Source organism: Kribbella sp. VKM Ac-2568, assembly GCF_004345365.1.
Taxonomy (GTDB): domain Bacteria; phylum Actinomycetota; class Actinomycetes; order Propionibacteriales; family Kribbellaceae; genus Kribbella; species Kribbella orskensis.
This window is the reverse complement of the sequence record NZ_SLVF01000011.1, coordinates 1-55,418: the sequence shown is the minus strand read 5'-3', so window position 1 is coordinate 55,418 and position 55,418 is coordinate 1. Positions and strand designations below refer to the sequence as shown.

57 protein-coding genes, 1 pseudogene and 1 riboswitch are annotated in these 55,418 nt (G+C 69.2%); of the genes and pseudogenes, 39 read left to right on the top strand and 19 right to left on the bottom strand.

The window, feature by feature from the left end:
- Window positions 1-12 precede the first annotated feature (12 nt).
- Window positions 13-1,548 carry an MFS transporter gene (locus EV648_RS29300; RefSeq protein ID WP_132298358.1) on the bottom strand — a complete coding sequence of 512 codons (1,536 nt, stop codon included), beginning with the start codon at window positions 1,546-1,548 and terminating at the stop codon, window positions 13-15.
- 229 nt (window positions 1,549-1,777) lie between these two features.
- Between EV648_RS29300 and EV648_RS29295 the strand changes: the two genes are divergently transcribed.
- The 6 genes from EV648_RS29295 (at window position 1,778) to ribH (ending at window position 6,844) form a co-directional block, all read left to right on the top strand.
- Complete coding sequence (locus EV648_RS29295; protein WP_132298357.1) at window positions 1,778-2,368, top strand: TIGR03086 family metal-binding protein; 591 nt, start codon at window positions 1,778-1,780, stop codon at window positions 2,366-2,368.
- 107 nt (window positions 2,369-2,475) lie between these two features.
- Window positions 2,476-2,609, top strand: a riboswitch (FMN riboswitch).
- A gap of 174 nt (window positions 2,610-2,783) precedes the next feature.
- A complete protein-coding gene (gene ribD, locus EV648_RS29290) occupies window positions 2,784-3,830 on the top strand; it encodes a bifunctional diaminohydroxyphosphoribosylaminopyrimidine deaminase/5-amino-6-(5-phosphoribosylamino)uracil reductase RibD (RefSeq protein WP_132298356.1) in 1,047 nt (348 codons plus the stop codon).
- Entirely contained in the window at window positions 3,831-4,463 is a 633-nt protein-coding gene (locus EV648_RS29285) for a riboflavin synthase (RefSeq protein ID WP_132298355.1), read from the top strand. It begins immediately after the preceding gene.
- A complete protein-coding gene (pnuC, locus tag EV648_RS29280) occupies window positions 4,460-5,140 on the top strand; it encodes a nicotinamide riboside transporter PnuC (RefSeq protein ID WP_132298354.1) in 681 nt (226 codons plus the stop codon). Before EV648_RS29285 ends, pnuC begins: the two co-directional genes overlap by 4 nt.
- A gap of 1 nt (window position 5,141) precedes the next feature.
- Window positions 5,142-6,374, top strand: coding sequence for a bifunctional 3,4-dihydroxy-2-butanone-4-phosphate synthase/GTP cyclohydrolase II (locus EV648_RS29275; RefSeq protein ID WP_132196503.1), 1,233 nt, complete (start codon window positions 5,142-5,144; stop codon window positions 6,372-6,374).
- The gene (gene ribH / locus EV648_RS29270) at window positions 6,374-6,844 is read left to right on the top strand and encodes a 6,7-dimethyl-8-ribityllumazine synthase (RefSeq protein WP_132298353.1); all 471 of its coding nucleotides are present in this window, start codon (window positions 6,374-6,376) and stop codon (window positions 6,842-6,844) included. The genes EV648_RS29275 and ribH overlap by 1 nt, the downstream gene beginning before the upstream one ends.
- An 11-nt stretch (window positions 6,845-6,855) precedes the next feature.
- Here ribH and EV648_RS43425 read toward each other — a convergent pair whose 3' ends face one another.
- Both EV648_RS43425 and EV648_RS43420 read right to left on the bottom strand, forming a co-directional pair.
- Window positions 6,856-7,812 carry a hypothetical protein gene (locus EV648_RS43425; protein WP_199234889.1) on the bottom strand — a complete coding sequence of 319 codons (957 nt, stop codon included), beginning with the start codon at window positions 7,810-7,812 and terminating at the stop codon, window positions 6,856-6,858.
- A 2-nt stretch (window positions 7,813-7,814) separates the two neighbouring features.
- On the bottom strand, window positions 7,815-8,756 hold the full coding sequence (locus EV648_RS43420; RefSeq protein ID WP_199234888.1) for a hypothetical protein: 942 nt from the start codon (window positions 8,754-8,756) through the stop codon (window positions 7,815-7,817).
- Between the two features lie 61 nt (window positions 8,757-8,817).
- Between EV648_RS43420 and EV648_RS29255 the strand changes: the two genes are divergently transcribed.
- Window positions 8,818-9,792 (top strand): YafY family protein, encoded by a 975-nt coding sequence (locus tag EV648_RS29255; RefSeq protein ID WP_132298352.1) that lies wholly within the window; start codon window positions 8,818-8,820, stop codon window positions 9,790-9,792.
- On the opposite strand, the gene EV648_RS29250 is transcribed toward EV648_RS29255, so the two are convergent.
- Entirely contained in the window at window positions 9,780-10,751 is a 972-nt protein-coding gene (locus tag EV648_RS29250; RefSeq protein ID WP_132298351.1) for a P1 family peptidase, read from the bottom strand. The two genes, EV648_RS29255 and EV648_RS29250, sit on opposite strands and share 13 nt — an antisense overlap.
- Before the next feature lie 19 nt (window positions 10,752-10,770).
- On the opposite strand from EV648_RS29250, the gene EV648_RS29245 reads away from it, so the two are divergent.
- The 4 genes from EV648_RS29245 to EV648_RS29230 are packed head-to-tail and all read left to right on the top strand — an operon-like array spanning window position 10,771 to window position 13,144.
- Window positions 10,771-11,466, top strand: a complete 696-nt coding sequence (locus EV648_RS29245) for an MBL fold metallo-hydrolase (protein WP_132298350.1) — start codon at window positions 10,771-10,773, stop codon at window positions 11,464-11,466.
- Between the two features lie 40 nt (window positions 11,467-11,506).
- Window positions 11,507-11,770 (top strand): phosphoribosyl-ATP diphosphatase, encoded by a 264-nt coding sequence (locus EV648_RS29240; protein WP_132196493.1) that lies wholly within the window; start codon window positions 11,507-11,509, stop codon window positions 11,768-11,770.
- Window positions 11,771-11,816: 46 nt separating this feature from the next.
- On the top strand, window positions 11,817-12,668 hold the full coding sequence (hisG, locus tag EV648_RS29235) for an ATP phosphoribosyltransferase (protein WP_132298349.1): 852 nt from the start codon (window positions 11,817-11,819) through the stop codon (window positions 12,666-12,668).
- A complete protein-coding gene (locus EV648_RS29230) occupies window positions 12,656-13,144 on the top strand; it encodes a PH domain-containing protein (RefSeq protein WP_241995692.1) in 489 nt (162 codons plus the stop codon). Before hisG ends, EV648_RS29230 begins: the two co-directional genes overlap by 13 nt.
- Here EV648_RS29230 and EV648_RS29225 read toward each other — a convergent pair.
- From EV648_RS29225 to EV648_RS29210, 4 genes are all read right to left on the bottom strand, one after another.
- Window positions 13,141-14,037, bottom strand: coding sequence for an aldose 1-epimerase family protein (locus EV648_RS29225; protein ID WP_132298348.1), 897 nt, complete (start codon window positions 14,035-14,037; stop codon window positions 13,141-13,143). The two genes, EV648_RS29230 and EV648_RS29225, sit on opposite strands and share 4 nt — an antisense overlap.
- A gap of 4 nt (window positions 14,038-14,041) precedes the next feature.
- Complete coding sequence (locus EV648_RS29220; protein WP_132298347.1) at window positions 14,042-15,679, bottom strand: hypothetical protein; 1,638 nt, start codon at window positions 15,677-15,679, stop codon at window positions 14,042-14,044.
- A 76-nt stretch (window positions 15,680-15,755) separates the two neighbouring features.
- The gene (locus EV648_RS29215; protein WP_132298346.1) at window positions 15,756-16,478 is read right to left on the bottom strand and encodes a uridine kinase; all 723 of its coding nucleotides are present in this window, start codon (window positions 16,476-16,478) and stop codon (window positions 15,756-15,758) included.
- Window positions 16,465-16,971: a hypothetical protein gene (locus EV648_RS29210; RefSeq protein ID WP_132298345.1), complete on the bottom strand. Its 507-nt coding sequence runs from the start codon at window positions 16,969-16,971 to the stop codon at window positions 16,465-16,467. Before EV648_RS29210 ends, EV648_RS29215 begins: the two co-directional genes overlap by 14 nt.
- A gap of 98 nt (window positions 16,972-17,069) precedes the next feature.
- Here EV648_RS29210 and EV648_RS29205 point away from each other — a divergent pair, with 98 nt between their 5' ends.
- Entirely contained in the window at window positions 17,070-17,561 is a 492-nt protein-coding gene (locus EV648_RS29205; RefSeq protein ID WP_132298344.1) for an SseB family protein, read from the top strand.
- On the opposite strand, the gene EV648_RS29200 is transcribed toward EV648_RS29205, so the two are convergent.
- Together EV648_RS29200 and EV648_RS44335 are read right to left on the bottom strand one after the other, a co-directional pair.
- Window positions 17,545-18,270 (bottom strand): hypothetical protein, encoded by a 726-nt coding sequence (locus tag EV648_RS29200; RefSeq protein ID WP_241995690.1) that lies wholly within the window; start codon window positions 18,268-18,270, stop codon window positions 17,545-17,547. The genes EV648_RS29205 and EV648_RS29200 overlap by 17 nt on opposite strands.
- Window positions 18,213-18,353, bottom strand: a complete 141-nt coding sequence (locus tag EV648_RS44335; RefSeq protein WP_241995688.1) for a hypothetical protein — start codon at window positions 18,351-18,353, stop codon at window positions 18,213-18,215. Before EV648_RS44335 ends, EV648_RS29200 begins: the two co-directional genes overlap by 58 nt.
- A 229-nt stretch (window positions 18,354-18,582) precedes the next feature.
- Here EV648_RS44335 and EV648_RS29190 point away from each other — a divergent pair, with 229 nt between their 5' ends.
- The gene (locus EV648_RS29190) at window positions 18,583-19,302 is read left to right on the top strand and encodes a TetR/AcrR family transcriptional regulator (protein ID WP_132298343.1); all 720 of its coding nucleotides are present in this window, start codon (window positions 18,583-18,585) and stop codon (window positions 19,300-19,302) included.
- Window positions 19,303-19,308: 6 nt separating this feature from the next.
- Here EV648_RS29190 and EV648_RS29185 read toward each other — a convergent pair whose 3' ends face one another.
- Together EV648_RS29185 and EV648_RS29180 are read right to left on the bottom strand one after the other, a co-directional pair.
- Window positions 19,309-20,478 carry a glycosyl hydrolase gene (locus EV648_RS29185; protein ID WP_132298342.1) on the bottom strand — a complete coding sequence of 390 codons (1,170 nt, stop codon included), beginning with the start codon at window positions 20,476-20,478 and terminating at the stop codon, window positions 19,309-19,311.
- 42 nt (window positions 20,479-20,520) lie between these two features.
- Complete coding sequence (locus EV648_RS29180) at window positions 20,521-21,543, bottom strand: LacI family DNA-binding transcriptional regulator (RefSeq protein ID WP_132298341.1); 1,023 nt, start codon at window positions 21,541-21,543, stop codon at window positions 20,521-20,523.
- 95 nt (window positions 21,544-21,638) lie between these two features.
- Between EV648_RS29180 and EV648_RS29175 the strand changes: the two genes are divergently transcribed.
- From EV648_RS29175 to EV648_RS29155, 6 genes and pseudogenes are all read left to right on the top strand, one after another.
- The gene (locus EV648_RS29175) at window positions 21,639-22,931 is read left to right on the top strand and encodes a sugar ABC transporter substrate-binding protein (protein WP_132298340.1); all 1,293 of its coding nucleotides are present in this window, start codon (window positions 21,639-21,641) and stop codon (window positions 22,929-22,931) included.
- Window positions 22,932-22,936: 5 nt separating this feature from the next.
- Window positions 22,937-23,815 (top strand): carbohydrate ABC transporter permease, encoded by an 879-nt coding sequence (locus tag EV648_RS29170; protein WP_132298339.1) that lies wholly within the window; start codon window positions 22,937-22,939, stop codon window positions 23,813-23,815.
- The gene (locus EV648_RS29165) at window positions 23,812-24,735 is read left to right on the top strand and encodes a carbohydrate ABC transporter permease (protein ID WP_132298338.1); all 924 of its coding nucleotides are present in this window, start codon (window positions 23,812-23,814) and stop codon (window positions 24,733-24,735) included. Before EV648_RS29170 ends, EV648_RS29165 begins: the two co-directional genes overlap by 4 nt.
- A gap of 5 nt (window positions 24,736-24,740) precedes the next feature.
- A pseudogene (locus EV648_RS44330) lies at window positions 24,741-25,082 on the top strand (glycosyl hydrolase family 18 protein); the annotation flags it as partial.
- A gap of 208 nt (window positions 25,083-25,290) precedes the next feature.
- Complete coding sequence (locus tag EV648_RS44325; RefSeq protein ID WP_241995686.1) at window positions 25,291-25,884, top strand: discoidin domain-containing protein; 594 nt, start codon at window positions 25,291-25,293, stop codon at window positions 25,882-25,884.
- Window positions 25,885-26,161: 277 nt separating this feature from the next.
- Window positions 26,162-26,437: a YggT family protein gene (locus EV648_RS29155; protein WP_132298337.1), complete on the top strand. Its 276-nt coding sequence runs from the start codon at window positions 26,162-26,164 to the stop codon at window positions 26,435-26,437.
- A gap of 113 nt (window positions 26,438-26,550) precedes the next feature.
- On the opposite strand, the gene EV648_RS29150 is transcribed toward EV648_RS29155, so the two are convergent.
- Window positions 26,551-26,979, bottom strand: a complete 429-nt coding sequence (locus EV648_RS29150; RefSeq protein WP_241995685.1) for a DUF1844 domain-containing protein — start codon at window positions 26,977-26,979, stop codon at window positions 26,551-26,553.
- A 298-nt stretch (window positions 26,980-27,277) separates the two neighbouring features.
- Between EV648_RS29150 and infC the strand changes: the two genes are divergently transcribed.
- From infC to EV648_RS29100, 10 genes are all read left to right on the top strand, one after another.
- A complete protein-coding gene (gene infC / locus EV648_RS29145; protein WP_132298336.1) occupies window positions 27,278-28,003 on the top strand; it encodes a translation initiation factor IF-3 in 726 nt (241 codons plus the stop codon).
- Between the two features lie 72 nt (window positions 28,004-28,075).
- Window positions 28,076-28,270, top strand: a complete 195-nt coding sequence (rpmI, locus tag EV648_RS29140) for a 50S ribosomal protein L35 (protein ID WP_020390993.1) — start codon at window positions 28,076-28,078, stop codon at window positions 28,268-28,270.
- A 95-nt stretch (window positions 28,271-28,365) separates the two neighbouring features.
- Window positions 28,366-28,755, top strand: coding sequence for a 50S ribosomal protein L20 (gene rplT, locus EV648_RS29135; protein WP_132196459.1), 390 nt, complete (start codon window positions 28,366-28,368; stop codon window positions 28,753-28,755).
- A gap of 34 nt (window positions 28,756-28,789) precedes the next feature.
- Window positions 28,790-29,608 carry an RNA methyltransferase gene (locus tag EV648_RS29130; protein WP_132298335.1) on the top strand — a complete coding sequence of 273 codons (819 nt, stop codon included), beginning with the start codon at window positions 28,790-28,792 and terminating at the stop codon, window positions 29,606-29,608.
- Window positions 29,605-30,531 (top strand): CehA/McbA family metallohydrolase, encoded by a 927-nt coding sequence (locus EV648_RS29125; RefSeq protein ID WP_132298334.1) that lies wholly within the window; start codon window positions 29,605-29,607, stop codon window positions 30,529-30,531. Before EV648_RS29130 ends, EV648_RS29125 begins: the two co-directional genes overlap by 4 nt.
- A 161-nt stretch (window positions 30,532-30,692) precedes the next feature.
- Complete coding sequence (pheS, locus tag EV648_RS29120; protein WP_132298333.1) at window positions 30,693-31,802, top strand: phenylalanine--tRNA ligase subunit alpha; 1,110 nt, start codon at window positions 30,693-30,695, stop codon at window positions 31,800-31,802.
- Window positions 31,802-34,345: a phenylalanine--tRNA ligase subunit beta gene (gene pheT / locus EV648_RS29115; RefSeq protein ID WP_132298332.1), complete on the top strand. Its 2,544-nt coding sequence runs from the start codon at window positions 31,802-31,804 to the stop codon at window positions 34,343-34,345. The genes pheS and pheT overlap by 1 nt, the downstream gene beginning before the upstream one ends.
- 18 nt (window positions 34,346-34,363) lie before the next feature.
- Complete coding sequence (locus EV648_RS29110) at window positions 34,364-35,905, top strand: gamma-glutamyltransferase (protein WP_132298331.1); 1,542 nt, start codon at window positions 34,364-34,366, stop codon at window positions 35,903-35,905.
- A gap of 92 nt (window positions 35,906-35,997) precedes the next feature.
- Entirely contained in the window at window positions 35,998-36,969 is a 972-nt protein-coding gene (locus EV648_RS29105) for a glycosyltransferase family 2 protein (protein ID WP_132298330.1), read from the top strand.
- Window positions 36,966-39,299, top strand: coding sequence for a hypothetical protein (locus tag EV648_RS29100; RefSeq protein ID WP_241995684.1), 2,334 nt, complete (start codon window positions 36,966-36,968; stop codon window positions 39,297-39,299). The genes EV648_RS29105 and EV648_RS29100 overlap by 4 nt, the downstream gene beginning before the upstream one ends.
- Window positions 39,300-39,367: 68 nt before the next feature.
- On the opposite strand, the gene EV648_RS29095 is transcribed toward EV648_RS29100, so the two are convergent.
- From EV648_RS29095 to EV648_RS29075, 5 genes are all read right to left on the bottom strand, one after another.
- On the bottom strand, window positions 39,368-39,916 hold the full coding sequence (locus EV648_RS29095) for a dihydrofolate reductase family protein (RefSeq protein WP_132298329.1): 549 nt from the start codon (window positions 39,914-39,916) through the stop codon (window positions 39,368-39,370).
- Window positions 39,904-40,515, bottom strand: a complete 612-nt coding sequence (locus tag EV648_RS29090; RefSeq protein WP_241995683.1) for a GNAT family N-acetyltransferase — start codon at window positions 40,513-40,515, stop codon at window positions 39,904-39,906. The genes EV648_RS29095 and EV648_RS29090 overlap by 13 nt, the downstream gene beginning before the upstream one ends.
- Window positions 40,516-40,712: 197 nt before the next feature.
- Window positions 40,713-41,189, bottom strand: coding sequence for a class I SAM-dependent methyltransferase (locus tag EV648_RS29085; RefSeq protein ID WP_132298328.1), 477 nt, complete (start codon window positions 41,187-41,189; stop codon window positions 40,713-40,715).
- A 101-nt stretch (window positions 41,190-41,290) separates the two neighbouring features.
- On the bottom strand, window positions 41,291-42,226 hold the full coding sequence (sigJ, locus tag EV648_RS29080) for an RNA polymerase sigma factor SigJ (protein ID WP_132298327.1): 936 nt from the start codon (window positions 42,224-42,226) through the stop codon (window positions 41,291-41,293).
- The gene (locus EV648_RS29075; RefSeq protein WP_132298326.1) at window positions 42,223-42,774 is read right to left on the bottom strand and encodes a carboxymuconolactone decarboxylase family protein; all 552 of its coding nucleotides are present in this window, start codon (window positions 42,772-42,774) and stop codon (window positions 42,223-42,225) included. The genes sigJ and EV648_RS29075 overlap by 4 nt, the downstream gene beginning before the upstream one ends.
- Window positions 42,775-43,390: 616 nt before the next feature.
- Here EV648_RS29075 and argC point away from each other — a divergent pair.
- The 8 genes from argC (at window position 43,391) to EV648_RS29035 (ending at window position 51,552) form a co-directional block, all read left to right on the top strand.
- Window positions 43,391-44,422 (top strand): N-acetyl-gamma-glutamyl-phosphate reductase, encoded by a 1,032-nt coding sequence (gene argC, locus EV648_RS29070; protein ID WP_132298325.1) that lies wholly within the window; start codon window positions 43,391-43,393, stop codon window positions 44,420-44,422.
- The gene (gene argJ / locus EV648_RS29065; RefSeq protein WP_132298324.1) at window positions 44,419-45,621 is read left to right on the top strand and encodes a bifunctional glutamate N-acetyltransferase/amino-acid acetyltransferase ArgJ; all 1,203 of its coding nucleotides are present in this window, start codon (window positions 44,419-44,421) and stop codon (window positions 45,619-45,621) included. The genes argC and argJ overlap by 4 nt, the downstream gene beginning before the upstream one ends.
- A complete protein-coding gene (argB, locus tag EV648_RS29060) occupies window positions 45,618-46,520 on the top strand; it encodes an acetylglutamate kinase (protein WP_132298323.1) in 903 nt (300 codons plus the stop codon). The genes argJ and argB overlap by 4 nt, the downstream gene beginning before the upstream one ends.
- Window positions 46,517-47,719: an acetylornithine transaminase gene (locus EV648_RS29055; protein ID WP_132298322.1), complete on the top strand. Its 1,203-nt coding sequence runs from the start codon at window positions 46,517-46,519 to the stop codon at window positions 47,717-47,719. The genes argB and EV648_RS29055 overlap by 4 nt, the downstream gene beginning before the upstream one ends.
- Entirely contained in the window at window positions 47,716-48,648 is a 933-nt protein-coding gene (gene argF / locus EV648_RS29050; protein ID WP_132298321.1) for an ornithine carbamoyltransferase, read from the top strand. Before EV648_RS29055 ends, argF begins: the two co-directional genes overlap by 4 nt.
- Complete coding sequence (locus EV648_RS29045; protein WP_132298320.1) at window positions 48,645-49,181, top strand: arginine repressor; 537 nt, start codon at window positions 48,645-48,647, stop codon at window positions 49,179-49,181. The genes argF and EV648_RS29045 overlap by 4 nt, the downstream gene beginning before the upstream one ends.
- A gap of 87 nt (window positions 49,182-49,268) precedes the next feature.
- On the top strand, window positions 49,269-50,684 hold the full coding sequence (gene argH, locus EV648_RS29040) for an argininosuccinate lyase (protein WP_132298319.1): 1,416 nt from the start codon (window positions 49,269-49,271) through the stop codon (window positions 50,682-50,684).
- A 31-nt stretch (window positions 50,685-50,715) separates the two neighbouring features.
- Window positions 50,716-51,552, top strand: a complete 837-nt coding sequence (locus EV648_RS29035) for a DNA-3-methyladenine glycosylase (RefSeq protein ID WP_132298318.1) — start codon at window positions 50,716-50,718, stop codon at window positions 51,550-51,552.
- An 18-nt stretch (window positions 51,553-51,570) separates the two neighbouring features.
- Here EV648_RS29035 and EV648_RS29030 read toward each other — a convergent pair whose 3' ends face one another.
- A complete protein-coding gene (locus EV648_RS29030) occupies window positions 51,571-52,530 on the bottom strand; it encodes an LLM class flavin-dependent oxidoreductase (protein WP_241995682.1) in 960 nt (319 codons plus the stop codon).
- 76 nt (window positions 52,531-52,606) lie between these two features.
- On the opposite strand from EV648_RS29030, the gene EV648_RS29025 reads away from it, so the two are divergent.
- On the top strand, window positions 52,607-53,644 hold the full coding sequence (locus tag EV648_RS29025) for an App1 family protein (RefSeq protein ID WP_132298317.1): 1,038 nt from the start codon (window positions 52,607-52,609) through the stop codon (window positions 53,642-53,644).
- Window positions 53,645-53,720: 76 nt separating this feature from the next.
- Window positions 53,721-55,025 carry a tyrosine--tRNA ligase gene (gene tyrS, locus EV648_RS29020; RefSeq protein WP_132298316.1) on the top strand — a complete coding sequence of 435 codons (1,305 nt, stop codon included), beginning with the start codon at window positions 53,721-53,723 and terminating at the stop codon, window positions 55,023-55,025.
- The last annotated feature ends 393 nt before the right edge of the window (window positions 55,026-55,418 follow it).

The window sequence follows — 55,418 nt, the reverse complement described above, 5'->3', positions numbered from 1 at the left end:
CCCCGGCCGACCTCACCCCGGCCTCCGCTCTGATGCGCCCGCCTTACCTTGCTCGGGGTCGGCTCGTCCGGCCGTTGCCGAGGTCGGCAGGGTGTGGAGGTGGGCGGCGGCTGCCGCGGCGGCGTCGTTCAACGTGCCGGTCGCCGCGCGGTGCCGGGCAATCACGAAGGCCATCAGGACGCCGAGGAAGCTGAAGACCGCCATCATCCACGAAGCCGCGGCCAGGCCGGACGCCAGGGCGTCACTCTGCGACGCGCCGTCGTCGGCCTGGTTGGCGATCACGGTGCCGTAGATCGTGGCGGCCAGTGCGGTGGCCACCGCGGCGCCGACGTACCGGGCCATGTTGGAGACGCCCGAGGCCCCACCGACCTCGTTCTCCGGTACCGACGCCGTCGCCGCCGACGACGCGGGACCGTTGGACATTCCCATGCCCACCGCGATGGCAACCAGCGGCAGCACGAACGCGGCGTACGTCCACGACGCGCCCACGAAGCCCACGATGACGAATCCGAGAGTGGTGAGGGCGAACCCGGCGCCGATCGTCTGCCGGCCGCCGAACTTCGCCGCCAGACGCGGCACGAGCGGGGCCACGACGACGAGCCCGACGGTCGCCGGCAACGTCGCCAGGCCTGCCTCGAGAGGGCTGAAGTCCAGGGCGGCGGGATTTTGGAAATACAGGCTCAGCAGGTACATCAGCCCGTTGATCGTGCCCGCACCGATGAGAATCGCGATGGTCGAGCCCACCAGGACGCGGTTGCGCAGCAGCGCGAGGTCCAGCAGCGGTACGGCGACCCGCCGCTCGACGGCGATGAACGCGTAGGCGGCCGCGATCGAGATCGCGAAGCAACCCAGCGTGGCCACCGAGAGCCATCCCCAGTCGCCGCTCTTGGAGACCCCGAGGATGAGCGGCGTCAGCGTCAGCGCGATGAGCACGGTGCCCGCGTAGTCGATCGTCCTCGGCCGATCCGGGTCGCTCGACTCGCTCACGGTCGCCGCGGTCAGCACCATGCAGAGCAACGCCACTGCAGCGTCGATCCAGAACAGCCCCTGCCACCCGGTGGCATCGACGAGCACGCCGCCCAGCAACGGACCGGCGGCCGCGCCGACGGCCGCCGCCGCGCCCCACAGGGACACCGCCCGCAACTGGGCAGCTCCGTCGTTGGCGACCGACAGGAGGCTCAGGCCACACGCCAGGATGGTCGCACCGGCCGCGCCCTGGATCACGCGTCCGGCGATCACCATCCCGCCGGACCCGGCGAGCGCGATCATCACGCACGACGCCACGAACAGCAGGAGGCCCAGCTGGAAGACCCGCCTGCGGCCGAAGACGTCACCCAGCGAGCCCGAGGTGACGATGACCGCGGCACCGACCAGCGAGTAGCCGGTCACCGCCCACTGCAGCGTCTCTACCGAGGTGCCGGTGTCTTCTGAGATGGCGGGTAGGAGGATGCTGACCGCCGAGGTGTTCGCGTTCACCACGAGCGTCGAGATGCACGTGGCCGCGAGCACCCCGCCCGCCCGGCTCCTGACCTTTGCAGCGTCGCTCATACGCTTCCTTCCCGCGAACGGCCGATCGAGCTCGAACCAACGGTAGGACGGACGCGCTCGGCAGCCCTCACCCTTTACGGACGAGCCCACCTCGTTTTCCTTCGCGCCGGGTGCCGGGGCGGTCGGTGCGGGTTAACCCGTGAGGGTGTGGTCAATCCTCAGGAAAGCGGGCGGCGCCCGGGCTGCGGGCCTATGCTCGGCCAGGGCAGGACGACGAGGAGGAGAGCGGATGGACATCCGGGATCTGGATCGGCGGGCCGGCGCGGTACTCGGCGAGGTGATCATGCAGGTGCGGCCTGAGCACCTGTGGTTCCCCACCCCCTGTCCCGACTGGACGGTACGCGGCCTGCTGCGGCACATCGTCAGCGAGAACGAGGGATTCGCCGCCGCGGCGATCGACGGCTCGGCCCCGGTGCAGACCTGGACCGGCGGGCGGCTCGGCGACAACCCCGCGGGCGCCTACCGACGGTCGAACGTGCGGGTCGCCGAGGCGTTCGCCGACGGGGGAGCGCTGGACCAGCCGATGGAGGTCCGCGAGTTCGGCACCTTCCCGCGCCGGGTCGCGCTCACCTTCCGCCAGCTCGACTGCATCGTGCACGCCTGGGACGTCGCCCGCGCGATCGACGTCCCGTACGACCCACCGTCCGACATGGTGGAGATGGCCCTAGGCCTGGCCCGCCGCATCCCCGACACCGACGAGACCCGAGGCCCAGGCGCCGCCTTCGAACGCAGCGTAAAAATCCCCGGCGGCGCCTCAGACCTCTCCACCCTCCTAGCCCTGGTCGGCCGCAACCCCGACTGGATGTCCCCCCTCGACTGACCAGTCAGCCTGAGAACCCGCCAGCGAGCGACAGGGGTTCCAGGATGTGACCCAGGTCGTGGTGGGGTTTGGGGAGAGGGGCATACTTGGAGCACGAGTGAACCCACTCGCGTGCTCCGGGGTCGGTGTAATTCCGAGCCGGCGGTGATAGTCCGCGACCCGGTCGTTGCAGTTCGGCGGCCGGTTGACCTGGTGGAATTCCAGGACCGACGGTGAAAGTCCGGATGGGAGGCGCACGCGATCGGCGGGTGCGCTCCGGCGTCCGGACGACGCGGCTTCAGGGCTGCGCCGAGCGATCTTCCCGATCGTGGCCGGTCGCCCGTGGGGTCCTCCTGACTCCCGGGTGAAACGCGGTGGAGCGGTGCGCGCCGGTTGTCACGACCCCGGGCGCGACCGTGACAACGAGGGACCGTCAGTGAACAACGCGTCGCCGATCGACATCGCCTGGATGCGTCGTGCCGTCGAGCTCGCCGCCCTGGGCATCGGCACCACCCACCCGAACCCTGTCGTCGGCTGTGTCATCACCGGGCGCGACGGACATCCGGCCGGTGAGGGATTCCACGCCTACCCCGGAGGCCCGCACGCCGAAGTCGAGGCCTTGCGGATGGCCGGCGACCGCGCCCGCGGCGGTACGGCGTACGTCACGCTGGAGCCGTGCAACCACACCGGCCGGACCGGTCCGTGTGCCGACGCCCTGATCGAGGCGGGCGTCGCCCGGGTCGTGTACGCCGTACCGGACCCGAACCGCCAGGCGTCGGGCGGAGCCGACAAGCTCGCCAACAAGAACATCCAGGTCGAGCAGGGCGTGCTCCAGGACGAGGCCGAAACGGTCAACCACGTCTGGCTGCACTCGATCCGGACCGGCCGTCCGTTCGTGACCTGGAAGTTCGCCACCACCTTGGACGGACGCAGCGCGGCCCCGGATCGGTCGAGCCGGTGGATCACCGGGCCGCTCGCGCGCGCCGACGTGCACCGCAAGCGGGCCGAGTGCGACGCGATCGCGGTCGGCACCCAGACCGTGCTCGACGACGATCCCGAGCTGACCGTCCGCGACGCGGAGAACCAGCAGGTCGGGCGGCAGCCACTCCGGGTAGTGGTCGGCGATCGCGACATCCCAGCCACCGCGCGGGTCCGCAACGACCGGGCCGAGACGCTGCTGCTCCCCACCCACGATCCCGCCGAGGTGCTCCGGCAACTGGACGATCACCAGATCCGGCACCTCTGGCTCGAAGGCGGCCCGACCCTGGCCGCCGCCTTCCTGCGCGCCGGGCTGGTCGACCAGATCGTCGCGTATGTCGCTCCGGCGGTCCTCGGTTCGGGGTTCTCCGCCATCGGCGACCTGGGCGCGGAATCTATCGCCGACCTGAGGCGCTTCACCCTTGCGGACGTCACCCGCCTCGGCGACGACGTTCGGCTGACCCTGACCCCGCTGACAACTCCATCACCGCAAAGGACGGTCTGAATGTTCACCGGAATCGTCGAAGAACTGGGCACGGTCGAGGCTCTCGACCTGCTGGAGGGCGACGCCGCCCGGCTGCGGATCCACGCGCCGCTGGTGACGTCGGACGCCGGCCACGGCGACTCGATCTCGGTCAACGGCTGCTGCCTGACGGTGATCGACACCGCCGACGGCACCTTCACCGCCGACGTGATGCGCGAGACGCTGCAGCGCACCAGCCTGGGCAGCGCCGAGAAGGGCGCCCGGGTCAACCTCGAGCGCGCGGTCGCCGCGCACGCCCGGCTGGGCGGTCACATCGTCCAGGGGCACGTGGACGGCGTCGGCACCATCGCCAGCCGTGAACCCGCGGAGCACTGGGAGGTCGTCCGGATCGCGGCGCCGGCGGAGATCCTCCGGTACGTCGCCGAGAAGGGTTCGATCGCGGTCGACGGGGTGTCTCTGACCGTGACGGACGTGGACGACAGCACCGGCACGTTCGGGATCAGCCTGATCCCCACCACCCTCGAGCTGACCGTGCTCGGCCGCAACAAGGTCGGCGACACGGTGAACCTCGAGGTGGACGTGATCGCGAAGTACGTCGAGCGCCTGCTCACCGCCGGAGCGCAGCCGAACACTGTTGCTGGAGGCAAGGAATGAGCTTCTTCAACTGGTTGCTGCACGAGCAGGTGACGATCGCCGGCTCGCCGGTGCTGGTCCGGGAGATCGTCGGCAACGTCTTCGGTCTGGCCAGCGCCCTGTTCGGTATGCGCCGGCTGGTCGCGGCCTGGCCGGTCGGCATCATCGGCAACGTCCTGCTGTTCACGGTGTTCGTCGGCGGGGTGTTCGACACCCCGCAGGACAAGGACCTCTGGGGTCAGGCCGGGCGGCAGGTCTTCTTCGTCCTGGTCAGCCTCTACGGCTGGTACCGCTGGTACCAGACCCGCCACGCAGGCGCCGCCACCGGCGTGAACCCACGCTGGGCGACCACCCGGGAACGCCTGGAACTGCTCGGCGTCGGCGTGGTCCTCTACGCGATCGCGTACCCCGTGCTGAAGTCGCTGGGCTCGTGGGGACCGCAATGGGATGCGTGGATCCTGACCGGCTCGATCCTCGCCACCTACGGGATGGCGCGGGGTTTCGTCGAGTTCTGGCTGATCTGGATCGCGGTGGACGTCGTCGGCGTACCGCTGCTGGTGCAGGCGAAGTTCTACCCGAGCGCGGCGATGTACGTCGTCTACGGGTTGTTCTGTGTGATCGGGTTCGCCGCCTGGTGGCGGATCCAGAACCGCGAGGCGGCGGCAGCGTCGACTCCCGAACCAGTGGTGGTGGGTTGACATGGGTGAGCTGCTGAAGCTCGACACGATCGAGCATGCGATCGACGAGATCCGGGCCGGCCGTCCGGTGATCGTGGTCGACGACGAGGACCGCGAGAACGAGGGCGACCTGATCTTCGCCGCGTCCAAGGCGACGCCCGAGCTGCTCGCGTTCCTGATCCGCTACAGCTCCGGCGTGGTCTGCGTCCCGATGGAGGCGGCCGAGCTCGACCGGCTCGGCATCCCGTTGATGACTCCGCACAACCGGGAGCGGATGCGGACGGCGTACACGATCTCGGTCGATGCCCGCGACAGCATCTCGACCGGAATCTCGGCGGCGGACCGGTCCCGGACGATCCGGGTGCTGGCCGACTCCGCCTCCGAGCCGTACGACCTGGTCCAGCCCGGGCACATCTTCCCGCTGCGCGGGCGGGAGGGCGGCGTACTGGTCCGACCGGGGCACACCGAGGCGTCGATCGACCTGGCGCGACTCGCCGGGCTGACGCCGGCCGCGGTGATCTCCGAGCTGGTGAACGACGACGGCACGATGAAGCGCGGGCAGGACCTGCGTACCTTTGCGGACGAGCACGGCCTGGTCCTGGTCTCGATCGCGGACCTGATCCGTTATCGGCAACGGACCGAGACCCAGATCAAGCGGGTGGCGACCACCACGCTGCCGACCCGGTACGGCGACTTCGTTGCCCACGGCTACCGGAACACCGTGGACGGGTCCGAGCAACTCGCGCTGGTCCGGGGCGACATCGGGGACGGCCCGACGCTGGTCCGGCTGCACTCCGAATGTCTGACGGGTGACGCCTTCGGCTCACTGCGGTGCGACTGTGGTCCGCAACTGGACGAGGCGATGCGCCAGGTCGCGGCCGAGGGCGGCGTCGTGGTGTACCTGCGCGGCCACGAGGGCCGGGGGATCGGCCTGCTGCACAAGCTGCAGGCGTACGAGCTCCAGGACGCGGGCCGCGACACGGTCGACGCGAACCTCGACCTCGGGCTGCCCGCCGATGCCCGCGACTACGGCACCGGCGCGCAGATCCTGGCCGACCTGGGGATCACCTCGGTGAAGCTGCTGACCAACAACCCGGACAAGCTGGCCGGAGTACAGGGCTACGGCATCGACGTGGTCGAGCGCCGGGGCATCTCGATCGACCCGACCGAACACAACCTGCGGTACCTGCGGACCAAGCGCGACCGGATGGGCCACCACCTGCCCACCGGCACAGACGAGAACGGAGCCGGCTGATGTCGGGCAGTGGAGCACCAACCATCGAGATCCCGCGGGCCGAGGGAGTCCGGGTCGCGGTCATCGCGGCGCAGTGGCACCCGACGGTGACCGACTCCCTGGTCGCCGGGGCCGAGCGGGCGCTGGCGGACTCAGGTGTCACGGACTACAAGGTGATCCGGGTGCCCGGGTCCTTCGAGCTGCCGGTCGCCGCACTGCATGCGGCGAAGAGCGGGTACGACGCGGTGGTCGCGCTGGGCGTGGTGATCCGCGGTGACACGCCGCACTTCGAGTACGTCTGCCAGGCGGCGACCGACGGCCTGATGCGGGTCGCGGTGGAGACCGGAGTACCGGTCGGCTTCGGCCTGCTGACCTGCGACAACGACCCGCAGGCCCTGGACCGGGCGGGACTCCCCGACAGCCGCGAGGACAAAGGCTACGAGTCCACGCAGGCCGCGCTCTCGACTCTCCTGGCCACCCGCGCCCTCTGAAAAGCGTTGCGTCAGGCGGTGCGGGTGTGGGTCATGCGCCAGTTGGGGATCCAGGTGCGGCCGCCGTCGGTGGAGAAGGACTGCTCCCAGGCGGCCTGGTCCGCGCCGGGCGTCCAGAGGAAGCGCACGTCGATCGGCTGGCCCTCCCACTCGTCAGGGCCTTCGAAGACGCCCAGGCCGTCGGCGCCGAACGAACCGACGACAGGTGTCTCGAGCCGGCCGCGCAGGCTGTTGATCCAGTGGATCGACCAGGTCTTCGTCTCCGGGTGGAACAGCCGCAGGGTCGCGCCGCGGAATCCCTCGGTCGGGAACCAGCCTTCGTCGAAGCTGATCGCGCCGTCGAAGTACGAGTAGACCTTCATCTTCGAGGGCACCTCGTACCAGTCCGCGGGCTCGCCCAGGGCCGGCTTGCGACGCTCGTTCGCCATGTCCCACTCGCCGACCAGGAAGTCGAAGTCGCTGGTCGGCTTCGGGATGTCCACCCGCGGCGGCTCCGTGTCGCGCCGGGTGAAGTCCATCGTCCAGTTGACCTCCCAGGTCTCTCCACCGTCGTCGGAGAAGGACTGCTCCCAGTGCGCGGTCGTCTCGGTGATGTCCGACCAGGAGTAGCTGACCAGGATGGGCTTGCCGTCGAGTACCTCCTCGCCGACCAGCCAGCACGAGCCGTCCTTCCACCCGCCCTTCACCGGCGGCTGGACCTCCATCGAGGTACTGCTGATCCAGTAGATCGTCCACTGCTTCTCGACCGGGTCGAACAGCCGCACGGACATCCCGTACGACCCCTTGGTCGGGAACTGCATCTCGTCGATGCTGATCGCGCCGTCGAAGTGGGTCCGGGCGCTGCAGGTGCCGTCGTACTCCTGCCAGTCGTCGCTGCCGACGAGCACCTTGCTCAGCGTCCGGTGCCGGACGTCGAAGTGGCCGTCGAGGAAGTCGAAGTCGCCGGTTTCCTTGGTCCAGGTTGTCATGGTCAGACTCCTCGCCGGGTGAAGGTCATCGTCCAGTTGCTCTCCCAGGTCGCCCCGTCGTCGACCGAGAAGAACTGCTCCCAGACCGGTACGTCGCCCGTGGTCCACCGGAAGCGGACGTCGACCGGCCGGCCCTCGTGCTTGTCGGGACCCTCCAGTACTCCGATGCCGTCGGCACCGAATCCGCCGTGCACGGGCGGTTCGAGCACACCCCGGCGGCTGCTGATCCAGTAGATCGACCAGGCCCCGGCAGCCACGTCGTACAGGCGGACGGTCATGCCGTGCGCGCCGTCGGCCGGGAGAGTGACCTCGTCGACGCAGACCGCGCCGTTGAAGAGCGTGTACGCCTCGGAGGTGCTGCCCGACTGCTCGCGCCATTGGTCGCTGCCGGTCAACGGCGACACGAGGCGGCGGTGGAGCACGTCCCAGGAGCCGACGAAGAAGTCGAAGTCGCCGGTCACCTTGGGGAGGTCCAGCTGCGGCGGTTCGGTCGTCCGCCGGGTCAGATCCATCGTCCAGTTGGTCTCCCAGGTCTCCCCACCATCGGACGAGTAGGCCTGCTCCCAGTGCGCGGTCTCCTCGGTGATGTCGGTCCAGCGCAGCCGCACCGGGACCATCCGGTCGCCGAGGTCGTCCTCGCCGTACAGCGTGGCGACGCCGTCCGTCCACTTGCCGCGGACCGGGGGCTGGAGCTTGCCGGTCCTGCTGTTGACCCAGTAGATGGTCCAGTTCTCGTCGGCCGGGTCGTAGAGGCGGAGCGACAGGCCGTACCCGCCGGCGAACCGCGCCTCGTCGATGCTGACGCCGCCGTCGAAGTGGGTGCGGCCCGTGCAGGTCCCGGTGAACTCCTTCCACTCACCGGTTGGCTGCAGCACGCGATGGGCCACGTCGAAGTGTCCGGTCAGGAAGTCGAAGTCGTTCGTCAGCTTGGTCAATGTGGTCATGACCAGACCTTCTCGTGGAAACCTGACAGGTCATGTCAGTGTTCCGGAGTAGCCTCGAATCATGCGTTCGAGTCGCCTGCTGTCGATCCTGCTCCTGCTGCAGACCCGCAGGCAGTTGACCGCGCGCGAGCTCGCGACCGAGCTGGAGGTCTCGCTCCGCACGATCTACCGCGATGTCGAGGCGCTGGCCGCCGCCGGCGTCCCCGTGTACGCCGACCAGGGCCGGGCCGGGGGATACCGCCTGGTCGACGGATACCGCACGAAGCTGACCGGGCTCACCGAGGGAGAGGCAGCCGCGCTCTTCATGGTCGGCATGCCTGGTCCCGCGGCTGCACTCGGGCTGACCGAGCAGACGAGTGCGGCCGAGCTCAAGCTCCTGGCCGCGCTGGGCCCCGATCAACGCGATCGCGCCGGGCGGCTGAAGAACCGCTTCCACCTGGACATGCCGGCCTGGTACCGCGAGGCCGAGGACTCACCGCACCTCGCGGCGATCGCGGAGGCGGTCCTGCACGACCGCCGGATCAAGGTGCTCTACCGGCGCTGGGAGGCACCCCGCGAGGTCGAGCGCATCCTCGAGCCGTACGGCCTCGTGCTCAAGAACGGCACCTGGTACGTCGTCGCCGCCACCCCCGGGGGACTCCGCACCTATCGAGTCTCGAACATCCTCGAGCTGACCCCGACCGACGAGGAGTTCATCAGGCCGGGCGAGTTCGACCTCGGCCGGCACTGGCAGGACCACCTGGACCAGTTCGAGCAGCGACGGTTCACGAGTGAGGCGGTGGTCCGGATGTCCGCGCCGCTGGTGGCTCGGCTCAGCGACCTGTCGTCCACCCTGTTGCTGAAGGCGATCGCCGACACTGGCGCCGAGCCCGACGAGGACGGCAGCATCACGGTCGCAGTACCGATCGAGTCGATCGGCAACGCGGCCACGCAGTTCGTCCGGTACGGCGATCGTCTCGAGGTGCTCGACCCGCCGGAGCTCCGCGCCGAACTCGGCCACCTGGCCCGGTCGTTGGTCGCCCTCTACGAGTCCTGACCCAGCTCGGCGACCAGTTCGAGAGGTACGGCGTACTGCGTGTTCCCGCCGTACCCGGTGACGGTGTGGGCCATCGTCACCGAGTTCAGCAGGGCTTCCTCCGTTGACTCGGTGACTGCGTGGAAGACGTTCCTCAGCAGGCGATCCTGCATGCCCTCGCCGGTGCGGGCCGTGCTGAAGGCGATGGCGTAGTCGCCGCTGCCAGGGGAGTAGTCGGAGCCGACCCGGGCCATGGCGAAGATCGCTCGTCTGGCCAGGCGGCCGAGTTGGCGGGCGTCCAGGGGGAGGTCGGTGGCTACGACGATCATGCAGGAGTTGCCCTCGGGTTCAACGACGGGATCTCGGTGGATGGGAGTGCCGAGGACGGTGAGAGTGCCGGAGAAGTTGGATTGGACGAGGGCGCCGACGGTCCCGCCCGTGACCGCGCGCGAGGACGTGCCGATCCCCGCTTTGAAGCCGAGGGCGCTGGTGCCGGTGCCGGCTCCGACGCAACCTTCAGCGGGGAGGTCGGTGGAGGCCGAATCGAGGGCGTCGAAGACATGCTGGGGCGTGATCGGACGCCGGCGGATGTCGGAGAGGAAGCCGTCGTTGGTCTCGCCGACGACCGGATTGAGGCTCGTCGCCGTCGGGTCGCGGTCGAGCAGCCAGGTCAGCAGCGCGTCGGCGACCCGGAAGACCGAGAGCGTCCCGGTCAGCAGCACCGGCGTCTCCAGCACGCCGAGTTCGTCCACCTGGGTGGAGCCGACCAGCTTCCCGTAACCGTTCCCCACCGCGATCGCCGCGGGCAGTCCGGCGGCGTACCCGTCCGGCACGATCGCTGTCACCCCGGTGTGCAGGTCGCCTCCGTCATCGATCGTCGTCTGCCCGACCCGGATCCCCGGCACGTCGGTGATGGCGTTCAGCGGACCGGTCGGCAGCGAACCCGGTACGACTCCCAGTTCTCGAACTCTCGATGGCATGCCAGCTATCGTCGGGCAAATGGTCGAGTTGGTGCACCTCAGCGGCCGGGTCTGGCTCTACCCGCACGACCCGGACCCCGAAGCGGTCCGGCCGTCCGTCGCGGTGATCGCCGACGACCGCGGCAGCGTCCTCGTCGACGCCGGCAACAGCCCGGCCCACGCCACCGAGATCCAGCAGGCCATCGCCGCAGCCGGTCTCCCTGCGCCCACGACCCTCGTCTACACCCACCATCACTGGGACCACAGCTGGGGTGCATCCGCCTGGGAGAACGTCGAGGTCATCGCCCACGCCGCGGCTGTCGACCTCCTCGAGGCGGAAGCGAAGCGCCCGTGGAGCCACCAGTACCTGAGAGACCGGGTCGCCGAGAACCCGAAGCTCGGTCCGAGCTTCCGCGCCCGCGCGCTGGCGATGCCGGGCTGGGACGGGTTCGAGGTGATCGTGCCGCACCGGACCTTCGAGGACACCCTGACCCTGCCGACCGGAGTACAACTGCGGCATGTCGGCGGGAACCATGCGCCGGACTCGCTGGTGGTCCTCGACCCCGAGTCGGGCGTGATGCTGCTCGGCGACTGCTTCTACCCGCCGCCGTTCCACCTGCGGACCGAGTCCGACGGGATGGATTTCGGGATGGTGAAACGGTTCCTCGCGGAGCGTCACGCCTGGTACGTCGACGCCCACTCACCGCCTCGGGAAAGTCCGGAGAGCGAGACCTGATCGCAACCTGCGACCGGCCGACCTCTAGGCTGAGCCTGCGATGAAGACCTTTGACGAACTCTTCGCCGAGCTGGGCGAGAAGGCGCTGACCCGACCGGAGGGCTCCGGCACGGTGGCCGCGCTGGACGCCGGTGTGCACTCGATCGGCAAGAAGCTGGTCGAGGAGGCCGCCGAGTCCTGGATGGCCGCCGAGCACGAAGGCAAGGAACGGGCCGCGGAGGAGCTGAGCCAGCTGCTCTACCACGCGCAGGTGATGATGCATGCGCTCGGCCTGAGCCTCGACGACGTGTACCGACATCTGTAGGAGCTCTTACAGATCCCCCGGTTCACATCTACAGATTGGCCGTTTCATGCTGCGCGTCGCAGTACCGAACAAGGGCTCGCTGAGCGAGGCCGCCACCGAGATCCTGGCCGAGGCCGGTTACCGGCAGCGCCGGACCACCAAGGACCTGTCCCTGACCGACCCCGACAACGGCGTCGAGTTCTACTATCTGCGCCCCCGCGACATCGCCGTGTACGTCGGTGAGGGCACCCTGGACGTCGGCATCTCCGGCCGCGACCTGGTGCTCGACTCGCACGCGGACGCCGAGACCATCCTCGAGCTCGGCTTCGGCGGCTCGACCTTCCGGTTCGCCGGCCGGCCCGGGGTGGCCCGGTCGGTGAAGGACCTCGAGGGCAAGCGGATCGCCACCTCGTTCGCCGGCATCCTCAGCGACCACCTGGCCGAGAACGGCGTCAAGGCGTCCGTGGTGAAGCTGGACGGCGCGGTCGAGTCCGCGGTCCAGCTCGGCGTCGCGGACGTGATCGCCGACGTCGTCGAGACCGGTACGACGCTGCGCCAGGCGGGCCTGGAGGTGTTCGGCGAACCGATCCTCAAGTCCGAGGCGGTGCTGATCAAGCGGCACGCGGCGTCCGTGGAGCAACCCAACGGGCTCGAGCAGCTGGTGCGCCGGCTGGAGGGCGTCCTGGTCGCCCGCAACTACGTGATGATGGACTACGACATCCGCGCCGAGGCGGTCGAGGCCGCGAACGCGGTGGCGCCGGGCCTCGAGTCGCCGACGGTCTCGCCGCTTCATCGGGAAGGCTGGGTCGCCGTCCGCGTGATGGTGCCCCGGGCCGAAGCACAGCGGATCATGGACCTGCTCTGGGAGATCGGCGCCCGGGCCATCCTCACCACGGACATCCACGCGTGCCGGATCTGACCACGATGACCTCGAAGGACACCGCGGCCCCGCGGGCGGAGTGGACCTTCCACCCGTGGATGGTCGCGATGATGTCGACCGCGATGGGGCTGTCCCTGGTCGCCGTGTTCGGGGTGATCTGGTTCCGGTTGTCGGCGGAGTCGCGGGACAGCTTCACGCCGTTCCAGCGGATCACGCTGCTGGCGTTCTTCGGTGTCATCCTCTGGCTGCTCTACCGGATGGCCACGGTCCGCGTCACGGCGTACGCCGACGGGCTGCGGGTCCGGAACGTGTTCAAGAGCTACCGCTACGGCTGGGACAACGTGAAGGCGCTGCGGTTCCGCGCGGGTGACCCATGGCTGCAGCTGTTCGATGCCGAGGGCAACAGACTCGGCATCCTCGCGGTGCAGGCGTCGGAAGGCGCCCGGGCGGGCCGCGCGGCCAAGGAACTGGCCGCGGTGGCCCGCTCTCATGGCGCCGGTCAGCCGCTCGCCTAGACGCTGACGTCGAAGCTGGTGGTGTGTTCGTCGCCGGGCTTCAGGACGACCAGGTCGTCGCCGGTCTTGAAGGCGTCCGGCGGACACGTCATCGGCTCGACGGCCAGCCCGACCCGGCCGATCGCGTTACCCGTGTAGAGCTGCATCCACCTGGTATCGCTGCGCAGCCGCGCGGTGTTCCCCGTGTCCGGATCGGTCAGCCGCACCTCCCAGGACTCCGGCAGTCCGGTGAAGGCGTTGTCGATGTCGAGATCCTGCAACTTCTTCGCCTGACTGAAGTCGTACTGCGAACCGCCTACCGGTGCCAGTCCCACGGGGCTCAAACGATCCGGGGTGACCTCCAGCCACTCCGCCGCGGTGAACTCCAGCTCACACTCGTCGATCTTCCGGCCGACGGACAGGTACGGGTGGACGCCATACCCGTACGGCGCGTCATCGGCGCCGACGTTCACCGCCCGGGCGGTGACGGTCAACCCGCTCTCGGCATCCAGGTGGTATTCGAGGCTCAGGTCCAGCTGGTGCGGATACCCCGGCTGGCCGTGGAGGTGGTGCGCCAGGTGGACGACGGATTCGTCGGTGCCGTCGTCCACTCGCTCCCAATTCGCCCAGCGCGTCAGCCCGTGGATCGCGTTCAGCCGGGCCGGCTCGGTCAGGTAGAGCTGCTGGTCCACCCCGCGGAAGGTGTACTTCCCGTCGGTGATCCGGTTCGGCCACGGGAACAGGTGCTGCCCGATCCCCGCGTGCGCCGGCTCGTCCTCGCCGTAGCCCACGAGCACCTCGCGCCCGCCGTACGAGAGTCCGCGGAGGCCTCCACCCACGCTCACCACGGTGCCGAGGTACTCCCCGGCGCGAATCGTCCACTGCTCCCCTGACGGCAAGACCTGTCGGCTCATCCGCCTATCCTCCCGCACCGCTCGTGGAGCCGGCCATCAGCTTGTCGATGCGGCGAGTGCCGGTGTGATCGACCCGGAACCTGAACCCGTGGGGGCTGGTCCACTCCAGAGCGCCGTCGTCGAGACGCCGGACCGACCAGCGCCCGTGGGTCTTGACCCGGTGGCTGAATCGCCGCAGGGGTGCCAGGTTGCTGGTATTCGTCTGCCCGGGTGGTCCGGTCGGGTCGTAGGGCTCGATGTGGTCGAGGTCGATCCGTCGGGTCGTCTCAGCTGTCCCGAACGGGAACTGCTCGACCGGGTGGGTCAGCGCAACACGTTCACGAATGCGGTCGGGAATCTCATAGGCGTCGACGCTGACCTTGTCGTTGAGGTCGATCACCGGCCTCACCAGGTACGGGCCGTATCCGATCAATTCGCCCAGTTGGCCGGCCACCATCGGCCCGATGCCTTCGACCCGCAAGACTCCGCTGCCGGTGGCGAGGGTGTGGTCGGTGAGGTGGACGAGAACCTCTGTCCGGCCCGGTGAACGTCCGCCGGACTGCATGGTGTTGCTGTGGGCTTGCTGCTTGATCTGGGCAAGCCTCGCTGCCAGGGCGCGCTGCGCTGCTCGATCCGGCTCTGAATCGTCGGAGTCCTCGCACGTTTCGTGTCGGGTCCGGACCGGCGTGTCCAGGGGATCAGGCAGCTCGGTTTGACCTGGATGTGGTGCGTCTCGGTCCGCCTCGTCATCAATCCCCGGCTCAGCCGGATCCACGGCAGGCGATGCTGCTTCCGCGGATCCTCTGACATGTCTGGAAGCTGAGGCGGCGGCAGGGCGCGGCGGGGTGCTCACGGAGAGACTGGAGGCTTGGGCGAGCACGGCGGCGGCGTAGGTCGGGTCAGCGAGGATACCGACGGCCTTGGCGCGGCGCCTTTGGAGAGAACTGGTGTCGCCGAGGGCTTTCAGGGCTTCAGCGATCGCGTCGACAGTGGCGTCGAAACGGATGACATCGCCCGACGCGGCCAGGATCCAGACGGACTTGTTGCCATGGTCGTTCGAGCGACCGATGTAGACACCTCGTTCGCGGGCCTTCTGCTGGGCAGCCGCCTCGGCTGCTGCGGCGTCTGCCTGCCAGATCGCCGCCTTGACGATCTTCTTCAACCGAAGCGGGGTGACGGAATCGATGATCCCCGCAACCCGCCGATCGACGATGGCGGCGGCCTCCTCGCTCAGGTCGAGGCAGGCAGTGGCGATCTGCCGGGCCTTCCAAGGAGTCGCCTCCTCGTTCAGAACCATCGCGAGGATTCGGGGCAATCTGTGGCGAAGGGCGAGTGCCTGGCCGATGAAGGCCGCCGCGGCACCGGCGGACATGTCCATCATGGCCCCGAACTCAGCAGCGGCGAACTCGCTGATCGATGGGCAGCCCGCTCCGCCGAGGACGATCGCCCGTTCACTCCCAGGTGTTTCGGCGCGCTCGTGGGTCGTGGAATGGTGAAGGTCGGCGTACCGCAGAGCGTGGACGATGAGCCTGACCTCGAGCCGCCGGTGTTCGGCGTGATGCTCTGCGGTCGAGCTGAGCAGCTCGGCCGTATCCAACTCCTGCACATCGCCATCGAACATGTCTTCGATTCTAGGCGCAATCAAGTGTGCACGCCAAGTCACCAACCCCGCCGTTTTCTGTTGTCCACAAGGGCAAACGTCACACTGGCGCTCGACGAAAACCTGATAGACAACGCGGCTAGGAGGCGGCGGAGTCCTGGGTGAGGTTGACGGACTTGGTCACCAGTTCGGTCTCCGTCGAGTGCGGGACGGTGGGGTCGCCGTCGACGATGACGTGGGCGCGCTGCCGGCTGTTCTCGGTGGCGAAGTGGTCACGCTCCCAGCGCATCCACTCCAGCCAGTGGTCGCGGAGGGCCTCGCCGTCGCGCTCGATACCGCGGTCCAGGCGGACCTCGTTGCTCGTCTCGATCCAGATCCGCAGTGACTGGTAGGGATCGGCGTCGCGGTCGTTCGAGGTGACGCCCTCGACGATCAGCAGGTCCAGGGTGACCGGGACCACGTGGAGCTCGGCGTAGGCGCCATGCTGCCAGTCGTACCGGCGGTAGCGGCCTTCGCGGCCGTCCGCCAGCCTCTTGAGGACGTGGTCCCGGAGCAGCCCGAACCCGCGAACCGCGCCGTCCCACCCCTCGTACAGGTCGTCCATGTGCAGCACCAGCGTGTGCAGGCCGCGCGCCTCCGCACGCGCGGCGATGCGGTCGGCCAGGGTGGTCTTGCCGGAACCGGCGGGCCCGTCGACGCTGATCAGCCGCGTCCGGCCCAGCCGGGCGGGCATCTCCTGGACGTGGTCGAGCAACTTGTCGATCGCCAGCGGCCCGTTCGTCAGGGGATCGTGTGTCAGGGGGCCGTTCGTCAGGGGGTCGGTACCAGGGGTGCCCTTGGTCAGGGGGTCAGTTGATTCCATGGCGTTTCAGGATGTCCTCGATCTCGTCGAACTCCGACGATTCCTGGCTCTTACCCGCCTTGGGGGCCTTGGCGGGCTTCGCCTGCTTCGTGGGCTTCGCGCTGGCCGCCGGGGGACCGGACGCCGTCAGCTCACCGATGGCGTCGGAGACCTGCTTGGGCTTGGCCGCCTTCTCCGGGGCGTCACCACGGCGCGTCCTGGCCACGCCGGAAACGACGTAGAGCACGACCGAGACGCCGAACAGCGCCACCCCCGCCCACACGGTGGGGGAGAAGATCAGGTGCGTGACCCAGCTCGTGACGCTCTTCACCACGTCCCAGAGCAGCTCGAGCAGCCCGGTCATGTACAGCGAGACCGGGAGCAGCGACCAGGCCACGCCACGCACGCCCGAAGCGAGTCCGCGGCGCCGCCAGGCGGCCCAGGATGCGATCAGGCCGAGCAGCGTGAGGCCGGCACAGAACGGCAGCAGCGTCAGATCATTGAAGTCAGGCACATACCCAGGCTCGCACAGGAACCACACGATCCAAGAGGGAACAGCCCTGACACCACCCTGAAACCCCGCTCCGGGGAGGCGACCCGGACAATGGGTGGGTGCAACCAGAACGCCGCCTCGCCTTCACCGGATTCGACAACGACGACGGGACGGCCGATCCTGCGCTCAGCGAAGCCCTCCGAGCGGGTGACCAGGGCGCGATCCTGGCCGCGCTGACGAAGGCGCGGCTGCTGGTGCCGGTGGTCGCCATGCTCGGCGAGGTCGAGTACGACGAGCGTGGGCTGGCGCACGACAAGACCTCCGACATGGCCGTGGCGCTGCTGCAGGGCCAGGACGGGCGGAACGCGTTGCTGGCCTTCACGAGCACGGAGAGTCTGGCCCGCTGGAGTCCCGAGGCGCGGCCGATGCCCGCCCAGTCACAGTTGGTAGCCACCGCCGCGATCCAGGAGGGCGCCGCCGCCATCGTCATCGATGTCGCCGGGCCGGCGCCCGCAGTACTGGAGACGGATGACGTACGGCGCCTCGCCGCCGGCTTCCAGGTGGTTCGCCTGGAAGACGGCGGCTACGGGTGGGTCACGATCGGCGAGTGATCAGCCGGCTGGGGAGTTGACCGCGTCCATCGGCTCGCCGCGCAACCACCTGCCGCCGGGTGAAACCGGTCAGCCGCTGCAGGCCGAACTCACGCCGCCGGTCGAGCACCGCCACCGCGATCGTGTTGATCGAGGCGATCGCGGTGTAGGCGATCGCGATCGCGACCAGCAGAGCCGAGGGCAGCAGGATCGACTCGCACCCCGAAGTACCGTCGACCAGCGCGACGATCTTCACCTTGACCAGCGCGTCGTCACCCAGCCGTACTCCGATCTCGTCCCCGATGCCGACCTTCAGCTTCTTGGCCGCTCCGGGTGGCAGGGCGACCGTGTCACCGGTGAGTTGCTCCAGAGATCCGGCGTGGACCTTTCCCTTGTAGACGGGCCCGTTCAGCCCCAGGAGCGGCCAGGCATCGCTGGTGTGAGTGGTGTCGTACGGCTCCTCGATCCAGCCCGTGCTCCGGACCAACTCCGAGGCCGCGGTGACTCGCGGCGCACTCCGGACCTCGTCGAACAGACCGTCCGGTAGGGCGCCCACATCGCTTGTGATGACGACATTTGCAGACAGGTTGTCCGTGTAGGCGTCGACCGCTGCCGTCTGCTGGGTGGTCTGCGAGTAGTCACCTTCGATCGGAGCAGCAGTTGCGAGAGGGGTCAGCGGGTCGCGGCGGCGGGCAGGTGGGACTTGCGGTGGTAGGACTCGTTGGTCCACCAGAGGATGGCGACGCCCAGTCCCAGACCGAGGTCCGACCACAGCCACCACGGCCCGTCGAAGTGGCCGAAGACCGCGAGCACCAGCCCGCAGACGGCCAGCCAGCCGACGGTCGCGATGCGCAGTGCCAGGGTCAGTCCCGACGGCGGTACCGCGTCCGGCCCGGTGCCGGTCCGACGAGAAAAGCGTAAGGATTGAACAGTTTGTCCCGGCAGGAGTCTGGGACCCGTTTCGGAGGTGGGGTCAAGTCCCCTGTGACCGGTGGGGCTCAGGGTCCTGCCGGAACGGCGCCGGGTGCGGAAGGATGGGGGCATGAGCGACGAGCCGGGCCGGTTGCCGGCTGGGCTCGCCCTGTCCTGGGGCGTCCAGCCGGTGCAGCGCCGTGGCCCGAAACCCGCGCTCAGCGTCCGGCAGATCGTCGCCACCGGGATCGAGTTCGGCGACACCCAGGGCTTCGAGGCCATCTCGCTGCAGAGGATTGCCGCGCACCTGGGCGTCAGCACGAACGCGATGTACCGCTACGTCAGCTCGAAGGACGAACTGATCGTGCTGGTCACCGAGACCGCCTGGGGACGAGCGCCTCGACTGACCGCCGAAGGCTGGCGCGAGGGCGCGCAAGCCTGGGTGCACGCCCAGTTGGAGCGGTACTCCGAGCGCCCCTGGCTGCTGGATGTCCCGATCAGGGGTGCGCCGGTGACGCCGAACCTGCTCAGCTGGGTCGAAGTACTGCTGCAGGTGCTCGACGACACCGGACTGAGCCAGCACGACAACCTCGGCTGTGTGCTGCTGCTCGACGGGTACGTCCGCAGCTACGCCAACCTGGCCCGGCAGTTGGAGGCGAGCGACGCAGCGCCGGTGCAGTCGGACGAGGTGGGCGCGTTCCTGGTGCCGCGACTGGCCGCCGGCGACTATCCGATGCTGACCGCGCTCTACACGAACCAGGAGTACGAGGACGGGCTCGACGACGATCTCGAGTTCGGCCTGGATCGCATCCTCGACGGTATCCAGGTCCTGATCGACCGCAAGCTGTAGCTGTTGTCAGGACGGAAGGGAGATGCGGACCGGGCCTTCCGCGCGGGCTGCCACCCAGGTGAGGTGGAATTCGCTGCCGGGGGCGATCTCGGCTCGGCGGTGCGGCTCCGTGCGTAGGTTCACCGGGCTCGTCAGCGTGGTCGCCTGCTGCGGGCTGACTCCGGCGGACCGGATCTCGGCGATCACGTCGGCGAGCGCCTGCGCGGCCGGCTTGCGCTGGTGGTCCACGGTGAAGAGCCCGAGGTCATACTCCCGGTCCGGGAAGTCCAGTAGCCGCCGGTCGATGTCGTGCGACGACCACCAGGTGACGCCCCACAGCGCCGGGTTGTGCACCACCAGCTCGACCGTACGGCGGGTGAACTCCGCCTGGAGGTCCACCGGGATGTCAGGACCCGGTACGCCGATCTCCTGCAGCCAGACGGGTCGCGCCCGGTCGAGCGAGGTGGCCGCCGCGAGCTCGACCAGGTAGTCCGCGTGGGTCAGGGTCGCCGGGCCGAGCGGCCCGTCCACTCGGGAGACCCCGTTGAAAACCCACGAGTGGACGGTGCTCAGCTCTCCCAGGTCGACCACGTCGACCGGCAGGAACGGGTGGTCCGGTTTGTACCAGGCGTCGTCGAAGACCGAGTGCAGCGCGAGGAGCCCGGGCGCCGCCTCCTTCACCGCTGCGAGCAGGTCCCGTGCCCAACTGGTCGAGCTCGCCGGGGTGGTGGAGCTGTCCGGCCAGAGGTTGTTCACCTCGTTCCCGAGGGTGATCGCGAAGACGTTGGGCCGGCCGGCCACCGCGCGCGCCACGGTCTCGACGTACGCCGTCAGGCCGGCGCGGACGGTGTCGCTCTCGAACAGGCTGCTGCGGTGCCAGGTAAGCACCCAGGACGGCAGGAAGTCGAAGCTCGACAGGTGGCCCTGGATCAGGTCGACCGCGACGCCCAGGCCGTGCTCGGCGGCCGCGTCGATCAGGTCGAGCAGGTCCTCGATCGCGTGCTCACGGATGATCGCCCGGTTCGGCTGGATCCACGGCCAGACCGGGAACACCCGGACGTGGTCCAGCCCGAGTCCGGCGAGGTCGGCGAAGTCGCGCCGGACCGCGGCGCCGTCGTAGTCGAGCCAGCTGTAGAACCACCCGGACGACGGGACGTAGTTCGCGCCGAACCGTGGCGTGCCGGGATCCGAGAGCATGACAGGGATGCTAAATCGGTTTAGCGAATTTCGCCAACCGGGTCATGACGACGCCGGCGGGGCGGTGGACTCGCGGACGGTCAGCACCGGGTCGGCGGTGCGCTTGTTGACCACCGTGGCCGGGTCGGCGATCACCTCGAGCAGCACTTCGGCCGCCTGCCGGCCGAACTCGAAGGTGTCCCTGGACAGCGCGGTCAGCGCCGGGTGCATCAGCTGGGTCAGGATCGAGTCGTCGAACGCGACGATGGACAGATCGCCCGGCACCGAGACGCCCATCTCCATCGCGACGCCGAGCCCGGCCACCGCCATCACGTCGCTGTCGTAGACGATCGCGGTCGGCCGGACCGCCTGGGAGAGCAGCTTGCGGGTGGTGGCGGCGCCCTCGGCGTCGCTGAAGTCGGTGGTCAGCGACGGGGCGTCGATCAGGCCGAGCCGGGGCGCGGCATCGCGGACCGCGCGGATCCGGCGCTGGGTGTGCTGGAAGTTCGGCGTGCCGGCCACGTGCGCGATCCGGCGGTGGCCGAGCGCGGCCAGGTACTCCACGATCGACAGCATCGCGTCCCGGTCGTCGGCCCAGACCGAGGCGAGCGCGCCCTTGCCGCCACGGCCGCCGATCACCACCGCGGGCAGTTCCAGCTCCCGCAGGGCCTCGATTCTGGGATCTTTCACGGTCAGGTCGACCAGGATGACGCCGTCCACCCGGTGCTCCGACGACCAGCGCCGGTATACCTCGATCTCGGCGGCGGTGTCCTCGACGATCAGCAGTTGCAGCGAGATCGCGTGCGCGGACAGCCCGGACTGCAGGCCGGACAACAGGTGCGCGAAGAAGGGTTCGACGCCGAGCGTGCGGGCCGGTCGGGCGATCACCAGGCCGACCGAGTCGACCCGGGACGCACCGAGCGCCCGCGCGGCGCTGTGCGGTCGCCAGCTCATCTGCTCGGCGATCTGCAGGATCCTGGCGCGGGTCGCGTCGCTGACCCCGGGACGCCCGTTCAGCGCGAACGAGACGGCCCCCTTCGACACCCCGGCGCGATCGGCGATGTCCGAGATCGTCGGTCTGGCCATGGCCCCTCCCTTCGTCGAACTTTCCCCTTGACAGCGGATTCTACGATGTGGATAGTGCAGGAGCTATACCGGTTTATCACTTCAGGAGAAAACCTATGCGTAGTCGTCGTCTGACCCCGGTGGCAGCTCTTGCCGTCGCGGCCCTCACTCTCGCCGGTTGTGGCCTCGGCTCCTCCGACGACACGTCGTCCGGCAGCCAGCCCACTGTCGATGCGAACGCCAAGGTGACGGGCGAGGTCAGTTTCCAGACCTGGGCGCTGAAGCCCAAGTTCACCTCGTACGTCGAAGGCGTGATCAAGGCCTTCGAGGCGAAGTACCCGGGCACCAAGGTGACCTGGCTGGACCAGCCGGGTGACGGCTACGACAAGAAGGTGCTGAGCCAGGCGTCCGCGGGTCAGTTGCCCGACGTGACCAACCTGCCGCCGGAGTTCGCGCTGCCGCTGGCCAAGCAGAACCTGCTGCTCGACGTCTCCGCCGCCGACCCGGCCGTGAAGACCGACTACGTCGAGGGCGGCCTCACGGCGTACCAGTACAACGGGCTGAACGGCACGTTCGGCTACCCGTGGTACCTGAACACCGACATCGACTACTGGAACTCGACCAAGTTCGCCGCGGCCGGACTGGACGCGAAGAACCCACCGAAGACCTTCGACGAGCTGCTCGCCGCCGCCAAGGTGATCCACGACAAGTCCGGCGGCAAGGAGTACCTGATGAGCCGGCTGCCCGGCATCGGCGACTTCACCAACGCGGGCGTCAAGATCGTCTCGGACGACGGCAAGAAGTTCACCTTCAACACCCCGGAGGCGGTCGCCCTGCTGGACAAGTACCGCGACGCCTACAAGGCCGGGTACCTGCCGCGCGACATCCTGACCCAGGAGTACCTGGGCAACTCCAAGCTCTTCACCCAGGGCAAGGTGGCCTGGACCACCGGCGGCGGCAACGCGATCGTCGACTTCCAGAAGGACAACCCGTCGCTGAAGGGCAAGGTCGTCCCGTCGCCGGCGCTCGACACCCCGCCGCTGTATGTGCAGGGCCTGTCGGTCTCGTCGAAGAGCAAGAACCAGGCGGCCGCGATCGCGCTGGCCCGGTTCGTCACCAACGCCGAGAACCAGGCCGCGTTCGCCAAGATCGTCAACATCTTCCCCAGCACCAAGGCGTCCGCGAACGACCCGTACTTCTCCAAGAGCGACGGGACCGTCGAGAGTGACGCGAAGGTGCTCGCCTTCGAGTCGCTGGCCAAGGCGAAGTCGCTGCAGCCGGCCGTGATCAGCGGCGCGACGAACGACTTCATCAACCAGCAGATCTCGCTCGCGATCGCCGGCAAGGTCACCTCGCAGCAGGCCCTCGACGCCGCGGTGGCGAAGGCCGACCAGCTGCTCGCCCAGTAACCGCGATGCGCTACCACCGGTGGTTCTCCCCCTGGGTGCTGGTCGTCCCGGCACTCGCCTGGTTGCTGGTGTTCAACCTGTGGCCGTCGATCAACACCGTGATCCTGTCGTTCACCAACGCCAGGCCGATCGGCGGCGGGACCTTCGTCGGGCTGAAGAACTTCGAGGCTCTGCTGCACGACGAACAGCTGCGCTATGCGTTGCTGAACAGCGTCATCTACATGATCGTCTGCCTGCCGCTGCTGACGATCCTGCCGTTGGCGCTGGCGGTCCTGGTGGAGAAGAAGCTGCCCGGGATCACGTTCTTCCGGACGGCCTTCTACACGCCGGTGGTGGCGTCCGCGGTGGTGGTGGCGCTGATCTGGCAGTGGATCCTGGACGATCGCGGCCTGGTCAACGGCCTGGCCGAGAAGCTGGGCGTGATCTCCGGGCCGCTGCCGTTCCTGTCCGACCAGTGGCTGCTGCTGTTCAGCGCGATCAGCCTGACCGTGTGGAAGGGTCTCGGCTACTACATGATCATCTACCTGGCCGCGCTGGGGAACGTCGGCCGTGAGCTGCACGAGGCCGCGGCCGTCGACGGTGCGAGCGCATTCCGGCGGTTCACCAACATCACCATCCCCGGAGTACGTGGCACGATGATCCTGGTCGCCATCCTGATCTCGGTGTCGGCCCTGCGGGTCTTCTCCGAGCTCTTCATCCTCAGCGGCGGCAACGGCGGTCCGGGCGGCCGCGACAGCTCCGTGGTGATGCTGATCCAGCAGTACAGCCAGGGCTTCGAGGGCAACCTCGGCTACGCCTCCGCGCTGTCGATCGTGCTGTTCTTCGTCACCGTGGTCCCGATGCTGGCTCTGGCCCGGCTCAACCGGAAGGCGGCGGACGCATGACCGTTGTGACCGACCCCGCGCGGCCGGTCGCAGTACCGGAGCCTTCTGGTACTGCGAACCGGCGGCGGCGTAAGGGTGGGACGTTCGGGTTCAACACCGTCTCGCCGCGGGAGAAGGTGGTCCGGTACGTGCTGCTGGTGGTCGTCCTGCTGATCACCATCGGGCCGTTCCTGTGGCAGTTGTCCACCTCGCTGAAGGGATCGGGCGAGGACATCTACACCCGGATCCCGCGGTTGCTGCCGGCCCAGCCGACGCTGTCGCACTACGGCGAGGTGGCCGACACCATCCCGGTCTGGGACTACGCCCGAAACTCGCTGGTCGTCGCCGTACTGGTTGTCGGGGGCAACATCATCGGGGCCTCGCTGGCCGGGTTCGCGTTGTCCCGGCTGCAGTTCAAGGGCCGCCGGATCGTGCTCGGGTTGTTCCTGGCCACGCTGGTGCTGCCGGGCGAGGTGACGATCATCTCGCAGTACGTCACGGTCCGGGAGTTCGGCCTGGCGAACACGCTGTTCGGCGTCGCGCTGCCCGGGATGATCGGCGCGCTGAACGTGCTGCTGATGTACAACGCGTTCCGCTCGCTGCCGGTCGAGGTGGACCAGGCGGCGATCGTGGACGGCGCGAACGTCTGGCAGCGGTTCGTCTACATCGGGCTGCCGAGTGTGCGCGGAACGATCAGCGTGGTGGCGATCTTCGCCTTCATCGGCGCCTGGGACGACTTCCTCTGGCCGCTGATCGTGCTGACCGACCCGGACAAGTACACCCTGACCGTCGGACTGCAGTACCTGTCCGGCACCTTCAGCAACAACCCCCGGCTGATCGCCGCGGGCACGATGATCGCGTTCATCCCGATCGTGATCGTGTTCGCGACGTTGCAACGGTTCTTCTTCAAAGGCGTGGAGGAGGGCGCCGTCAAGGGCTGAACGGCGTGTACGTGTCGCCGAAGGCGCTGACCGACAACAACACCGGCGTCACCAACGTGCTGGTCGGCGCGATCCACCTCGATCCCGACGTCGTGCACCTCAACGACGATCCGCCGGAGGCTGCCAAGTTCACCCGGATGTGGGCGGACCTGCACGCCATGCAGGCCAAGGGCGTCAAGGTGTCGGCCTTCGTCGGCGGCGCCGCGCAGGGGAGTTTCCAGCGGCTCGACACCGAGTTCGACAAGTACTACCCGCGGCTGAAGAACCTCGTCACGACGTACGGGCTGGACGGTCTGGACCTGGACGTCGAGGAGAACATGTCGCAGGCCGGCATCAACCGGCTGATCGACCAGTTGACCACGGACTTCGGCACCGGCTTCATCATCACGCTCGCGCCGGTGGCGACCGCGTTGAGCGGCGGCGGCAACCTGTCCGCGTTCAACTACGAGACGCTCGAGCACCACCGGCTACGACAACATCATCAACCGCGGCCTGTTCACCCCGGCCAAGGTCGTCACCGGCGTCGTCACGAACTCGGCGAACTGCGGCGGCTACGTGGCCCTGCCGACACTGAAGAACACGCTGGCCTCGCTGGTCGCGAAGTACCCGACCTTCGGCGGCGTCGACGGCTGGGAGTACTTCAACTCCGACCCGGGCGGCACGGCGGCCCCCTGGAAGTGGGCGCGCGAGATGACGTCCGCCATGTCCGGCGGCACCGGCGGCCCGGTCAACCTGGCCCTGAACAAGCCAGCCGCCGGGTCCGCGGCCTGTGCCTCTTCCGAAGGCCCGGCCAAGGCGGTCAACGGCAGCGTCACCGGCGGCAACTCGGACAAGTTCTGCACGCTGGCCGCGTCGAAGTACCTCCAGGTCGACCTCGGCTCCGCACAGTCGATCGGCAAGGTCGAGATCTCCCACGCCGAGGCAGGCGGCGAATCCGCCACCTTCAACACCCGCGCCTTCACCCTCCAGACCTCCACCAACGGCTCCTCCTGGACCACCCGAGCCACCATCACCAACAACACCGCCGCCGTCACCACCACCCACACCTTCGTCGGCGTCTCAGCCCGCTACGTCCGCCTGAACATCACCACCCCGACTCAATCGACCGACCCAGCCGCCCGAATCTACGAACTGAAAGCCTTCGCCTGACCAACCTCCGAGCGGCCCGGCCCCACCACCGGGCCGCTCCCGTACCCGCCTCACGGGCGGTCGGGCTGGCCGCGGGCTTCACAGTTAGTGCTCCGCCACCCATCCGGCAGGCGCTTCGAGGTGTCCCGCGGGACTTCGACCTTTGCCACCGAAGCCGGTGGGGCGACGGCTGGACCTGATAGTCGGCTAAGAAGACTGCGAGAGGGACACTCCCGGGGTGGTCGGGGCGTTGATAATGGTGAGACGGCCGGCGTGGCCCTTACGGAGGAGTTCGGTCATGAGCATCATCGGAGCCCTGATCGGGTATGCGTTGACGGCGTTCATCCTGCTGCTGATCGTGCGGATGGTGCTGGACTGGACAGGTGTGGTGGCGAACGGCGCCCAGTGGGCGGGCCGGGCGCGCTCAATCACTCACACCTGGACCGAGCCGGTGCTCGCGCCGGCGCGACGGGTGATCCGGCCGATCAGGGCCGGCGGACTGTCGATCGACCTGGCCTTCACAGTCGTCTTCATCGCCGCCCTCATCCTCCGCTCAATAGCCTTCAGCCTGTAACCGCCACCCCCGCGCGGACCGCGGTACTGCGCAAGCCCCTCTCACGCGCTACTCCACCCAGATCCCACCCGGTGAGCAGGCGCTCATTCGTGGATCCCGGGTAGGGCGTAGTGCTAGCGGCGGCGGGCGGCGGCCGGGTGGACTTCGCCGGTGTACTTCTCGCCGGGGCCGGCGCCTGGTTCGTCGGGGATGGTGGAGGCTTCCTTGAAGGCGAGCTGGAGGGAGCGGAGGCCGTCGCGCAAGGGGGCGGCGTGGTGGTGGCCGAGGCTCAGGGCGGAGGCGTCGAGGAGGCCGGCCAGCGCGTCGATCAGGGAGCGGGCCTCGTCCAGGTCTTTGTGTTCGGGGAGGTCCTCGGCCAGGCCGAGGTTGACGGCGGCGGCGCTCATCAGATGGAGGGCCGCGGTCGAGATGATCTCCACGCTCGGTACCTCGGCGATGTCACGCGACACCGTCGACATCGGATCCACCCGCGACTGCCCGGAAGGCTGCTCGGCGGGCTGTGTGGGGGCCGGATCTGGCGAAGTGGAGACTGGGTCGGTCATGCTGCTACTCTTGCATGGCGACCGACCCGGTCCAGCGGTGACCCCTGAGCGGAATACTCGAGGGCTGCCGGTGGTTCGAGTCTAAGCGGAGGGCCACCTCCCACCCAGTCGATGGAAAGTCGGCGGGTCCCGGTCACGCCGAGGTTCACTCCGGTTCAGGCCGGTGGACAGCGGCGATCGTACGGCGTATCTCCCCTCAGCGGGGTGGGACCGTCGTCGATCTGGGAATTGGGCCTTCGTGTGGACGCACGGAGGCCATTCGTCGTTTCAGGGCGAGATCCGCCGCGCGAACACTCAGGTGGCACCAATAAAAACGAACAACCCAGGAGGACCCATCACCATTGAACTGCGCGTCAACGAGCGCATCCGCGTTCCTGAGGTGCGCCTGGTCGGACCGAACGGTGAGCAGGTAGGCATCGTCCGGATCGAGGACGCACTTCGGTTGGCACAGGAAGCCGATCTCGACCTGGTCGAGGTTGCGGCCACGGCACGTCCGCCGGTCTGCAAGCTGATGGATTTCGGCAAGTACAAGTACGAGACCGCGCAGAAGGCGCGCGAGTCACGCCGGAACCAGACCAACACCGTCATCAAAGAGATGAAGCTGCGGCCGAAGATCGACCCGCACGACTACGAGACCAAGAAGGGTCACGTCGTTCGGTTCCTGCGTGCCGGTGACAAGGTCAAGATCACCATCATGTTCCGCGGTCGTGAGCAGTCCCGCCCCGAGCTGGGCTTCCGGCTGCTGCAGCGGCTGGCCGAGGACGTCAGCGAGCTCGGCTTCGTCGAGTCGTCGCCGCGTCAGGACGGCCGGAACATGATCATGGTGCTCGGACCGCACAAGAAGAAGTCCGAGGCGCGCGTGGACGTGGAAGCCGAGAAGGCCAAGAAGGTCGCCGAGCACGAGGCCGAGCAGGAGGCCGAGCGCAAGGAGCGTGCTGAGCAGTTGCAGCAGCACGAGGCCGAGAAGGCCGCCGGCGCCACGAAGAAGCCGAAGGGTCCGGCAGACAACCTCGATCCGGAGTGATGGTGCGCTCCGGCCCGCGAGGCCGGAGCCTTCACCCGTCGAGTCAACGAAAGAAACCAGGAGTACATAGCCATGCCGAAGATGAAGACCCACTCGGGGATGAAGAAGCGCATCCGGATCACGGGTTCGGGCAAGCTGCGTCGCGAGCAGACCGGCAAGCGCCACCTCGCCGAGGCGAAGTCGACCAAGCGCAAGCGTCGCCTGTCCGGCACCGTCGAGGTCGCTCCGTCGCACGTCAAGAAGGCCAAGAAGCTCCTCGGTATCTGAGCCTGCCGCTTGCGGTCTTACCGCAGTCCACACCCCCGAACACCCCGCCGGGTGGACCACCTTCTCCGGCGCAGAAATACAAGGAGTAACACCTCATGGCACGCGTGAAGCGGGCGGTCAACGCCCACAAGAAGCGCCGGGTCGTACTCGAGCAGGCCAGCGGTTACCGCGGCCAGCGCTCGCGGCTGTACCGCAAGGCCAAGGAACAGGTCACCCACTCGCTCGTCTACGCCTACCGTGACCGCAAGGCGCGCAAGGGCGACTTCCGCAAGCTGTGGATCCAGCGGATCAACGCCGCGGCTCGCGCCGAGGGCCTGACCTACAACCGCCTCATCCAGGGTCTTCGCCTGGCCGAGGTCGAGGTCGACCGCAAGATCCTGGCCGACCTGGCGGTCAACGACGCGCCCGCGTTCTCCGCGCTGGTGGCACTGGCGAAGGCGGCTCTGCCGGCCGACCTGAACGCCAAGAGCGACGCCGCGGCCTGAGCCGCAGCGATCCAGTAGCAAAGCAAGCACCGAAGTGGCGAGCCCAGGTCTGCTGACCGCGCAATCCGTGCGGATCAAGCAGGCCCGGAGGCTCGCCACTCGTGCGTTCCGGCGCAAGACCGGCCGCTTCCTGGTCGAGGGACCGCAGGCGGTCCGGGAGGCGCTCGAGCACCGCGAACTGGTGCTCGAGGTGTACGCCGAACCCGACGTGGCCACCCGGCACCGCGACCTGCGGGACCTGGCGGCCGCCGCGGACGTCCCGTGGTACGACGTGAACCGGGCTGCCGTCGAGGCGCTGAGCGAAACGGTCACCTCACAAGGGGTTGTCGCCGTCTGCCAGCTGGTCGACGTGCCGCTCGACCAGGCCGTACTGCGAACCGCGAGCCTGGTGGCCGTCGGCGTCCAGGTGCGCGACCCGGGCAACGCCGGGACCCTGATCCGTACGGCGGACGCGGCCGGCGCGGATGCCGTCGTACTGTCGGCGGAGTCGGTGGATCCGCACAACCCGAAGGCGGTCCGGGCCAGCGTGGGCAGCCTGTTCCACCTGCCGATCGCGGTCGAGGCGGACGTGGTGACGGCCGCGAAGACCTGGCGGGAGCAGGGCCTGCAGGTGCTCGCCGCCGACGGGTACGGCAGCTCCGACCTGGACGAGTGCATCGACGACGGGACGCTGGCCAAGCCGACGGTCTGGTTGTTCGGCAACGAGGCGCACGGCCTGCCCGACGGCTTCGACGCGATCGTCGACCGCTCGGTGAAGGTCCCGATCTACGGCCGCGCCGAGAGCCTCAACCTGGCCACCGCGGCCGCCGTCTGCCTCTACGCCTCAGCCCGCGCGCAGCGGCGTACCGGATGACTGGTCTGCCCTTCGACCGGCCCGGTCGCTTCTGGCGCGGCAATCTGCACACGCACTCGAACCGGTCCGACGGAGCGCTGTCCCCCGAGGAGACGGTGAGTCACTACCGGGACGCGGGCTACGACTTCCTGGCGATCACCGACCACTTCCGGGCCGAGTACGCCTTCCCACTGACGGACACCAGGTCGCTGCGCGCACCCGGCTTCAGCACTCTGCTCGGAGCCGAGCTGCACGCCCTACGCACCGAGACGGGATCCTCGTGGCACATCGTCGCGGTGGGTCTGCCCTTGGACTTCCGGCCTCCAGAACCCGGCGAGAGCGGGCCGCAGCTGGCGCGCCGGGCACGGGCCGAGGGTGCGTTCATCGGCATGGCCCATCCTTCGGCATCGCTGCTCACCGCTGCCGACGCCGCGAGTCTGGACGCCGCCCACGCGGTCGAGATCTACAACGCCCTCGCGGATCGCGAAGACCGGGGTGACAGCTGGCACCTGACCGACGTCCTGCTCAACCGGGGTCACCGACTCACCGCCTACGCCGCCGATGACGCACACTTGCAGCCCCAGGATCCGCCGCCTTGTGCGGCCTGGGTCCAGGTACGCGCCGAATCCCTCGAGCCGGGGCCTCTACTCTCGGCGCTCAAGGCGGGGCACTTCTACTCCACTACCGGTCCCGAGCTGCACGATGTCCGCCTTGACGACGGTCTGGTCAAGGTGCGGTGCTCGCCCGCGCGCAAGGTGCTCCTCACCGGCGGCGTCCCCGGTGCGCAGGTGGTTCAGGGCACTGCGCTGACGGAGTGCTCACTGTCCGTGGAGATGTTCCAGGGCGGGTACTGCCGGGTCACCGTCGAGGACGCCGCCGGCGGCCGGGCGTGGAGCAATCCGATCCATCTGACCCGCGAGCCCGCCAGCTCGGCCGGACTGTAGCGTTCCCCTTCGGACCGCCGGCGGCGCATCGGGGCTCAGCAGGAGCGGGCGTCGGAGGCCGCGTAGGGGTGTCCTGTGGACGACCGATTCACGCTCCGGCGCCGGGGGTTCCTAGACTGCCTTGAGCAGTTCCAGGAATCCGCGACCCCGGAAAGAGAGCCATGTCCGGTCCCAACAAGAACTACGACCCCGTCGAGGTCACGCCTCTGCATGCCGACGAGGTCGAACGGACGCGCGACGAGGCTCTTGACGCCTTCGCCAAGGCGGCCGACCTGGCCGCGCTGCAGGAGGCGAAGCTCGCTCATCTGGGGGACCGGTCGCCGATCGCGCTGGCGAACCGTGAGATCGGGGCGCTGCCGCCGCAGGGGCGCAAGGAGGCCGGGCAGCGGATCGGCTCCGCCCGCAAGGCGATCAACGAGGCATTCGCGGCTCGGCTCGCCATCCTCGAGGCCGAGCACGAGGAGCGGATGCTGGCCACCGAGCGCGTCGACGTGACGCTGCCGTGGCACACCCCCGAGCTCGGCGCGCGGCACCCGCTGTCGCTGATCTCCGAGCAGATCGCCGACGTCTTCACCGCGCTCGGCTGGGACGTCGCCGAAGGGCCCGAGGTCGAGGCCGAGTGGCTGAACTTCGACGCGCTGAACTTCCAGCCCGACCACCCGGCGCGGCAGATGCAGGACACCTTCTTCGTCGACCCGCCCGGGTCCGGGACGGTACTGCGGACCCACACCTCGCCGGTGCAGGCGCGGACGATGCTGACCCGCAAGCCGCCGATCTACGTGATCTGCCCGGGCCGGGTGTTCCGCACCGACGAGCTGGACGCGACGCACACGCCCGTCTTCTACCAGGTCGAGGGCCTGGTGGTGGACGAAGGAATCACGCTGGCACACCTCAAGGGCACCCTGGACCACTTCGTCCAGTCGATGTTCGGCGAAGGGCTGGAGGCGCGGCTGCGGCCGAACTTCTTCCCGTTCACCGAGCCGTCCGCCGAGGTCGACCTGAAGTGCTTCGTCTGCCGTGGCGCGTCCGTCGGCAACCCGGACCGCCCCTGCCGCACCTGTGGCAGCGAGGGCTGGATCGAGTGGGGCGGCTGCGGTGTGGTGAACCCGCGGGTGCTGCAGGCGGCCGGCATCGACACCGATCGGTACTCCGGGTTCGCGTTCGGGATGGGGTTGGAGCGCACGTTGATGTTCCGCAACGGCGTCCAGGACATGCGGGACATGGTCGAGGGTGATGTGCGGTTCAGCCGCCAGTTCGGGATGGAGATCTGATGCGGGTCCCACTGTCATGGCTTCGTGAGTACGTCGAGCTGCCCGCCGGGGTGACCGGCCGGGACGTCGGCGAGAAGCTGGTTCGCGCCGGGCTCGAGGTCGAGACCGTGGACGAGGCGGGTGCGGGGCTGACCGGGCCGCTGGTGGTCGGCAAGGTGCTCAGCTACGAGCCGGAGCCGCAGAAGAACGGCAAGACCATCCGCTGGACCTCCCTCGACATCGGCAAGGACGAGCCGCAGTGGGTCGTCTGCGGTGCGGACAACTACGCGGTCGGCGACCTGGTCGTCGTCGTGCTGCCGGGTGCGGTGCTGCCCGGTGGTTTCGCGATCTCCGCGCGCAAGACCTACGGCCACGTCTCGAACGGGATGATCTGCTCGAGCTCCGAGCTGGGCCTCGGCGACGACGGCGCGCACGGCATCGTCGTGCTCGAGCCGGGCGAGGCGACGCCGGGCGACGACGCGATCGAGCTGCTCCAGCTGCGCGACGACGTGCTCGACATCGCGGTGACCCCGGATCGCGGCTACTGCCTGTCGATCCGTGGCGTCGCCCGCGAGGCCGCCACGGCGTACGGGGTGGAGTTGAAGGACCCGGCGGCGTTGACCGTGACCGGGGCGGAGACCGGTGGCTACCCGGTGCGGGTGGACGACGCGCAGGCGAACAGCGTCTTCGTCACCAGGACCGTGACCGGGATCGACCCGAAGGCACCGTCGCCGCGCTGGTTGCAGCAGCGGCTGGTGATGGCGGGGATGCGGCCGATCTCGATCGGTGTCGACGTGACCAACTACGTGATGCTCGAGCTGGGCCAGCCGATCCACGGCTACGACAAGGACCGGCTGTCCGGCGAGATCGTGGTCCGGCGGGCGACCGCCGGCGAGAAGCTGATGACGCTGGACGACCAGACCCGCGAGCTGGACCCCGAGGACCTGCTGATCACGGACGATTCCGGACCGATCGGCATCGCCGGTGTGATGGGCGGCGCGTCTACCGAGATCTCGGAGTCGACCAGCGACGTGGTGATCGAGGCGGCGCACTTCGACCCGGTCGTGATCGCCCGTTCGTCGCGCCGGCACAAGCTGTCGTCCGAGGCGTCCCGCCGGTTCGAGCGCGAGGTCGACCCGGCCCTGCCGCGGTACGCCGCGCAGCGGGTCGCCGACCTGTTGGCCGAGCTGGCCGGCGGCACGATCCAGTCCGACGAGACCGTCATCGACACCCAGTCGGCGCCGAGCCCGGTGACACTGCGGGCGGACCACGCCGCGCTGGTGGCGGGCGCGCCGATCTCGGTCGAGGAGTCGGTCCGGCATCTGGTCTCGGTGGGCTGCGAGGTCACCGAGGTTGCCGAGGGCAACGGTACTGCGACGCCCGCGCCGCTGGCCGTGACGGCCGGCAGCGCGGCGGACGCCGGGCTGCTGACGGTGACGCCGCCGTCGTGGCGGCCGGATCTGCGGGATCCGAACGACTTCGCCGAAGAGGTCATCAGGCTGTTCGGTTACGACAACGTGCCGTCGATCCTGCCGCCCGCTCCGGGTGGTCAGGGCCTGACGGTGGCGCAGCGCCGCCGCCGGCGGATCGCGACCGCTCTGGTCGGCGCCGGGCTGACCGAGGTCGTGTCGTACCCGTTCGTGGGTGACGCCGACTTCGACGCGATGGGCCTGCCCGCGGACGATCAACGCCGGAAGACGGTCCGGCTGGCGAACCCGCTGTCGGACGAGGAGCCGTCGATGCAGACGACGCTGCTGCCGACGGTACTGCGGACCGCCGAGCGCAACGTCGGTCGCGGCGCCACCGACCTGGCGATCTTCCAGACCGGCCTGGTCTTCCTGCCGCGCCCGGACGCCAAGCCCGCGCCGCTGCCGTCCGTCGCGCAGCGCCCGAGCGACGCAGAGATCCAGGCACTGAACGACGCGCTGCCGGACCAGCCGCTCCATCTCGCGGTGGTGCTGACCGGTTCGCGGACCCCCTCCGGCTGGTGGGGCAAGGGCCAGCCCGCAGGCTGGGCGGACGCCGTACAGGTGGCTCGGACGGTTTCCGACGCGGTCGGCGTGGAGCCGGTACTGCGGAACGTGGAGCTCGCGCCCTGGCATCCCGGCCGGTGTGCCGAGGTGTCCGTCGACGGCAAGGTCGTTGGTCACGCCGGTGAGCTGCACCCGAAGGTCTGCCAGGCCTTCGGTCTGCCGGCCCGGTCGAGCGCGGTCGAGCTCGACCTGGAGGCGTTGATGGCGGCCGCGCCGTCGTCGATCGTGGCGGACCCGTTCTCGTCGTACCCGGTGGCCAAGGAGGACGTGGCGCTGATCGTGCCGGCCGACGCTTCGGCGGCGGATGTGCGGGCGGCGCTGGCCGAGGGCGCGGGGGAGTTGCTGGAGTCGATCCGGCTCTTCGACGTCTACACCGGCGAGCAGATCGGCGAGGGGAAGAAGTCGCTCGCGTTCGCGCTGCGCTTCCGTGCTCCGGACCGGACGCTCACCGAGACCGAGGTCGCGGCGGCCCGCCAGGCCGCGGTACAGGTGACCGTCGACCGCTTCGGCGCCGTCCAGCGCGTCGGCTGACAGGCCGGGGAACGACCGATGACGAATCCCAGGGTCGCGGTGGCCGCGCCCAACGCGGCGGCGGCCGAGGCCGGCGTCCGGCTCGCGGCCGAGGGCGGTAACGCGGTCGACGCCGCGATCGCCGCGACCCTGGTGACGATGGTGAACGAGATCGGCGTCGTCTCGCCGGCCTCGGGTGGCTTCGTCACCCTGCAGGTGGCCGGCGGCGAGCCCGTCACCATCGACGGCTGGGTGGAGATGCCGGGCCGCGGGTTGACTGGCGACAGATTCGGCCGCGGCGTCTGGGACGTCACCACCGACTACGGCGGCGGTACCACGACCACCGTCGGGCACGGGTCCGTCGCCACGCCCGGCGGGATGAAGGCCCTCGACCTCGCGCACCGGCGGTCCGGCAAGGCGCCGTGGAGCGAGGTGGTCCGGCCCGCGATCGAGGTCGCCCGGCAGGGGTTCCCGCTGAGCCGGACATCGGGCTACTACCTCGGCTACACCCACGAGATCATCTTCGGCTGGCACCGGCCGAGCCACGGGGTCGTGCACGACGACGACGGCGTGGTGATCAAGGCGGGCACGAACGTGGTGATCCCCGAGCTCGCCGAGGCACTCGAGCTGATCGCCTCGGCCGGCGCGGAGACCATGTACACCGGGGAGCTCGCCGAGCTGCTCGTCCGCGACATGGCCGACAACGAGGGCATCTTGACCGCGGAGGACCTCGCGGCGTACGAGGCGATCGTGCGGCCGGCGCTGACCGTCCGGCAGAACGGCTGGACCCTCGCGACGAACCCGCCGCCGGCTGTCGGCGGTGTCGCGGTCGCCGCGATGCTCGCCCTGCTGGACGGGATTCCGAAGCAGGGCAGCTGGCGTCCGGACGAGCTGGAGCGGCTGGTCGACGTCCAGCACGCCGTACTGGGTCAGCGCCTCGCCGAGCTGGGCGTGGAGGACGTGCGCCGGCTCGAAGCGCAGAAGGTGCTCGACCTCGCGGCCGCCGGAGACCTGCGCGCGCTCAGTTCCCCCAGTACTGCGACCGTCTCGGTGGTCGACGACGAAGGTGACGCCTGCGCGATCACGGTGTCGTCCGGGTACGGCTCGGGCGTGATGACGCCGGGCACCGGTATCTGGCTGAACAACGCGCTCGGCGAGCAGGAACTCGTGCACGGCGGCCCGCACAGCCTCGCGCCGGGCACCCGGCTGACCTCGAACATGGCGCCGAGCGTGGCCCGCCGCGACGGCGACGGCGCCGTATTGGCGATCAGCTCGCCCGGGTCCGACCGGATCCCGACCGCGATCGCCCAGGTCTACGCGCTCTACACGCACGGCGGCCTGTCCCTCGAAGAGGCGGTGGAGCACCCGCGGCTGCACGTCCGGGTCCGCGAGAACGTGGTGGTCGACTTCGAGGAGGACCTCGAGGTCGAGGGTGCGAGCAACCTCCCGGTCCGGCCGATGCCACCGCACTCGATGTATTTCGGCGGGGTCGCGGCGGCCTTCTGGGACCCGGCCGACGGACTGCTCGCGGTCGGCGACCCGCGGCGCACCGGAGCGATCGCGGTGTCGCCGCAGACCTGAGACCTGCTACTTTCGCCCGGCCGCATCAAATCGGCTGCCAAGCCGTTGCCCTGGGCATTCACGCGACACCAGAGCCAGGAGGACAGCCGGACATGGGGGACCCCGAACTCTCCGTCGTCGTGCCGATGTACGACGAGGAAGACGTGCTGCCGATCTTCTTCGAGCGGATGCGCCCGCTGCTCGACGGACTCGACATCGGCTACGAGCTGCTGGTGGTCGACGACGGCAGCCGGGACGCGACCGCGTCGATGCTGCTCGCCGCGGCGACCGACTGGCCCGAGCTCCGGGTCGTCCGCCTGCTCCGCAACTCCGGTCACCAGGCCGCGCAGTCCGCGGGGTTCCGCCGAGCCCGCGGCCGCTACCTGGTCACCATCGACGCCGATCTCCAGGATCCGCCTGAGTTGATCGCCGACTTCCTCGCCACCGCGCGGGAGAAGGACGTCGACGTCGTGTACGGCGTGCGCTCCGACCGGTCGAGTGACTCCTGGGCCAAGCGGACCACGGCTCGCATGTACTACCGGCTGATGTGTCGCCTGGTCGGCAAGGACATCCCGTTCGACGCGGCCGACTTCCGGCTCGTCTCCCGTCGGGTCGTGGATACCGTCAACGCGTTGCCCGAGGACGGCCGGGTCTTCCGGCTGGTGATCCCGTGGCTCGGGTTTCCGAGCGCGGAGGTGAAGTTCGTTCGCGCCGAGCGGGCGGCGGGCGTGACGAAGTACAACTGGTCGAAGATGTTCCGGCTGGCCTTCGACAGCGTGACGGCGTTCTCGGCCGCTCCGCTCCGGCTGGCCACCTGGCTCGGGCTGCTCGGCGGGCTGCTCTCCGTCGCGGTGGTGGTCGCCGCCCTGATCATCAAGCTGTCGGGCAACAGCGTTCCGGGCTGGACGTCCACCGTGCTGGCGGTCGGGGTGATCGGCGCGATCCAGCTGCTCTGCCTGGGGTTGCTGGGTGAGTACGTGGCGAGGCTGTTCCAGTCGAGCCAGCGACGACCGCAGTTCCTGGTCGGCTACGACAGCCTCGAGGACCCGGGCCACCAAACGCTCGACGAGGTCGCGAATAGATGAACCTCGCCCTGGTCTCCCGTGACCGGCCCCGCACGTACAGAGCGGACGTCAGCCACGGGACATCGGCCCGGTTGTTGCCGTGGTTGCTGCCGTTCTTGGTCGCTGTGATCTCCCTGCTCTCGCTCGACGTCCCGCTCGGCCCGATCGCGAAGTACACCCTGTACTTCGCTCTGGCGGTCGCAATGCCGGGAATCCTGATCCTGCGGGGGTTGTGGCGCAGTACGGGGAACTGGGCGGAGGACTTCGGGCTCGGGTCGGCCGTCGGGGCCGTGTACCAACTAGCCGGCTGGGCGATCTTCACGGCGCTCGGCTGGCAAGGGTGGCTGATGGTGTGGCCCGCGCTGGCGCTCATCGCGTTCGCGGTGCTGCCACGGCTGCGGAAGTACTGGCGGATCGCGGAACCCCGGCCGCTGCCCTTGTGGTGGACCTGGGGCATGGTGATCGCCGCGGCCGTGCTGCTCGGCGGGACCGTGCTCGGCGCGATGAAGTACCACCCGCCGCCGCCGGACGGCACGTCGTACTACCAGGATCTGCTGTACCACCTGTCGATGCTGAGCGAGCTGACCCGCTCGGTGCCTCCGCAGCTGCCACAGGTGGCGGGGGAGTCGCTGGACTACCACTGGTTCCCGAACGCCGACATGGCCGCCTCGGTCGACATCACCAAGCTCTCGCCGATCATCGTGCTCTATCGGCTCTGGCTGGTGCCGCAAGTGTTGGTGGCGCTGCTGGTCTTCGCGACGCTGGCCCGGACGGTGAGCCGCGCGTGGTGGACCGGAGTACTGGCGGCGGCTGCTCTGGCCGGGCCGAACCTGTTTCTGTTCATCGACACCAGCGTGAACCTGTCGCCACCGTTGAGCCTGCTGAGCCCGTCGCAGACGTTCGGGATGACGGCCGGGGTCGTGGCCGGGATCTTCCTGATCGACTTGCTCATCCGAGGTGCCGGCGGCAAGGGCTTGTGGCTGCTGGCGTTGACGGTCGCCGTCGTCGGCGGTGGTTCCAAGCCGACGATCCTGCCGATCCTGGTCGGCGCGGTCGGGTTGCCGGCGCTCTTGCTGCTGATCCGCGATCGCCGGCTGCCCTGGCGGTTCATCGCGGCTGGTTCGCTGCTGGTCGCTGCCGCGGTCGGCACCATGGTCACGGTCGCCGGCAGCACCAGCGGGTCGGGGCTGCAACTCCTCGCCGTGGTGAAGACCCAGGGCGGCTACCTCGCGGCGACCAAGGACCCGACCCAGCCAGGGGCGGGTGGAGTGATCCTCCCTGCGTTGACGTCGGGCAGCGTGCTGTCCATCGGCGGCGCCGTCGTGGTCACGGTCCTGTTGCTGACCTGGCAACTGCTGGCCGTCGCCGGGTACACCCTGCTCGCCAGGCGCGAACTGCGGCGCGATCCGCTCGGCTGGTTCCTGCTCGGCGCGCTGATCGCGGGGTGGGCCGGCTACCTCGTGATCGACCATCCGTCGGTCAGCGAGGGGTACTTCGTGTACAGCGTCGTGCCGTTCAGCCTCGCCGCGACGGGTTGGCTGCTGGCGACCTGGACCCGCGCCTACGCACCGCCCTTCCGGCGAGCGGCGTTGCTCAAGATCGCGGCGGTGGCGGTTCTGCTCGGTGCGGTCTTCGCCTTCATCCTGTTGACCACGGACGAGACTCCCCGGGGCTCGCAGTTGCATCGGATCCTGCTCGTCGGGCGGCCGCTGATCGCAGTCTTCGCCCTGACCTGCGCGCTGGTGCTCGTCTGGTTCCGGTTGGCGAAGAGCAGACCGGCGATGGCCGGCCTCGGCGGCATCCTCGTCCTGCTGACGGTACTGGTGGTGCCGGCGGCAAGGACCTTCGAGCAGAACCTGCATCTCAACGGTGGCCAGCAGGCGCAGACCTACACCTCCGCGCGCTGGTGGGTCTATCCGGACGAGCAGGACGCAGCCCTCTGGCTGGCGAAGAACTCCGCGCCGACGGACATCGTTGCCTCCAACACCTGGTGCCGTCCGGCCACGCAACAAGGCCCGGGCTGCGACGCCCGCGGCTACATCGTCAGCGGGATCGCCGGCCGCCGCACCTTCATCGAGGGCTGGGGCTACACCTCGCAGGCGATGGTGAACCAGGGCGTCGGCGGCAAGCCGTACACCCAGCAGCCCTCGCCCTGGCCGGACCGGGTAGCGCTGACGAATCAGGCACTCTACGAACCGACAGCGGCTGTCCTGCACCGGCTCCGCGACGAGTACCACGTCCGCTGGCTGTACGCCGATCTCTTCGGCGGACCGGTGTCTCCCGAGCTCGACAAGCTGGCCGTGCTCCGACACAGCGGGCAGTGGGTCCGGATCTACGAACTCACGCGCTGATCCCGCGCGTACCGGGTCGCCGACACCAATGGCATGACGGTGGTGAGGTCGCGTGCGCTGGTCGTCGGTCAGCTTGTCCGGTAGCGCAGCAAAACGATGCCGGAGCGAAACGGCAGGGTCTGGACCAGCTTCAGGCGAGCGGTCCCGTCCTCGAACAACCGGCGCCCCTTGCCGACCACCGTCGGATAGACGAACAGCCGGTACTCGTCGACCAGATCCGCGGCGATGAGTTCGTGCACGAGCCGGATGCTGCCGGTGGTGACGATGTCCTCGCCCGGCTGCTCCTTGAGCTTCCGGACCTCGTCCCGCACCGCGCCCCGCAGTACGGTCGTGTGCTCCCACTGCGGATCCTGCAGCGTGCTGGACACGACGTACTTCGAAACCGCGTTGAGGTAGTCGGTGATGCCGGTCGGGTCGTCGGTCTGCAGCGGCCAGAAGCCCCGCATGTCCTCGAACGTGCGGCGCCCAACCAGGAACGCGTCGGCGGCCTCGCGCTGGCGGGTGATCTCCGCGATCAGATCGGCCGAGTCCACGCCGTCCGCAGGGTCGAACCACCCGTCCGCCGCTTCGATCACCCCGTCGAGGGTGACGTTCTGGGTGACGATCAGATCCCGCATTGGCCAACCTCCCGGCCTCGATTGAGGTCGGTGACCAGCATGAGCTCGTCGCGGTAGTCGTCGGAGGCGACGCGGACCGCGCGGGGGTGGTTGCCGACGATCCGGTAGCCGAGGCGCTGGTAGAACTCCTCGAGGCTGTTGCCGTCGCGGATGGTGAGCTGGAGCTGCTCCAGGCCGAGGTCGACAGCCGACTGGCGCAGCCCGTTCATCAGCAGCCGCCCGGCCCCGCCACCCTGGTACTTCGGATGCACCATCACGCGCAGCACGGTCCGCCAGTGCTGACTGAGCGGACCCTCCTTGCCAACCAGCAAACCCATCCCGACGTACCGCTCGCCGTTGTGCAGCACGCCGAGCAGATCCTTGCCACCGGCGACCCGCTCCAGCGCCAGATCAAGCGTCCCCGCAACCAGGTGCACCGGCGCAGGCGCAGTGAACCCAACACTCCCACCGGCATCTGTAGCCGCGATCCAGGTATCCAACAAATCCGCCCGCAATCCCGGGTCCGACACCCCGTCCGGATCAATCACGACGTACTCCACAGAACCCTCCCAAATGCGACTGACTTGCAGAAAGCCTAAACCCTCGAACGACTGCTCCACCCGCCAGCCACAGTGGCTACCGGGTAGCTCGCGGAATGCCGACGGTCACCAGTCACGGGGTTCTGAGCAGGCAATCGAGGAGCCGGCGACCCCGGGTAGGCGGGTGCCCGGCATTCGTTGAGGCGACGGAGGAGCCGTGTGGGAGCGCAGTACCTAGTCGCTCTTCCGGCCGATGGTGACCAGGTAGTCGGCGGCGATCAGCATGGTGCCGTCGGTTGCTGTGTTCCACTCCTCTCGAACGCCCGTACGTCGTCGCGTAGCGCGGGCCAGTCGCTGCCGAGGAGTTGGCGGGCCAGCACCAGCGGACCGAAGTGCTTCTCGTAGAAGGATGCGTACGCGTCCACCGACGGCGCGGTGAAGATCACCTGGTCGACATGGAAGCTGAGGTCGAGCCTGGACAGCAGCCGCGCCACCTCGTCGGAGTCACCCCAGAGCACGAGCGACCGGCTTCCCGGGGCGAGGTCCGAACCGGTCACCGTCGCTCCGCGCTGCGCCGCCGGGATCGCGATCGAGCCACCCGTACCCGTCGCGACGTCGAGCACCTCTATGCCCGGCCCCACCGGTACCTCGTCGAGAAGCTTCGGGCCGGCCATCGCGATCAGGTTCGCGATCTCGTCCCACTCGCCGGCCGCCCAGATCGCCTTGTTGACCTGCTTGACCTCGTCCTTGGTCACGGTGGCTACCCCCTCCAGCCGTCATCACAGCACGCGGGTCCGGCGCCGACAATGGCTCACCCGGGCGGCCGCGTCCGCAGTACGGGCCCCCACCGCGGCGACTATTGGCGCAGGTCGGGGAGGCGGGGGATGCCGGTGAGCTTGTCGGGGTTGCGGACCACGTAGATCTGGCAGATCCGGCCGCTGTCGTCGATCTCGGTGAAGCCGACGCTGTCGACCTCCTCGCCGTTGTAGGCGATGAACGCGTCCTCGCCGTTCAGCTCGGCCAGCCGGATCTCGAAGCCAGCGGCCTCCTCGTCGGTGGCGAGTACGCCGAACAGCCAGCGCGCGATCTTCTCCGCGCCGTGGAGCGGCCGGAGCGCGGCCTTCTTCTTGCCGCCGCCGTCGCTCACCAGTACGACGTCCGGGGCGAGCAGCGAGACGACCTGGTCGAAGTCGCCCGACCACGCGGCCGCGAGGAACTGGCTGGTTACCTCGGTGTGCCGAGCCTTGTCGACGCGGTGCCGCGGTTGCCGCGCGTGCACGTGTTCCCGGGCCCGGTGTGCCAACTGCCGTACTGCGGTCTCCGACCGGCCGAGGGTGTCCGCGATCTCGCCGAACGGGAGGTCGAACACCTCGCGCAGTACGAAGGCCGCGCGTTCCAGGGGTGAAAGGGTCTCGAGCACGACGAGCATCGCCATCGAGACGGAGTCCGCCACCTCCGCGACCGCGGCCGGGTCCTCCGTCGCCGGCGCGGCCGCGATCGGCTCGGGCAACCACGGGCCGACGTACTGCTCGCGCTGCGCCTTCTGCTGGCGGAGGCGGTTCAGCGCGAGACGGGTGGTGATCCGGATCAGGTACGCCCGGACGTCCCGGATCTCGGCCCGATTCCCCGGTGCAGAAGCCCAGCGCAACCACGTCTCCTGGACGATGTCCTCCGCGTCGGCGACGCTGCCGACCACCCGGTACGCCGCGCCGACGAGCACCTGCCGGTGCGCCGCGAACTCGGCAGCAAGCTCCTCCTCGGTGCCGGGCTCGGTGTTGTGGGGCTCGGTCACGCCGGCCTCAGTTCGCAGTACCGCCTGAAGCCCTGGCTGGTCAGGCCGAGCGCGGAGTTGGTCCGCGAGCGGAAGTTCTCCAGCGACACCTGAGTGGTGAGCTCGACCAGCTCAGCGTCGTTCAGGTCGCGACGCAACCGCTCCACCTGCTCGTCGGTCACCTCAGGTGGTGTGGCCGTCATCGCCTCGGCATACTCCATCACCGCGCGCTCCAGATCCGTGTAGACGTCGCTGTCCCGCCACCGCGGCACGGCCCGGAGCTTGGCCGGGTCGATGCCCTGGTGGTGATACTCCCAGTACCCGAAATCCATACACCAACTGCAGCCCACTTTTGCGGACGCCACCATCCCCGCGAGCGCCCGCAGCGTCGGGTCGAGCTTGTTCCACCGCGCCGCCGTCCCCTCCAGCAACACCGTGCTCGCCAGCACCCGCCGGTTGTGCAACGCCACCTTGACCGGATCCAGCACCTCGCCGTACTTCTTCCGGCTCCACCACTCCAGCACCCGTACGAACACCGTCCGCCGGTGCTCCATCCCGATCCGCGCCATTGCTCCTCCTCCGTCTCCCCCTCCGGACACGCGGACCGCCCTGGGCGTGACATGACCCGCATCACACCATGACGAAGACGGTCTTGCGCTCTGCATCCAGCGCATCGCCCCGAGTTGCTCGAGCCCCGGTCATATCCGACGCCGCCGCGGCCACCAAGCCGGACCCCGACGAACGACTGGTCGGGCGAGGGCGGTTCTCAGCCGTCTGGCGGGCGTCGAGTCCGGTGGCGACTATGGCGCCGTCATCCGGGGGTTGGTGTTGGCAGGTCGCTAGACCAGTGGCGGATTGTTCGCTGCCTGGCAGCTTGTAAGGCGCCTCCGGTCGAACGACCCGTTACCGGGCAGCTCGTCGGCCCGGGGTGCTGCCGCCGGCGGCGCCGGGTGGCGTGCAGGGGTAGGGACCTGGGACACCGCGCGGGGACCTGTGTGACAGGGTATTTCGTGTCCGAGGTCCCGACGGGGTGTCCTAGGCCTCACCTTGTGCACCAGTTGTGTGTTCGAGCGGCCGGGATCTGCTCAGGCGGTGCACAGAGTGCCGGTTTCGGGGAGTCCCACCTCAGGCCACTCCGGGATGATTCGGTTGGATATTCTTCCGATCGATGGCATACTCATTCATATGAGTCTCAAGGTCGCGATCGCCGGTGCGAGTGGATATGCCGGGGGTGAGTTGCTTCGCCTGCTGTCCGTGCACCCGGAGGTCGAGATCGGGGCGCTGACCGCCGGCAGCAGTGCCGGGACGACGCTGGGCCAGCACCATCCACACCTGCTGCCCCTCGCCGGGCGCACTCTGGTCGAGACGTCGGCGGAGACGCTCGCCGGTCACGATGTGGTGTTCCTGGCGCTTCCGCACGGGCAGTCCGCCGAAATCGCCGAGCAACTCGGCGAGGACGTCACCGTGATCGACTGCGGCGCGGACTTCCGGCTGATCGAGGCCGAGGCGTGGGTGGAGTTCTACGGCGGCAGGCACGCCGGCCACTGGCCGTACGGTCTGCCCGAGCTGCCCGGCCAGCGGGAGAAGCTGCGCGGATCGAACCGCGTCGCAGTACCGGGGTGTTACCCCACCGTCTCCACACTCGCACTGCTCCCCGCCGTACAGGGTGGTCTCGTCGATCCCGGCCAACTGGTGGTGGTCGCGGTGAGCGGGACGTCCGGCGCGGGCAAGGGCCCGAAGGCGCACCTGATGGGCGCGGAGGTGATGGGCTCGGCGAGCGCGTACGGCGTGGGCGGCGTGCACCGGCACACCCCGGAGATCGAGCAGAACCTGGCCACGGTCACGGACGCGGCGGTCTCGGTCTCGTTCACCCCGGTGCTCGCGCCGATGCCGCGCGGGATCTTGGCCACCTGCAGCGCACCCGTTGCCGAAGGCACCACCGCGGAGTCCCTCCGGCGGGCCTATGAAGATGCCTACAGCAACGAACCGTTCATCGCCCTGCTGCCCGAGGGACAGTGGCCCCAGACGCAGGCGACGCTCGGCGCGAACACCGTCCAGCTGCAGGTGACGCTGGACCAGCGGACCGGCCGCGCCGTGATCGTGGCCGCGATGGACAACCTCACCAAGGGCACCGCCGGCGCCGCCGTGCAGTGCATGAACCTGGCCGCGGGCCTCGACGAGACCCTGGCCCTTCCCCTCGTAGGAGTAGCACCGTGACCCTCGCAGTCACCCCGCACGCCCAGGTCGATCGGAGCGCCGGAGTCACCGCGCCGGCCGGCTTCCGCGCGGCCGGGGTGATCGCCGGGATCAAGCCGGCCGGCAAGCCGGACCTGACCGTGGTCGTCAACGACGGACCGGACAAGGGCGCAGCGGGCGTCTTCACCACCAACAAGGTGAAGGCCGCTCCCGTGCTCTGGTCCCAGCAGGTCCTCACCGCGGGCAAGCTGAAGGCAGTGGTCCTCAACTCGGGCGGCGCGAACGCGTGCACCGGACCCGAGGGGTTCCAGGACACCCATGCGACCGCCGAAGAGCTCGCGGCGGTCCTGCAGGTCGGCGCGGCCGAGATCGGCGTCTGCTCCACCGGGTTGATCGGCGAGCGGCTCCCGATGGAGAAGCTGATCCCGGGGATCTCCCAGTGCGTCGACGCACTGGGATCGACTGCAGAGCACGGTCTCGCCGCGGCGATCGCGGTGATGACGACGGACAACGTGCCGAAACAGGCGGTGCTGCGGCACCCGGACGGCTGGAGCATCGGCGGTTTCGCCAAGGGCGCCGGCATGTGCGCCCCGAACATGGCGACCATGCTCTCGGTGATCACCACCGATGCCGTCGTGGATCCGCCCCATCTGGACCATGTACTGCGGAACGCGGTCGGCAAGACCTTCAACCGGCTGGACGTGGACGGCGGTACCTCCACCAACGACACCGTGCTCCTGCTCAGTTCGGGCGCCTCCGGTGTCACGGTGGCTGCAGACGAGTTCGAGGCGGCCCTCACCGCCCTGGCTGCTGACCTGGTGAAGCAGTTGCAGGCGGATGCCGAGGGCGTCACCAAGCACGTCAGCATCACCGTGAACGGCGCGGCCACCGAGGCCGAGGCTGTCGCCGCCGCGAAGGTCGTTGCCGAGGACAACCTCTGCAAGACCGCCTTCTTCGCCTCCGACCCGAACTGGGGCCGGATCGCGATGGCCGTCGGCAACGCCCCGACCGCGTTCGACCCGGCGCTGCTCGACATCACCTTGAACGGCGCCGCGATCTGCGTTGCCGGTGGCAAGGGTGTGGATCGCTCCGAGGCCGACCTGAGCGGCCCCGAGATCGACGTGGTGATCGACCTGCACGCAGGCGACGCGTCGGCGACGGTGCTCACCACGGACCTCTCGCACGCGTATGTCGAAGAGAACTCGGCGTACTCCTCGTGACTACGACAAGTCCGACCACAGCGGCCAGCCAGGCGTCCGCGGTCGAGAAGGCCGCCGTGCTCACCGAGGCGCTGCCCTGGCTGAAGGAGTTCCACGGCAAGACGATCGTGGTCAAGTACGGCGGCAACGCGATGGTCGACGACGAGCTGAAGCAGGCGTTCGCCTCCGACATCGTGTTCCTCCGGCACTGCGGAGTCCGGGTGGTCGTCGTACACGGCGGCGGCCCGCAGATCAGCGCCATGCTCGCTCGGCTCGGCATCGACAGCGAGTTCCGCGGTGGGTTGCGGGTGACCACGCCCGAGGCGATGGACGTCGTCGGCATGGTCCTGGTCGGCAAGGTCGGCCGGGAACTGGTCGGCCTGCTGAACGCGCACGGCCCGTTCGCCGTCGGCATGTCCGGCGAGGACGCCGGGCTGTTCACCGCGGAGCGGCGGGGCGCGATGATCAACGGCGAGTCCGTCGACATCGGCCTGGTCGGCGACGTGGTCGACGTCCGCCCCGAGGCCGTGATCGACCTGATCGACGCCGGCCGGATCCCGGTCGTCTCCACCATCGCCCCGGACGAGGACGGCCAGGCGCACAACGTGAACGCCGACACCGCCGCGTCCGCCCTGGCCGTGGCGCTCGGCGCGGAGAAGCTCGTCGTACTGACGGACGTCGCCGGGCTCTACCGCAACTGGCCGGAGAGCGAGGAGATCGTCACCCAGATCGACGCCGCCGAACTGGCCGAGCTGCTGCCCACGCTCGCGTCCGGGATGGTGCCGAAGATGGAGGCCTGCCTGCGCGCGGTCCAGTCCGGGGTGTCCCGGGCGACCGTGATCGACGGGCGGGTGCCGCACTCGCTGTTGCTCGAGATCTTCACCGACGCCGGAAGTGGAACCCAGGTGATCCCGTCATGACCGAACTGCTCACCGTCGACGGCACTGGGTCCGCGCTCACCGAGCGCTACACCAACGCCCTGATGAACACCTTCGGCGCCCCGAAGCGCGTCCTGGTCCGCGGCGAAGGCGCGTACCTGTGGGACGCCGACGGCCGCAAGTACCTCGACCTGCTCGGCGGGCTCGCGGTGAACTCGCTCGGCCACGCGCACCCGTTCGTGGTGTCCGCGGTGACGAGCCAGCTCGCCACCCTCGGCCACGTGTCGAACTTCTTCGCCTCCGCGCCGCAGATCGCGCTGGCCGAGAAGCTGCTGTCGCTCTTCGACACCGAAGGCAAGGTGTTCTTCACCAACTCCGGCACCGAGGCGAACGAGGCCGCCTTCAAGATCACCCGCAAGACCGGCCGGACCAAGATCGTCTCCACCGTCGGCGCCTTCCACGGCCGGACGATGGGCGCGCTCGCGATCACCTGGAAGCCGGCGTACCGGGAGCAGTTCGCACCGCTGCCAGGCGACGTCACCTTCGTCCCGTACGGCGACGCGGCCGCGCTCGCCGCCGCGGTGGACGACGAGACGGCGGCGGTGGTGCTCGAGCCGATCCAGGGGGAGAACGGCGTCATCGTCCCGCCGGACGGCTACCTGCAGGCCGCGCGGCAGATCACCGCCGAGCATGGCGCGCTGCTGTGGATCGACGAGATCCAGACGGGTGTCGGCCGGACCGGTGACTGGTTCGCCTTCCAGGCCGAGGGGATCACCCCCGACATCGTCACCGTGGCGAAGGGCCTCGGCGCGGGTATCCCGATCGGCGCCTGCCTCGGGTTCGGCGCCGCCGCGGAGCTGCTCCAGCCCGGCAACCACGGCACGACCTTCGGCGGCAACCCGGTCGCGGCGATCGCCGGTCTCGCAGTACTGACCGTGATCGAGCGGGACGGCCTGCTCGAAAATGTGAATGCCGTCGGCAACCACCTGGTATCGGCGATCGAGGCGCTCGACCACCCGTTGATCGCCGGTGTCCGTGGTCGCGGCCTGCTGCTCGCCATCCAGCTGACCCAGCCGGTGTCGGATCAGATCGCCGCGCTGGCGCTGGAAGCCGGTTTCGTCGTGAACAACCCGATTCCGGACGCGATTCGGCTGGCGCCGCCGTACATTCTGAGCAAGGCTGACGCTGACAGTTTCGTCGCGGCTTTGCCCAGCATGCTCGACCAGGTGGAGGGCGTATGACCAGGCACTTCCTGCGGGACGACGATCTCAGCCCGATCGAGCAGGACGAGGTTCTGACGCTCGCCCAGCAGATGGTGACCGACCGGTTCGGGCACCAGCCGCTGGCCGGGCCGCAGACCGTCGCGGTGATCTTCGACAAGACCTCCACCCGGACCCGGATCTCGTTCGCGGTCGGCATCGCGGATCTCGGCGGCGTACCGCTGATCATCGACGCGCAGACCTCGCAACTGGGCCGGGGCGAGCCGATCGCGGACACCGCGCGGGTGCTCGACCGTCAGGTCGGCGCGATCGTCTGGCGGACCTCCGGCCAGACCCGGATCGAGGAGATGGCCGGCGCCTCGCGGGTGCCGGTGATCAACGCGCTGACCGACGAGTTCCACCCCTGCCAGATCCTCGCGGACCTGCTCACCGTCCGGCAGCACAAGGGCGGCACCGCCGGCCTGAAGCTCGTCTACCTCGGCGACGGCGCCAACAACATGGCGCACTCCTATCTACTCGGCGGTGCGACCGCCGGGATGCACGTGGTCGTCGGCTCACCCGACGACTACCAGCCTGATGCCGCGATCCTCGCGAAGGCGGCCGAGATCGCCGCCACCACGGGCGGATCGGTGGCCTGGACGGCGGACGCGCTCGAGGCGGTCGCAGCCGCGGATGTCGTTGCCACCGACACCTGGGTGTCGATGGGCCAGGAGTTCGAGGCGGAGTTGCGGGAGGCACCCTTCGTTCCGTATGCGGTGACCGAGCAACTGATGTCCAAGGCGAAGGACGACGCGATCGTGCTGCATTGCCTGCCCGCGTACCGGGGCAAGGAGATCGACGCCGCCGTGATCGACGGCCCGCAGTCGGCGGTCTGGGACGAGGCGGAGAACCGCCTCCACGCACAGAAGGCCCTGCTCTCCTGGCTCCTGGCGAGGAACTTCAGCTCATGACGATCGTCGTACCGACCACGAAGACCGCGCGTCAGCAGCGGATCGTCGACCTGCTCGGGCGCCAGCAGGTCCGCTCCCAGACCGAGCTCGCGGACCTCCTCGCGGCCGCCGGGCTCGTCGTCGGTCAGGCGACCCTGTCCCGCGACCTGGTGGAGATCGGCGCGGTCAAGGTCCGCGACTCCGCCGGCCTACTCGTGTACGCCGTACCGGGCGAAGGCGGCGACCGTACTCCGCGCGCCGGCGAGGCGGCTGCCTTCGAGGCCAGGCTCGGCCGGGTGGCGTCCGAGCTCCTGGTCTCCGCCGAGGGCAGCGCCAACCTGGTCATCCTCCGAACCCCGCCGGGTGCGGCCCAGTACTTCGCGTCGGCGATCGACCACGTGGGACTGGACGACGTACTCGGCACCATCGCCGGTGACGACACCGTCATGGTCGTGTCTCGCGACCCGGCCGGGGGAGAGGCCCTGGCAGCCAGGTTCCTGTCCCTGGCCGCCCGCAACGACTACAAACAGGACCAGCACTCCGACGCCAAGTGAACTGAGGCAGCGCGGGGATCGGACGGTAGATCCGTCCCTTGACGCCCCATGCCCGGGCGCGAACACAGCGGTTGAGAGGATCGAGAGATGAGTAGCGGAGAGAGTGCCGCCCTGTGGGGCGGCCGGTTCGCGGGTGGGCCCGCGGATGCGCTGGCGGCCCTGAGCAAGTCGACCCAGTTCGACTGGCGACTGGCTCCCTACGACATCGCCGGGTCGAAGGCGCACGCGAAGGTGCTGCACCGCGCCGGACTGCTGACCGACGAGGATCTCACCAAGATGCTGGCCGGGCTCGACGAGCTGCTGGCCGATGTCCTCTCCGGTGCGTTCCTCCCGGCGGAGGACGACGAGGACGTGCACACCGCACTGGAACGCGGCCTGCTGGAGCGGCTCGGTGCCGAGCTCGGTGGCCGGCTGCGGGCCGGCCGGTCCCGGAACGACCAGGTCGCCACGCTGTTCAAGAGCTACCTTCGCGACCACGGCCGGATCATCAGCCGGCTCGTGCTGGACCAGGTGACCACCATCGCCGAGCAGGCCGAGAAGCACCTCGGCGTCGCGATGCCCGGCCGGACCCACCTCCAGCACGCGCAGCCGGTGCTCCTGTCGCACCACCTGATGGCGCACGCCTGGCCGTTGGTCCGCGATCTCGACCGGCTCGCCGAGTGGGACCACCGGGTCGCCGCAGATTCGCCGTACGGGTCGGGGGCGCTGGCGGGCAGCTCGCTCGGGCTCGACCCGCAGTTCGTCGCGACCGAGCTGGGTTTCACCGACTCCTCGCCGAACTCGATCGACGGCACCGCCGCGCGCGACTTCGTGGCGGAGTTCGCCTTCATCACCGCGCAGGTCGGCGTTGACCTGTCCCGGCAGGCCGAGGAGGTGATCATCTGGGCGACCAAGGAGTTCGGGTTCGTCCAGCTGGACGACGCGTACTCGACCGGCTCGAGCATCATGCCGCAGAAGAAGAACCCGGACATCGCCGAGCTGGCCCGCGGCAAGGCCGGCCGGCTGATCGGCAACCTGACCGGACTGCTCGCGACGCTGAAGGCGCAGCCGCTCGCGTACAACCGGGACCTGCAGGAGGACAAGGAGCCGGTCTTCGACTCCGTGGACACCCTCGAGGTGCTGCTGCCTGCGTTCAGCGGGATGATCCGGACGCTGCGCTTCAACACCGAGCGGATGGAGGAGCTGGCGCCGCAGGGGTTCTCGCTGGCGACCGACATCGCCGAGTGGCTGGTCCGGCAGAAGGTGCCGTTCCGGGTCGCGCACGAGCTCGCCGGTGCCTGTGTCCAAGAGTGCGAGAAGCGAGGCATCGAGCTCTGGGACCTGTCGGACGAAGACCTGGCCGCGATCTCGCCGTCGCTGACACCCGAGGTGCGCTCGGTCCTCAGCGTCGAGGGATCCGTTGCCTCCCGCAACGGCCGCGGCGGCACCGCCGGCCCTCGCGTCGCCGAGCAACTGGCCGAGCTGCGCGGCCGCGCAGCCGCCCACGCCCAGCGCCTCGCCTAGGGGCTTGGGCGAGGCCAACTAGAGTCGCTGCATGCCTGTACCCCGCGCGCTGCTGGCCGACCCGGTCCTCGAAGTCGCGCCGAGGCTGCTCGGCATGGTCCTGCGCAGCACCACCGACGAGGGCACCGTCGCCGTGCGCCTCACCGAGGTCGAGGCGTACGACGGCCCGAACGATCCGGGGTCGCACGCCTACCGCGGGGAGACGGCGCGCAACGCGGTGATGTTCGGGCCGCCGGGATTCCTGTACGTGTACTTCACCTACGGCATGCACTTCTGCATGAACGTCAGCGCCGGCCCGGACGGCCAACCGTCAGCGGTCCTCTTCCGGGCCGGCGAGATCGTCGAAGGCCACGACCTCGCCCGCAAACGCCGAGGCCAACCGGACGCTGCACAAGCGAAGGTCAACCAGTCGGCGTCCGACCAAGCCGCCCTCGACGGGCCATCGCCCGGCGTGGCTTCGCGGCAAACACCCGGTGTGCGCCCGGCGAGGCCGGACCTCGCCGGGACAGGGAAGACGAGCGCGGTGTTGCCGGGGAAGAGGGGCCTCTCCGGACGGGGAGAGCCGGGCGGGGTATTGCCGGGCAAGCCGCCCAGTCGACAAGCCAAGACGGATCCCGATCGGGATCTGGCGCGCGGACCGGCACGGATGTGTGCTGCGCTCGGCATCGACCGAGGGGCGAACGGCGCGGACCTCCTGGACCCGGGGTCGCCGATTCAGCTCCTCGAAGGCCCGGGCTTCGAGGGCGAACCGTTTTCCGGTCCGCGGGTCGGTCTCCGCCAGGCCGCCGACCGACCCTGGCGCTTCTGGATCCCCGGCGACCCCACGGTCTCCCCTTACCGCCCCCACGTCCCCAAACGCCGCTCCTAACTCACCGGCTGGCCGTGTTCACCGGTTGGCCAGCGCGATGACGTGCTCCAACATCGGAAGGCCGTGCTCCACCTCGGGGTCCGGGAACAGACCGATGTGGTGCACCCCGGCGGCCTCCAGTGCCTCGATGTGCGCCGCCGCGTCGTCGAGCGTGCCGATCGGGCCGAGCTCGGTCCACCAGTCCTGCGGCATCGTGACGAGCCCCGGCACGCCGGACTCGGAGTACCGCTTCAGCAGGTCGTCATAGAACGGCAGCGCGGGCAGGGCCGGGTTCTTCTGCTCGATCAGCCCGGCGAGCCACGGCGCGGTCCACTCGTACGCCGTCTTGCGGTCGCTGCGCACGCAGAACGCGCTGAACGCCGCGACGACGAAACCCTCCGGCGCACCGGCCGCCTCGACCGCCGCCCGCACGTACGACGGGCTGGCCGGCTCCGCGAGAACGACACCTCCGCCGACCCGGCCGGCCAGGGCAAGCGACTTCGGTCCGCGCACGCCGAGCACGAGCGGCGGCGGGTCCGCCGGCGGCTGGTCGAGCTTCACGTCCTGCAGGTAGACCACCTTGCCGTCCATGGTCACCGTCTCGCCCGCGAGCAGGCCGGTGACAGCGACGGTCACCTCCTCCAGCGTGGTCAGCGGCGACTTCGGCCGCACGCCCATCTGGTCCATCCAAACCTGTACGCCGTGCCCGATGCCCGGCAGGAACCGCCCGGGCCCGAGCGCGCACAGCGTGGCGAACTCCATCGCCGTGACAGCGGCGGTCCGGGCGACCGCCGGCACGATGCCGAGGCCGACGGTCAGCCGCTCGGTCACCGACAGCGCCGCGGCCACGAGCGACGGCCCGGCGGTGTAGAAGCAGTCCTCGATCACCCAGAGTTCGTCGGCGCCTCCTTGCTCGAGGCGCCGGGCGACATCCGTGACGAGCGCGGCGGGAAACGTTCGGGGGAAGCACATCCCCAAGGCGGCAGTGGTCGGAGTCATATCGAGACAGTAAAGGTCGTAGGGGACAGTCCGGCGAGTGCGCGTACGAGCCCCCGGGACGGGTAGGTTTCGTGGCATGGCCCGTCCGCACTACTCCTCCCGACTGGAGGACTGGTTCAACACCGGTGTGCAGGCGATCCTGCGCAGGCGTGGCTGGCGGGAGCGGATCATCCCGCACGTCGGTTACGGCACCCAGGACTTCACCCGGGTGATGGCCCGGGTCGTGCTCAGCCGCGACCCGCGCAACCAGCCCCGGTACGACGAGGACCAGGTGGTGCGCGGCTGGCGGGTCTTCGTCACGGCGCCGGCGACCGGAGTACAGGTGGCCGTCACGGTCGCCGGGGAGAGCTTCGAGGGGACCACGGACCGCGGCGGGTTCATCGACCTGAGCGTGCCGGTGGTGCTACCGCCCGGCTGGCACGAGATCAGCCTCGGCGTGCACGGCGAGCGGCAGGCCCGCGGCAAGGTGTTCGTGCCCGACCCGGACGCCACCTTCGGCCTGGTCAGCGACATCGACGACACGGTGATGCTGACGATGCTGCCGCGTCCGATGATCGCCGCCTGGAACACCTTCGTCCGCGACGAGCAGGCCCGCCGGGTCGTCCCCGGCATGGCCGAGATGTACGCCGAACTGCTCACCGACCACCCGGGCGCACCGATCTTCTACCTGTCCACGGGAGCCTGGAACACGGCGCCCACGCTGACCCGGTTTCTCGCGCGGCACGGTTACCCGGCCGGCCCGATGCTGCTGACCGACTGGGGACCGACCAACACCGGCTGGTTCCGCAGCGGTCGCGAGCACAAGCGCACCGCGCTGCGCCGGCTGGCAACGGAGTTCCCCAAGGTGCGGTGGGTGCTGGTCGGCGACGACGGACAGCACGACCCACAGCTGTACGGTGACTTCGCCCAGACGCATCCCGAGCACGTCCGGGCCATCGGCATCCGCCAGCTGACCCCGGCCGAGCAGGTGCTGTCCCACGGTCTCCCGGTGCCGAACCCGGATCCCGGCGCGCACGATCCCCATCGCCCGACGGCTGCCACCGTGCATGGGCCCGACGGACACGCCCTGGTCGCGCAACTGCGCGCAGTGCTGTCACGGCCCGAGGCGACCTGACCCCTCCCGGCCCACGGGGACTGGAACGGATACAGGACACTTGTAGGTGATCTGACGTGACTCGAGGAGAACCCCAGTGACCGACAGCGGGACCGCAAGCCGCACCCAGGTGCTCGACGACCTGGAGAGCCGTGGCCTGATCGCGCACTCCACCGATCCCGATGCCCTGCGAGCCGCGATGGCGGCCGGCCCGATCACCTCGTACGTCGGGTTCGACCCGACCGCGCCGAGTCTGCACATGGGCAACCTGCTGCAGCTCCTCACCCTGCGGCGGCTGCAGCTGGCCGGCCACAACCCGATCGGGCTGGTCGGCGGCGCGACCGGACTGATCGGCGACCCCAAGGAATCGTCCGAGCGGGTGCTGAACCCCAAGGACGTCGTCCAGCAGTGGGTGGAGAAGGTCCGCAGCCAGGTGGAGCGGTTCGTCGACTTCGACCAGTCGCTGCCGAACCCGGCGCGGATGGTGAACAACTACGACTGGACCAAGGACCTCAACACGCTCGACTTCCTCCGGGACATCGGCAAGCACTTCCCGGTGAACCGGATGCTCGGCCGCGAGGTCGTCAAGGCCCGGCTCGAGCAGGGGATCAGCTACACGGAGTTCAGCTACGTGCTGCTGCAGTCACTGGACTACCTGGAGCTGTACCGGCGCTACGGGTGCACCCTGCAGACCGGTGGCAGCGACCAGTGGGGGAACCTGACCGCCGGGGTCGAGCTGATCCGGCGTACCGAGTCGGGGAAGGCCCACGCGCTGGCGACCCCGCTGGTGACGAAGGCGGACGGGACCAAGTTCGGCAAGACTGAGTCGGGCACGGTGTGGCTCGACCGGGAGCTGACCTCGCCGTACGCGTTCTACCAGTTCTGGTTCAACACGGACGACCGCGACGTGATGCAGCTGGTGCGGTTCTACACGTTCCGGACGGCCGAGGAGATCGCTGCGCTGGAGCAGGCGACCGAGGAGCGTCCCCACGTCCGTGAGGCTCAACGGGTACTGGCGGAGGACGTCACGACGCTCGTGCACGGCGAGGACGAGACCCGCCGAGTGCAGGAGGCGTCGAAGGCACTCTTCGGACAGGGCGAACTGGCATCCCTCAACGGGGACACCTTGGTAGCCGCGTTGCGCGAGGCGCCTCACGTGGAGCTCGCCGCCGGCGAACCGATGCCGACGTACGGCGACCTGCTCGTGAAGGCGGGCCTGGTGGCCAGCAAGTCGGCCGCGCGCAGGACCGTCGCGGAGGGCGGGGGATACCTGAACAACGTGAAGGTGAGCGACGCCGAGTACGTGCCGGGAACCGACGACCTGCTGCCCGGCGGAGCACTGGTACTGCGGCGCGGGAAGCGTTCATTCGCAGGGGTTCTGGCCTCGCCGGCCTTGAGCTGACAACGCGCCGCCGGGCCTCGTCGAGATGCGGGATCACCGCCTGGATCTCGATGCCGGCGGCAAACTACAGCCGTGTGATCAGGTGCACCCGAAACCGATTTGACCGGCTACCTGCCCGCCACGTACTGTTCTTCTTGTTGGAGCGAGTGCGGGACGCGCAAGCGGCCGGACGCTCCGAACCCCCCAAAGCTAACCCAGGTCGAAACGTGCCCATCGGGCTCGGGTCGACAGTTGAGGCGCGGGGTGAAGATCGGAACCTCTTGGGTCTTGACCCGATGGATCTGATCCGGTAGAGTAGCGCAGGTTGCCCCGGAGTCCAGGCCGAAAGGCTGGGGATGCGGTGTGCGTCCGATTCTTGAGAACTCAACAGCGTGCCGAAAGTCAATGCCGAAA

Coding starts and splice junctions, on each gene's coding strand:
- pheS (WP_132298333.1), top strand. CDS start 30,693: ATGTCCGGTCCCAACAAGAACTACGACCCCGTCGAGGTCACGCCTCTG.
- EV648_RS29215 (WP_132298346.1), bottom strand. CDS start 16,478: ATGGAATCAACTGACCCCCTGACCAAGGGCACCCCTGGTACCGACCCC.
- ribH (WP_132298353.1), top strand. CDS start 6,374: ATGTCGGGCAGTGGAGCACCAACCATCGAGATCCCGCGGGCCGAGGGA.
- EV648_RS29255 (WP_132298352.1), top strand. CDS start 8,818: ATGCGTTCGAGTCGCCTGCTGTCGATCCTGCTCCTGCTGCAGACCCGC.
- EV648_RS29240 (WP_132196493.1), top strand. CDS start 11,507: ATGAAGACCTTTGACGAACTCTTCGCCGAGCTGGGCGAGAAGGCGCTG.
- EV648_RS29275 (WP_132196503.1), top strand. CDS start 5,142: ATGGGTGAGCTGCTGAAGCTCGACACGATCGAGCATGCGATCGACGAG.
- EV648_RS43420 (WP_199234888.1), bottom strand. CDS start 8,756: ATGACCACATTGACCAAGCTGACGAACGACTTCGACTTCCTGACCGGA.
- EV648_RS29225 (WP_132298348.1), bottom strand. CDS start 14,037: ATGAGCCGACAGGTCTTGCCGTCAGGGGAGCAGTGGACGATTCGCGCC.
- EV648_RS29045 (WP_132298320.1), top strand. CDS start 48,645: ATGACGATCGTCGTACCGACCACGAAGACCGCGCGTCAGCAGCGGATC.
- argC (WP_132298325.1), top strand. CDS start 43,391: ATGAGTCTCAAGGTCGCGATCGCCGGTGCGAGTGGATATGCCGGGGGT.
- EV648_RS29125 (WP_132298334.1), top strand. CDS start 29,605: ATGACTGGTCTGCCCTTCGACCGGCCCGGTCGCTTCTGGCGCGGCAAT.
- pheT (WP_132298332.1), top strand. CDS start 31,802: ATGCGGGTCCCACTGTCATGGCTTCGTGAGTACGTCGAGCTGCCCGCC.
- EV648_RS29035 (WP_132298318.1), top strand. CDS start 50,716: ATGCCTGTACCCCGCGCGCTGCTGGCCGACCCGGTCCTCGAAGTCGCG.
- EV648_RS29175 (WP_132298340.1), top strand. CDS start 21,639: ATGCGTAGTCGTCGTCTGACCCCGGTGGCAGCTCTTGCCGTCGCGGCC.
- EV648_RS29055 (WP_132298322.1), top strand. CDS start 46,517: ATGACCGAACTGCTCACCGTCGACGGCACTGGGTCCGCGCTCACCGAG.
- EV648_RS29170 (WP_132298339.1), top strand. CDS start 22,937: ATGCGCTACCACCGGTGGTTCTCCCCCTGGGTGCTGGTCGTCCCGGCA.
- EV648_RS43425 (WP_199234889.1), bottom strand. CDS start 7,812: ATGACAACCTGGACCAAGGAAACCGGCGACTTCGACTTCCTCGACGGC.
- EV648_RS29025 (WP_132298317.1), top strand. CDS start 52,607: ATGGCCCGTCCGCACTACTCCTCCCGACTGGAGGACTGGTTCAACACC.
- EV648_RS29180 (WP_132298341.1), bottom strand. CDS start 21,543: ATGGCCAGACCGACGATCTCGGACATCGCCGATCGCGCCGGGGTGTCG.
- pnuC (WP_132298354.1), top strand. CDS start 4,460: ATGAGCTTCTTCAACTGGTTGCTGCACGAGCAGGTGACGATCGCCGGC.
- EV648_RS29185 (WP_132298342.1), bottom strand. CDS start 20,478: ATGCTCTCGGATCCCGGCACGCCACGGTTCGGCGCGAACTACGTCCCG.
- hisG (WP_132298349.1), top strand. CDS start 11,817: ATGCTGCGCGTCGCAGTACCGAACAAGGGCTCGCTGAGCGAGGCCGCC.
- rplT (WP_132196459.1), top strand. CDS start 28,366: ATGGCACGCGTGAAGCGGGCGGTCAACGCCCACAAGAAGCGCCGGGTC.
- EV648_RS29285 (WP_132298355.1), top strand. CDS start 3,831: ATGTTCACCGGAATCGTCGAAGAACTGGGCACGGTCGAGGCTCTCGAC.
- EV648_RS29300 (WP_132298358.1), bottom strand. CDS start 1,548: ATGAGCGACGCTGCAAAGGTCAGGAGCCGGGCGGGCGGGGTGCTCGCG.
- EV648_RS29150 (WP_241995685.1), bottom strand. CDS start 26,979: ATGACCGACCCAGTCTCCACTTCGCCAGATCCGGCCCCCACACAGCCC.
- EV648_RS29100 (WP_241995684.1), top strand. CDS start 36,966: ATGAACCTCGCCCTGGTCTCCCGTGACCGGCCCCGCACGTACAGAGCG.
- argF (WP_132298321.1), top strand. CDS start 47,716: ATGACCAGGCACTTCCTGCGGGACGACGATCTCAGCCCGATCGAGCAG.
- EV648_RS29095 (WP_132298329.1), bottom strand. CDS start 39,916: ATGCGGGATCTGATCGTCACCCAGAACGTCACCCTCGACGGGGTGATC.
- EV648_RS29105 (WP_132298330.1), top strand. CDS start 35,998: ATGGGGGACCCCGAACTCTCCGTCGTCGTGCCGATGTACGACGAGGAA.
- EV648_RS29295 (WP_132298357.1), top strand. CDS start 1,778: ATGGACATCCGGGATCTGGATCGGCGGGCCGGCGCGGTACTCGGCGAG.
- EV648_RS29250 (WP_132298351.1), bottom strand. CDS start 10,751: ATGCCATCGAGAGTTCGAGAACTGGGAGTCGTACCGGGTTCGCTGCCG.
- EV648_RS29110 (WP_132298331.1), top strand. CDS start 34,364: ATGACGAATCCCAGGGTCGCGGTGGCCGCGCCCAACGCGGCGGCGGCC.
- EV648_RS29155 (WP_132298337.1), top strand. CDS start 26,162: ATGAGCATCATCGGAGCCCTGATCGGGTATGCGTTGACGGCGTTCATC.
- EV648_RS29075 (WP_132298326.1), bottom strand. CDS start 42,774: ATGGCGCGGATCGGGATGGAGCACCGGCGGACGGTGTTCGTACGGGTG.
- EV648_RS29030 (WP_241995682.1), bottom strand. CDS start 52,530: ATGACTCCGACCACTGCCGCCTTGGGGATGTGCTTCCCCCGAACGTTT.
- EV648_RS29165 (WP_132298338.1), top strand. CDS start 23,812: ATGACCGTTGTGACCGACCCCGCGCGGCCGGTCGCAGTACCGGAGCCT.
- EV648_RS29190 (WP_132298343.1), top strand. CDS start 18,583: ATGAGCGACGAGCCGGGCCGGTTGCCGGCTGGGCTCGCCCTGTCCTGG.
- rpmI (WP_020390993.1), top strand. CDS start 28,076: ATGCCGAAGATGAAGACCCACTCGGGGATGAAGAAGCGCATCCGGATC.
- EV648_RS29245 (WP_132298350.1), top strand. CDS start 10,771: ATGGTCGAGTTGGTGCACCTCAGCGGCCGGGTCTGGCTCTACCCGCAC.
- argH (WP_132298319.1), top strand. CDS start 49,269: ATGAGTAGCGGAGAGAGTGCCGCCCTGTGGGGCGGCCGGTTCGCGGGT.